Origin of the sequence: Auraticoccus cholistanensis, from assembly GCF_009742705.1 — a bacterium.
GTDB lineage: Bacteria > Actinomycetota > Actinomycetes > Propionibacteriales > Propionibacteriaceae > Auraticoccus > Auraticoccus cholistanensis.
In genome coordinates, this window is record NZ_WPCU01000005.1 from 673,194 (window position 1) to 729,949 (window position 56,756).

Here is a 56,756-nt window from a genome sequence, read left to right on the forward strand (position 1 = left end):
ATCGAGGGACCCCGCCTGATCGAGGGACATGGTGCGTGCCTCCTGTCCTGCCGGCGCCTCACCGGCCCCCGCGAGCCTACGTCGACACCCCGGGTCCGGGTGCGGCTCAGCCCCGGTTGGGCAGCAGGCAGAACTCGTTGCCCGACGGGTCGGCCAGCAGGGTCCACGGCAGCCGGGCGCCGGCCGGCTCGAGGACGCTGCCACCGCCGGCGACCACCTGCTCCAGCACGGCGTCGGCGTCGTCACCGGGTTCGAGCCGCAGGTCGAGGTGCAGCCGGTTCTTCACCTGCTTGGGTCCCCGTTCGGGGGTGAAGGACAGCAGCGGTCCCCGGCCGGACGGGTGGCGCAGCAGCCGCGGGTCCGAGGCCTCCGGGCGCCAGCCGCTCAGCCCGGCCCAGAAGGCGGCGTCCCGGTCGGGGTCGCGGGCCTCCACCGGGATCTCGCCCAGCGGCCCGGCGCCCTCGTGGCGCTCCCGGCGCTCGAGCACGCAGAAGGGCGTCCCCTCCGGATCGGCCAGCACGGTCCAGGGCACGTCGGGGCCCTGGCCGATGTCGAGGCGACGGGCTCCCAGCCCGAGCAGCCGCTCCACCACCGCCTCCGGCTCCGGCAGCCCGGACAGGTCGAGGTGCAGCCGGGACGGTGCGGTCGCCGGCTCGGGCACCGGCTGCACGCACAGGTCGAGGACCGGCCCGCCGGGCACCTCGAGCCGGGCCTCGTAGCCGTCCGCGTCGTCGGTCAGCACCTCCAGCCCGAGCGCCTCGGTCCAGAACCGCCCGACCAGCCACGGGTCCGCGGCGTCCAGCACCAGGTTCTCCAGGTACACGGCCCCACGGTAGACGAGCGGCGGGCGCCGCGGGGCGAGGCACTACCCTGCTCCGCGTGGACACCGCACGAGCCCAGCGCCTGCCGCGCGACCAGCGCCGGGCCCAGCTGCTGGCGGCCGCCACGCGCGCGTTCAGCGACCGCGGCTACCACGCGGTGGCCATGGACGACGTGGCGGAGGGGGCCGGGGTGTCCAAGCCGGTGCTGTACCAGCACTTCGCCTCCAAGCTCGAGCTGTACCTGGCGCTGCTCGACAGCGCCTGCCAGGAGCTGGTGGACATGGTGGCCGGCGCGCTGGCCTCCACCACCCGCAACAGCGACCGGGTGGCCGCCGCGATGGCCGCCTTCTTCGGCTTCGTCGCCGCCCGCGGCAGCAGCTTCCGCTTCGTCTTCGAGTCCGACCTGCGCACCGAGCCGGAGGTGGCGCTGCGGATCCGCGCCGTGCACCAGGAGCTGGCCGCGCAGATCGGCGCGGTGATCGCCGCGGACACCGGGCTGGAGCAGCCGGAGGCCGAGCTGCTGGGTTTCTCGCTGATCGGGATGGCCGAGACCGGCGCCCGGTACTGGCTGGACGAGCCGGCCGGCGTCGCCCGCGAGCGCGCCGTCGAGCTGGCGAGCACGCTGGCCTGGCGCGGGGTGCGCGGGTTCCCGCGGGCCAGCGCCGAGTGAGCCCGCGGGCCCCGGGGGACGACTCCCCCACCGTGCACACTGGTGCCGGGCTCCGTCCGCGACGGCGTTCCTGGGGCGGGAAGGGTTCGTGCGCCGGGAAGGGTCCGTGCGCCGGAAAGGGGGTGTGGTCGTGACCGAGCAGGAGGTGGCCGAGCGGCCGCGACGGGCGGCCCAGCCGCTGGCCCCGCAGGCCAGCGCCCCCGGGTACCTGCAGCAGCGGGTCGCCTTCCCGGCCCCGACGGTCGCCCACGACCTCCCGCCGCAGGTGATCACCCGGCCGGGCCGCGTCCGCGACGTCGGCCGTCGCGGCACCCGGCTGACGACCCCGCAGCTGCTCACCGTCCTCACCACCGCCTGCGTGCTCACGGTGCTGCTGCTGGGCACCGTGGCCACCACCTTCCTGGTGCGCGGCGCGGACGCCCTCCAGCGCGCCCGCCACGACGCCCAGCAGCTGGTGCGGGTGCAGCAGATCGAGGCCGACCTGCTCCGCGCCGACGCCCTGGCGGCCAGCTCCTTCCTGGTCGGGGCCTCGGCCGGGGCGCAGGACCGGGCCGACCACGCCGCCGCCGTGGACGAGGTCTCCCGGCTGCTGGTGGAGGCCGCCCGGGCCCAGCCCGCCGACGCCCCCGCCCTGCAGGAGGTCAACAGCGAGCTGGTCCGCTACACCGCCGCGGTGGCGCAGGCCCGCGCGCAGCGGGGATCGGACCGCGCCGCCGCGGCCGCCGCCCTGCAGGACGCCGGCGCCCGGCTCCGCTCCACCGCCGTCCCCCGGCTCGAGGCCACCGCCGAGGCCAACGCCGCGCGGGTCGGCGCGGGCGTGCCGGACCTCGCCCTGGTCGCGGTCCCGGCCGTGGCCCTGCTGACCCTGGCCGTGCTGGGCTGGACGCTGCGCACGGTGGCCGTCCGCTTCCACCGCCGGGTCAACGTCGGACTCGCGGCCGCCGCCGTCCTGGTGCTGCTCGGCGGTGCCGTGCCGACCGCCGTGCTGGCCTCCGCCGCCGGCGTCGTGGCCGACCTCGACCGGGGCGCCCTCGCCGACGTCCGCCAGCTCTCCGCCGCCCGCGCCTCCGCCCACGACGCCCGGGCGCTGGAGGGCCTGGCCCTCGTCAGCCCCGGCGCGGCGGCCGGCCACGAGGACGCCTGGCAGCAGCGCTCGGAGCAGGTGCTGGCCGCGCTCCACGCCGCCGGGGCCCAGGAGCTGGTCCCCGCCTGGCAGCGCCACCTGGACGCCCACCGCCAGATCCGCACCCTCGCCGACCGGGGCGACCGGACGGGCGCCGTCGCGGCCGCCACCGGTCAGGGCGAGGGCTCCTCACGGGCGACCGCCGAGGAGTTCCAGACCGCACTCGCCCCCGTGCTCGCCCGCGACGTGGCGGCCGCCGACGCGGCCCTGACCCGGCAGCGCGGCGTGCTGCTGGCCGTCGTCGCGGGCTCGGTGCTGGCGACCGCGGCCGCCGGCGCCGCCGCGCTGGCCGGCCTGCGGGCCCGCGCCCGGGAGTACGAGTGAGCACCCCGCCGCCTCCGGCCGCCACTCCCGGGCCGCCGCACGAGGCCGACCTGCTGGACGGTCCCGCCTCCGGGTCCGGCACCAGCCGCGGCTCGGCCCGGCTCGGCTCGGTGCGGCTGGGCTCGGCGCGCGTCCGCGGCGCGCGCGCGGCGGCCCGCCGCGGCACCGCCTCGGCACGGCTGCGGCACGCCCGGATCGGCGCCGGGCTGACCGAGGTCCCCCCGGCGCCGGTGGTGGACGCCGCCGCCGCGGTGATGCGCGACCCCACGGTGCCGGAGCGGCGCCGCAGCTGCCCCACCTGCGGGGCGGCGGTGGGCCGGTCGCGCGACGGCCGGCCGGGACGGACCGAGGGCTTCTGCCCGCAGTGCCGCAGCCCGTACTCCTTCACCCCCAAGCTCTCACCGGGCGAGCTGGTGGCCGGGCAGTACGAGGTGGTGGGGTGCCTGGCCCACGGCGGCATGGGGTGGATCTACCTGGCCAGGGACAGGAACGTCTCCGACCGCTGGGTGGTGCTGAAGGGCCTGCTCAACTCCGCCGACCCCGACGCGCTCGCCGCCGCGCTGGCCGAGTCCCGCTTCCTGGCCCAGGTGCAGCACCCGCTGATCGTCGAGATCTACAACTTCGTCAGCCACGACGGCGCCGGCTACATCGTGATGGAGTACGTCGGCGGCCGCTCCCTCAAGGAGCTGCTCAAGGACCGGATGCGCGCCAACGGCGGGGTCTACGACCCGCTGCCCCCGGACCAGGCCATCGCCTACGTGCTCGAGGTGCTGCCGGCCTTCGCCTACCTGCACGACCTCGGCCTGGTCTACTGCGACTTCAAGCCCGACAACGTGGTGCAGGTCGGCGACTCGCTCAAGCTGATCGACCTCGGCGGCGTCCGCCGGGTCGACGACCAGGACTCCGCCATCTACGGCACGCTCGGCTACCAGGCGCCCGAGGTGGCCACCCAGGGCACCTCGGTGGCCTCCGACATCTACACCATCGGCCGCACGCTGATGGTGCTGTGCACCGAGTTCCGGGGGTACCAGACCACCTACCTGCACAGCCTGCCGCCGGTGGCCGAGACCGAGCTGTTCGCCCGGCACGACTCGCTGTACCGGCTGCTGGCGCGCTGCTGCGCCCCCGACCCGGCCGACCGGTTCACCTCCGCCGACGAGCTGCGGCTGCAGCTGCTGGGGCTGCTGCGCGAGGAGGTCGCGGCCCGCACCGGGGCCACGCCGCTCACCTCGGCCGCCTCGATGCTCTTCGAGACCCCCAGCGCGAGCACCGAGACCCTCGGCTGGCACGACCTGCCGCGGCTGCGCCCCGACACCGGCGACCCGCAGCACGCCTGGCTGCAGGGCGTCGACCTGCCCGACCCGCGGGAACGGCTGCGGGTGCTCGAGCAGCACGCCCCGGAGCGCTCGGCCGAGGTGCTGCTGGCGCTGTGCCGGGCCGCGCTGGAGCTGGGCGACCGGACCCGGCTGGAGGACGGGGTCGCCGAGCTGCTGGCCGCCGACCCCTGGGAGTGGCGGGCGGTCTGGATGGCCGGGCTGGGCGCGCTGCAGGCCGGGGACGCCGAGACCGCCAAGGCCTCCTTCAACGCGGTGTACGGCCAGGTGCCCGGCGAGCTGGCGCCCAAGCTGGCGCTGGCGCTGGCCTGCGAGCAGGGCCCCGACAGCGACCTCGCCGAGGTGCTGTACCGCCGCTGCGCCAGCACCGACGCCGCCTACGTCTCCCCCGCCGCCTTCGGGCTGGCGCGGATCCGGGCCCGGGCGGGCGACCTGCCGGGCTCGCTGGCCGCCCTGGACCTGGTGCCCGCGACCAGCCGCGGCTACGCCGACTCGCGCCGGCTGCGCGCCCAGCACCTGGTCGTCCTCGGCACCACGATGGCCGACTACGCCGAGGCGCTGCGCAGCCTCGACGACGCCGACCTGGGCGACTCCGAGCGGGACCGCCTCACCGTCGACGTGCTGCAGGCGGCGCTGCACCTTCGCCGCCGGAGCCCGGCCGAGCCGCTGGTGCCGCTGGGGCCGTGGAGCTCCGACGAGGGCGGCCTGCGCGACGGCCTGGAGCACACGTACCGCAGGATGGCCCGCCGGACCTCCGACCGCGCCGAGCGGATCCGGCTGGTCGACACCGCCAACGCCGTCAGGAAGTGGTCCCGCACATGACCGATGCCCTCCGCTGCCCCCACTGCGGTGCAGCCGTCGCCGCCCACGACAGCTTCTGCGAGACCTGCGGCGGTCAGCTGGTGCCGACCGAGCAGGTGCCGGCCGGGACCGGCGGCGAGGCGCCGATCGACCTCAGCCGCTCCTCCCGGCAGAGCGGGCCCGTGGACGGTCCCGGCTGCCCCACCTGCGGCGGCGCGCTCGACGCCGACGGCTCCTGCCCCCGCTGCGGCGCCGACGGCACGCCGGCCCGGGACCACTTCGAGCTCTCCCCCTCGTCGTGGGTGGGCGGGGTCTGCGACCGCGGCCGCCGCCACCACCGCAACGAGGACGCGATGGCGCTGCACTCCGACCCCGAGCCGGGGCGGCGCGCCGTCCTGGTGGTGTGCGACGGCGTCTCCACCGCACCCGACTCCGACCGCGCCTCGCTCGTCGCCGCGACCACGGCCCGCGACCTGCTCAGCCGCCACCGGCCCTCGGGGATGGGCACCCCGGAGAGCCGGACGGCGGCGCTGGCCAGCGGGCTGGTCGAGGCCGGCCGGGCCGCCGACGAGGCGGTCGGCGCGATCAGGGCCGAGGGCAGCAGCGACGGACCCTCCTGCACCTTCGCCGCCGCCGTCGTCGAGGGAGACCTCTGCGTGTACGGGCTGATCGGTGACTCGCGGGTGTACTGGCTGCCCGACGACGGCCCGCCGCGCCAGCTCGGCGAGGACGACTCGGTGGCGGCCATGCGGGTGGCGGCCGGGGTCGACCGCGACACCGCGGAGAGCAGCCCGGGGGCCCACGCCATCACCCGCTGGCTCGGACCCGACTCCCCCGACACCCGCGCCCAGACCGGCGCGGTGCCGCTGGACCGGCCCGGCTGGGTGCTGGTGTGCAGCGACGGGCTGTGGAACTACGCCTCCGACCCGCAGCAGCTGCAGCAGCTGGTGCGGGCGCAGGTGGGGGCGGGCGCCACCGGCCCGACGCAGCTGGCCGCGGCGCTGGTGGCCTGGGCCAACGAGCAGGGCGGCCGGGACAACATCACCGTGGCCCTGGCGCGGGCCGGCGCTGCGGCATACTGACCAGCGTCACCGCCGGAGGCGGCCGCGCCCGCGGGCCGGTCCTCGGGCGCCCCTCCTGCCACACCCCCGGATCCGGAGCCGAGATGACGACCAGCCCCCCAGGTGAGCAGTCCCCGGCGTGCCCGCGCTGCCGGACGGTCAACGTCCCCGACGCGCTCTACTGCGAGGGCTGCGGCCACGACCTCACCGACGGCTCCGGCGTCCCCGCCGCGAGCTCGATCCCCACGCCCAGCCGCCCGGAGGAGACCGACGAGGTGCCGGCGGCCCGTGCGCAGGGCCCGGCGGGGCAGGACGGGGCGAGCACGGGGCAGGACGGGGCGAGCACGGGGCAGCCGGAGTGGGTGGCCGAGATCTGGGTCGACCCCGACTGGTACGCGGTGCAGAACAGCGCCGACCCGATGCCGGCGCCGGGCCGGACCGAGGTGGTCGCGCTGCGTCAGCCGTCGCTGCTGGTGGGGCGCGCCTCACGGCACCTGGGCGTGCACCCCGACATCGACTGCGAGGCCGACTCCGGGGTGAGCCGCCGGCAGGCGCAGCTGAGCCGCGACGGCGGCCGCTGGTTCGTGGAGGACCTGCGCTCGGCCAACGGCACCTACCTGGCCGCCGACGGGGCGCCGCTGCCCCGCGACCCCATCGCCCCCGGCCGGCGCGTCGAGGTGGGACCCGGTGACCGGCTCTACCTGGGCGCCTGGACCCGGATGGTCATCCGCCCCGCGGCGCCCGGCGAGGTCGACCCCGTCGCCCGGGACGGTGCCGCAGGCTGACGAGGTCGGCCCGGGGCCGCCGGTGCCCGGCGGCTGCGCCGTGGGCGAACACCTCCGCGGCCGCCACCGGCTCCGTGGCAGGCTGGGCGGCGACGACACGAGCCGGGCAGACGCGCAGCGCACCAGCGCTGCGCCGCCGACCCGGGCACAGGAGGAGCACGTGGACATCAAGGTCGGGATCCAGCACATCGGGCGCGAGGTCAGCGTGGAGTCGCCCTCCGACGCCGACACCGTCCAGGCCGAGCTGGAGAAGGCGCTGGCCGACGACGGCCTGCTCTCCCTGTCCGACACCCGCGGACGCCGGGTGCTGATCCCCGCGGCCAAGATCGCCTACCTCGAGATCGGCGAGGAGTCCACCCGCCGCGTCGGTTTCGGTGCCGTCTGAGCCGAGCCCCGCGGCGGACCCGTCCGGTCCCGGGGCGTCCTACTCCCGCGGCACCGTCGACCTGCTCGGACTGGTCGCCTACGGCGAGCTCTGCGCCTTCGAGCGGCTGGCCGAGGACGCCCGCACCTCCCCGTCGCTGGCCGACAAGGTGCAGATCGCGGCGATGGCGGCGGGTGAGTTCGGCCACTTCGAGCTGGTCCGCGACCGGCTGTCCGCCCTCGGGGTGGACGCGATGGAGGCGATGGCCCCCTTCCGCACGCCGTTCGACACCTTCCACCGGCTGACCGCACCGCGGTCGTGGCTGGAGGGACTGGTCAAGACCTTCGTCGGCGACGGCTTCGCCGCCGACTTCTACCGCGAGGTGGCCGCCTACGTCGACGCCGACACCCGGGCCTGCGTGCACACCGTGCTGGCCAACGAGGCCCAGTCCGACTACATCGTGGCCAGGGTCCGCGCCGGCATCGCCGAGGACCCCACGGTGGCCGGACGGCTGGCCCTGTGGGGGCGCCGGCTCGTCGGCGAGGCCCTCAGCCAGGCCCAGCGGGTGGCCGCCGACCGCGACGACCTGACGGGGCTGCTGGCGGGCACGGTCGACCGTCCCGGCATGGACCTGGCGGCGATCTCGCGGATGTTCTCCCGGCTCGTGGAGGCCCACACCGCCCGGATGGACCTGCTGGGGCTCGCCTCCTGAGCCCGGTGGTCCCCCCGGCGGCGCGCCGCCCGGCACGGCCGCGGCCCGGTGGCTGCGGTGCGCAGGCTAGACTGGCTCGTGGCACGCACACACCTGTGCGTCCCCGCCCTGGCACCGCCGGGTCCGGACCGTGGGCGACGCCCCGGCAGGACGCGAGCTGACGTGCTGGGTGGGTTCGATGAACCGGTGCCCCGCGCACCGATCGCACAAAGGCTGAGAACCCTGACTGACCACAGCGAGCAGAACCGCCCCGACGAGCACCCCACCCACGAGGTGCCCGTCTCCGGCCACGACGACGTCGTGGTCACCACCACCGCCGACGACGTCGTGCTGGACTCCAGCGATGTCGCCGTGCACGAGGCCGACACCGTCGAGCCGGTGGCCGAGGTGACCTTCGCCGACCTCGGCGTCCACCCCGACATCGTGGCCGCGCTGGAGGCCAAGGGGATCCGCCACCCCTTCCCGATCCAGGCGATGGCCATCCCGCTGGCGCTGGCCGGCAGCGACATGATCGGCCAGGCCCGCACCGGCACCGGCAAGACGCTGGCCTTCGGGATCAGCCTGCTGCAGCGGGTGCGGCTCGAGGGCGAGGCCGGCTACGAGGAGCTCGCCAAGCCCGGCGCGCCGCAGGCCCTGGTGGTCTGCCCGACCCGCGAGCTGGCCTCCCAGGTCGGCAAGGACCTCGCCACCGCGTCCGCGGTGCGCAAGGCCAAGGTCCTCACCCTCTACGGCGGTGTCGGCTACGAGCCGCAGCTGGACGCGCTGGCCGCCGGCGTGGACGTCGTCGTCGGCACCCCGGGCCGGCTGCTCGACCTGGTGGGACGCCGCGCGCTGGACCTGCGCCACATCAAGGTGCTGGTGCTGGACGAGGCCGACGAGATGCTCGACCTCGGGTTCCTGCCCGACGTCGAGAAGCTGCTGGCCCAGACCCCGGCCGGGCGCCAGACCATGCTGTTCTCCGCCACCATGCCCTCGGCCATCGTGGGCCTCTCGCGGCGGCACCTGAACCAGCCGATGAACATCCGGGCCGAGTCCGCCGAGGACACCACCACCGTCCCGGCCACCACCCAGTTCGTCTACCAGGCGCACGACCTGGACAAGCCCGAGATCGTGGCCCGCGTGCTGCAGGCCGAGGGCCGGGACCGGATGATGATCTTCTGCCGCACCAAGCGCACGGCGCAGCGGGTGGCCGAGGACCTGGCCGACCGCGGCTTCGACGCCGCCCCCATCCACGGCGACCTCAACCAGGCCGGCCGCGAGAAGGCGCTGAAGAAGTTCCGCGACGGGAAGCTGGACGTGCTGGTGGCCACCGACGTGGCGGCCCGCGGCATCGACGTCACCGGCGTCACCCACGTGGTGAACTACGAGTGCCCCGACGACGAGAAGACCTACGTGCACCGGATCGGCCGCACCGGCCGTGCCGGGGCCACCGGTGTGGCGATCACCTTCGTCGACTGGGCCGACACCACCCGGTGGAAGGTCATCAACAAGGCCCTCGACCTGGACTTCGACACCCCGCGGGAGACCTACTCCACCTCGCCGCACCTCTACACCGACCTCGGCATCCCCGAGGGCGCCAAGGGCCGGATCGCCGCGCCCAAGGCCGTCGAGGAGCGACCCGACGGGCAGGCCCCGGCGAGTCCCCGCGGTGCTCGCAGCCACGGCAGCGAGGAGCGCGAGGTCCCCCGGACCCCGCGCAAGCGCACCCCCCGCAACCGCACCCGGACCCGCAACGGCGAGGTCGTCCGCGGCGAGGCCGGCACCCCCGGCGGCGAGGCGGCCGGCTCCACCGGTCCTGCGCCGAGCGGTTCGGGCGAGGTCGGTGCCGGGCGTCCCCGCCGCCGGCGTCGCCGTCGCAGCGGCGGTGGCGCCGAGGGAGCGACCAGCGGCGCCGCCGCCTCCGGCTCCGCGGACTGAGCGCACGCACCCGCGGCGGGTGGGAATAGCCACCCGCCGTCGGGAGGTTGCCTGACGGTGACCGATCTCGCGCTCTCCGTCCTCGACCTCATCCCGGTGCGTTCCGGGCAGACCACCGCCCAGGCGCTCGCGGCCTCCACCCGGCTGGCCCGCACCGCCGACGCCCTCGGCTACCGGCGGTACTGGGTCGCCGAGCACCACAACACCCGGGCGGTCGCCTCGACCAACCCGCCGGTGCTGATCGCGATGCTGGCGGCGGCCACCGAGCGGATCCGGGTGGGCTCGGGCGGGGTGATGCTGCCCAACCACGCGCCCCTCGTGGTGGCCGAGCAGTTCGCGCTGCTGGAGGCGGCCCACCCCGGGCGGATCGACCTGGGCATCGGCCGCGCCCCCGGCACCGACCCGGTCACCAACTGGGTGCTGCGGCAGGGCATGGACGAGGCCGCCGCGGTGCAGCGCTTCGAGGCCAACGTCGAGGAGGTGATGGCCATGATGCACCCCCGCGGCGCCGCGATCACGCTGCCCGGGCACGGCGGGCGTCCCGGCCGCACCCAGGCCCTGCTGGCCACCCCCGAGGCGGTCTCCAGCCCGCCGGTGTGGCTCCTCGGGTCCTCCGACTTCTCCGCCCGGCTGGCCGCGGAGAAGGGGCTGCCCTACGTCTTCGCCCACCACTTCTCCGGGCACGGCACCGCCGAGGCGCTGTCGCTGTACCGCCACGGCTGGCGGCTGGCCGGGCACGAGGGCGAGCCCACCACCTTCCTGACCGTCAACGTGGCCGTGGCCCCCACCGCCGAGGAGGCCGAGCGGCTGGCGCGGCCGCACCTGCTGTCGATGGTGGCGCTGCGCACCGGCGGCGAGTTCGGCCCGCAGGCCACTGTCGAGCAGGCCGCCGCCACCGAGCTGTCGGAGCCGCACCGGCTGCTGGCCGCGCGGATGACCGAGCGCTGGGTCGTCGGCGACCCGGCCCAGGTGGCGGCGCGGCTGCAGGAGCTGGCCCGGGAGTTCGGCGTCGACGAGGTGATGGTGCACCCGGTCGCCGGCGCCTCGGAGGCCGACGAGCCCGACCGCTCCCCCGCCCGCGAGCAGACCCTCACCCTGCTGGCCGAGGCCCTCGCCGCCTGACGAGGGGGTCGGCCGCCCGCCACGACGGCTGGTTAGGCTGCTGCGCGTGACCCTGCGCATCGGCATCATCGGCTTCGGCGCCCGGGCGGCGCTGTGGCGCCACGCCCACCGTCCCGGCCGGGGCGCGGAGGTGGTCGCGGTCTGCGACGTCTCCGAGCGGGGCCGGGCCGACGCCCGGGCCCAGCTCGGGCCCGACGTGGTGCTCACCGACGACCTCGACCAGCTGCTCGGGCTGGGCCTGGACGCGGTGCTGGTGACCACCCCCGACCACCTCCACCACGGGCCCACGGTGGCCGCCCTCGAGGCCGGCACGGCGGTGTTCTGCGAGAAGCCGCTCGGCATCAGCATCGAGGAGTGCGACGACGTGCTGACCACCGCCCGGCGGACCGGCACCCGGCTCTACCTCGGCCACAACATGCGCCACATGCCGGTGGTGACGCTGATGCGCGACCTCGTCACCGCCGGTCGGATCGGTGAGGTCAAGGCCATCTGGTGCCGCCACTTCGTGGGCCACGGCGGCGACTACTACTTCAAGGACTGGCACGCCGACCGCAGCCGCTCGACCAGCCTGCTGCTGCAGAAGGGAGCCCACGACCTCGACGTCATCCACTGGCTCGGCGGCGGCTACACCGCCCGGGTGCAGGCCATGGGCGACCTCGCCGTCTACGGCGCCGTCACCGACCGCCGCGACCGCAGCGAGGAGCGGATGGCGGACTGGTTCAGCCTCGACAACTGGCCGCCGGCCAGCCAGCGCGGTCTCAACCCGGTGGTGGACGTCGAGGACATCTCGATGATGACCATGCGGCTGGACAACGGCGTGCTGGCCTCCTACGCCCAGTGCCACTTCACCCCCGACTACTGGCGCAACTACACCGTCATCGGCACCGAGGGCCGGATCGAGAACCTGGGCGACGGGCCGGGGGCCCGGATCGCCGTCTGGGACCGCCGCCACCCCTCCGGGCTGCCCGAGCCCGACGACGTGGTGACCGTGCCGGCCGCCGAGGGCGGCCACGGCGGCGCGGACCCCGAGCTGGTCGAGGAGTTCCTGCGGTTCGTGGCCTCCGGAGGGCCCACCCGGACGTCCCCGGTGGCGGCCCGGATGGCGGTGGCCGCCGGCGTGCTGGCGACCCGGTCGCTGCGCGGGGACGGCCGCACGCTCGACGTCCCGCCGCTGCCGCAGGACCTGGTCGACTACTTCGAGCGGGGTCAGGTCGAGCTCTAGCGTCCTCTCCCGCGGCGCCCTCGCGGCGTAGGGTCGGGTCGTGGCCAGCCTCGACGACGTGCGACGCCGCGCCCTGTCGCTGCCGGGCAGCAGCGAGGGGACGTCCTACGGCAACGCCTGCTGGACGGTGCGCGGCCGGGCCTTCGTCTGGGAGCGGCCGTTCACCAAGGCCGACCTGCGCCGCTTCGGCGACCGGCCCGTGCCGGCGGGGCCGCTGCTGGCGCTGCGGGTGGCCGACCTCGACACCAAGGACGCCGTGATCGCCCAGGAGCCCGACCTGCTGTTCACCATCGAGCACCTGGCCGGCTTCCCGGCGGTGCTGACCCGCCTGGAGCCGCTGCCGGTCGACCGCCTGGTCGAGCTGGTGGACGACGCCTGGCTGGCCACGGCCCCGCCGCGGCTGGCGGCGGAGTGGCTCGAGCGCCTCGACCGGGGTCCCTAGCCCGCCGGCGACCGCCGGGCGGCGAGCCGGGCGCGGATCTCGGCCAGCACCTCCGGCGCGGTGGTGTTGCTGGCGAGCTCGTGGTCGACCTTGCCCAGCCCGTGGTGGTCGCTGGAACCGGTGGGCAGCAGCCCCGTCCGCCCGGCCAGCGCCCGCAGCCGGCGGCGCTGCTCGGGGCCGTGGTCGTAGTGGTCCACCTCGATGCCGTCCAGACCGGCCTCGACCAGCTCCGGCCACAGCGGCTCCGGCAGCAGCCACTCCCGGTCCCGCCCCCAGGGGTGGGCGACCACGGTCACCCCGCCCGCCGCCCGGATCAGCCGGATCCCCTTGCGCAGCGGCGTCGCGTAGCGGGGCACGTGCGCCGGGCCGCCGTCGGCCAGGTAGCGGTCGAAGGCCTCGGCGCGGTTGGCGACGTAGCCGGCGGCCACCATCGCGTCGGCCACGTGCGGGCGTCCCACCGACGGGCTGGCCCCCACGTGCACCCGCACCTGCTCCTCGCTCAGCGGCAGCCCCAGCTCGGCCAGCCGCTGCAGCAGCGGCGTCAGCCGGTCCTCGCGGCCGGCGCGGACCCGGACCAGCTCCGCGGTCAGCGCCGGGTCGTCGGTGCGGGCGCCGTAGCCGAGCAGGTGGACGCTGCGGCCCTCGTGCTGGGTGGACATCTCGATGCCCGGCACCAGCTGCACCCCGTGCCGCTCCGCCGCCTGCTGCGCCTCGGCCAGCCCGGCGAAGGTGTCGTGGTCGGTCAGCGCCAGCACGTCCAACCCCTCGCGCGCGGCCTTGGCCACCAGCGCCGCCGGCGCGTCCGTGCCGTCGGAGACCGAGGAGTGGGTGTGCAGGTCGATGATCACGCTGCTCATTCTCACCGACCGGTGCTGCTGGCGCCCGCCGGGGCGGGCGACCCGGCGGCGACGGGCTCAGGCCCGGGCGGCCAGCAGCGTCCGCACCGTGCGCAGCCCCACCGACATCCGGGCCAGCGTGGGCTCGCCCTCGCAGATCTCCTCCAGCGCCCGGGTGGTCGCCTCCAGCGCCGGCGTCTGCGCCGACCAGTCGGCGAGGGCGCGGGTCACCGCACCGACGGGGTCGCCGTCGCCACGGGGCAGCAGCTGCACCACGTCGGCGGTCAGCTGGGTGTGGACAGTGACCAGCTCGTCGCGCACCGCGCTGCGCGCCATCGCGTCCCAGGGGTCGCTGCGGGGCAGCGCCGCCACCCGGCGCTGCAGCCGGTCCAGCCCCAGCAGCTGGCTGAGCTGGTGGTGCACCCGGGCGACCGTGACCGGGTCGCAGCCGGCCTGCTGGGCCGCCTGCACCACCGGCAGCGCCGACTGCAGGTACGGCAGCGCCGCGAAGGCGGTGGCCAGCTCACGGCCCAGCCCGGCGGCCAGCAGGTCGGCGCGGCGCTGGTCGAAGACCTCCGCGTCACGACCGGCCAGCAGCTCCGGCATGGCCTGCGTGATCGCGCTCACCGCGCCCGAGAACTGCTCGATGGCGGCGCGGATGTCGATCGGCGCCCGCCGGTTGTACAGCACCCACCGGGTGGCCCGCTCGACGAGCGTCCGCAGCTCCACCCGGAGCCTCGTCTGCAGCCCGGCGTCGACCCGGAAGTCCAGCTGGCGCAGCTCCACCTCGTGACGCCCCGCGCTGACGACCGACCGGGCCGCCAGCTGGGCCCGCATCACGTCCTCCGGCGCCGCGCCCGTCTCCTCCGCCAGCCGGTGCACCGCCGTGATGCCGGCGGAGTCGACGAAGCGGTTGACCGCCACCGTGGTGATGATCTCGCGGTGCAGCCGGTGCTCGGGCATCCCCTCGCGGTGGTCGCGGCGCAGCGCCTCGGGGAAGTACTGCACCAGCCGGTCGGCCAGGAACGGGTCGTCGGGCAGGTCGGTGGTGAGGATCTCCCGCTCCAGCCAGATCTTGGTGTAGCTGAGCAGGATGGCCAGCTCGGGCGAGGTGAGCCCGCGGCCCTCGGCGACGCGGCGGGCCATCTCCTCGCTGTCGGGCAGGTGCTCGATGGTGCGGTCCAGCAGGCCGAGGCGGGTCAGCCGCCGCATCCAGGCCTCGTGCACCGGGGCCATCGAGGCCGCCTGGTGCAGCGCGTTGGCCAGCGCCAGGTTCTGGTCGTAGTTGTGCCGCAGCACCAGCGCGGCCACGTCGTCGGTCATCGAGGCCAGCAGCGGCTCGCGGTCGGCGGCGGCCAGCCGGCCGGCGTCGATCTCGCCGGCCAGCAGGATCTTGATGTTGACCTCGTGGTCGGAGGTGTCCACCCCGGCCGAGTTGTCGATGAAGTCGGTGTTGATCCGGCCGCCGGCCGCGGCGTACTCGATGCGCCCGCGCTGGGTGAACCCGAGGTTGCCGCCCTCGCCCACGCAGCGGGCGCGCAGCTCGCGGCCGTCGACGCGGAGCGCGTCGTTGGCCTTGTCCCCCACCGCGGCGTGGCTCTCGTCGGCGGCCTTGACGTAGGTGCCGATGCCGCCGTTCCACAGCAGGTCCACGGGGGCGCGCAGCACGGCCGAGACCAGCTCGGTCGGCGGCAGCGCGGTGACGTCGTCGGGCAGCCCCAGCCGGGCCCGCACCGCGGGGTGCAGCGGGATGGACTTGGCCGTCCGCGGGAAGACGCCACCGCCCTCGGAGAGCAGCGTGGTGTCGTAGTCGGCCCAGCTCGAGCGGGGCAGCTCGAACAGCCGGCGCCGCTCCTCGAAGGAGGTGGCCGCGTCGGGGTCGGGGTCGAGGAAGACGTGCCGGTGGTCGAAGGCGGCCACCAGCCGGGTGTGGCGGCTGAGCAGCATGCCGTTGCCGAAGACGTCGCCGGACATGTCGCCGATGCCCACGCAGGTGAAGTCCTCCTGCTGGCAGTCCACGCCCATCTCGCGGAAGTGGCGCACCACCGACTCCCAGGCGCCGCGGGCGGTGATGCCCATCGCCTTGTGGTCGTAGCCGACCGACCCGCCGGAGGCGAAGGCGTCGCCGAGCCAGAACCCGCGTTCCAGCGAGATCGCGTTGGCCAGGTCGGAGAAGGTGGCGGTGCCCTTGTCCGCGGCCACCACCAGGTACGGGTCGTCGGCGTCGTGGCGCACCACCTGCTGGGGTGCGACGACCTCACCGCCGACGATGTTGTCGGTGACGTCGAGCAGGCTGGAGATGAAGACCCGGTAGCAGGCCTGCCCCTCGGCCAGCCACGCCGGCCGGTCCGAGGGGTCGGGCAGGTGCTTGCAGAAGAAGCCGCCCTTGGCCCCCACCGGCACGATGACGGTGTTCTTCACCATCTGCGCCTTGACCAGGCCCAGCACCTCGGTGCGGTAGTCCTCGGGCCGGTCGGACCAGCGCAGCCCGCCGCGCGCCACCGCCCCGAAGCGCAGGTGGACGCCCTCGACCCGCGGGGAGCAGACGAAGATCTCGAAGGCCGGCCGCGGTGCGGGCAGGTCGGGCAGCCGGGTGGGCAGCAGCTTGAAGGCCAGCGCCGGACGTCCGGGCTGGAAGGCGTTGGTGCGCACCATCGCCATCACCACGGCCAGGAAGGAGCGCAGGATGCGGTCCTGGTCGAGGCTGGCCACGGCGTCGAGGCCGGTGCGGACCTGCTCGGCGAGGGCCGCGACCTCCTCCTCGGCCGGCGGGGTGCAGGACGCGTCGCGGGGTGCGAAGCGCAGCTCGAAGAGCCGCACGAGCAACCGGGCCAGCTCCACGTTGGCCACCAGCGCGGTGCTGATGTAGGTCTGGCTGAAGCTGACCCCGGCCTGGCGCAGGTAGCGCGAGATCGCCCGCAGCCAGGACACCTGGCGCCAGCTGAGCCCGGCGGCCAGCACCAGCCGGTTGAGGCCGTCGCTCTCGGCCCGGCCGCCGTGGACGGCGGCGAAGGCCTCGGTGAAGCGGTCGCGGTCCTCGGCGCGCCAGCGCTCGTCGAGGGCGGCGACGCCGCCGGGGACCCGCAGCCCGAAGTCCAGCACGTAGGCCCGCCGCCCGCCGGGCAGCCGCAGCTCGTAGGGGCGCTCGTCGAGGACCTCGACGCCGAAGGCGCTCAGCAGCGGCAGCACCTGCGACAGCGGCATCGGGGTGGTCCGGAACACCTTGAGCCGCAGGTCGGCCGGGTCCTCCGGCTCGTCGGGCCGGTACATCGCCTGGGCCATCGGCGGCCCCGACTCGTCCCGGTCGGCGGGGACGCCGTCGGTGCCGGCCCGCTCGTCGGCGGCGTCGCCGAGGGCCAGCAGGGCGGCCAGGTCGAGCACGGCCTGCTCGGGGCGGAAGTCCTCCTTGTAGCCCTCCGGGAAGATGCGCTCCAGCTCGGGGACCGTCCGCAGCCCAGGGTGGCGGGCCACCTGCTCGCGGAGCAGGTCGTTCCAGGACCGGGTGGCCGCGGTCAGCTCTCGCTCCAGGGCGGTGACGTCGTAGCCGCCCAGCCGCCGGTCGGCCGGCATCCGGGCCACCAGGTGCAGCCGGGCCAGCACCGACTCGCTGACCTGCGCGGTGGCCTCCACCGACTCCGCACCCACCGCGCGCTGCAGCACGCCCTCGATCCGCAGCCGCACCTCGGTGGTGTAGCGGTCGCGCGGCAGGTAGACCAGGCAGGACAGGTAGCGCCCGTAGGGGTCGCGCCGGGCGAAGAGCCGCACCTGGCGCCGCTCCCGCAGCCGCGAGATCTCCTCCACGACCGGGGTCAGCTCGCGGGCGGTCGCCTGGAACATGTCGTCGCGCGGGTAGGAGCTGAGGACCCGCATCACCGCCTTGCCGCCGTGGCTGTCGGGGGCGTATCCGGTGCGGGCCAGCACCTCCGCGGCCTTGTCGCGCAGCACCGGCACGCGGGTGACCTGCTCGGTGTAGGCCGAGTGGGCGAACAGCCCGAGGAAGCGGTGCTCGGCCACCACGGCGCCGTCGGAGCCGAACCGGCGGACGCCGACGTAGTCCAGGTAGGCCGGCCGGTGCACCCGGGAGCGCAGGTTGTCCTTGGTCACCACCACCAGGGCGGGACGCTCGCTGGTCGGCGGGTTGGCCGAGAACCGTCCCTCGACGTCGGTGTCGCCGCGCAGGATGCCCAGTCCCGTCCCGGGGACGGGCTGGTAGGAACGGGTCCCGTCACCCACCACCAGCGCGTAGTCGCGGTAGCCGAGGAAGGTGAAGTGGCCCTCGGCCAGCCAGCGCAGCAGCTCCACCGCCTGGTCCCGCTCCTCCGGCGGCACACCCGGCGGGTCGTCGGCGAGCTCGGTGCAGACGTCCTCGACGCGCTGCCGCATGGCGTCGAAGTCCTCCACCGCCACCCGGACGTCGGAGAGCACCTGCTCCAGGCCGGTCCGCAGCTGCTCGAGCTCGGCCGCGCCGGTCACCCCGCTGCGGCCCGGCACCAGCTCGACGTGGATCCACGACTCGGCCACCGCCCGGGGCTCGACCGCGGCCTGGTGGCCGTGCAGCACCGCCTCGAGGCGGCCGTCGGCGTCGCGCAGCACCCAGAACTGGGGGTGGAACAGCTCGCGGATCACCCAGCCCTGGCGGACGATCTCCATCGTGACCGAGTCGACCAGGAACGGCCGGTCCTCGTTCACCACCTGCAGCACCGTGGCCTGCTCGGGGGCGCACCAGCCGTCGGCGTCCGGCGTCGGCGTGGCCACCGAGATCACCGGGTCGGGACCGGGCCGGGAGACCGCCAGCCGGAAGTGCGCGGCCACCAGGCCGAGCACGTCGCCCGGGTCGCGGCCCAGCAGCACCTCGTCGGCGTCCACGTGGCGGAAGTAGTGCTGCAGGAAGGCCTCGGCGCGCTCCGGCGGCTGCTGCATGGCCGCGGCCAGCTCGGCGCCGCGGCGGGCGAGCTCGGCGATCCGCTCCCGCGCCAGGGCCGACAGGTCGCGGCGCTCCGTAGCCGTGGTGCCGTCCTCGACAGGTGGTGTGCCAGCCGTCTCCGTGCTCACTGTTCCTCGCCGATCCGATCGTCGCGCCACACGCCCGGGCACGTCGTCGTGCCCCTTCCCACCCTAGGCGACGTCGCCCGCCGCCGGGGCGGCACCGCGAAGCCCGCGGCGCGCCGCCGGGTCGGGCGCCGGGGTCGCACCCCGGGACCGGCAGAATGGCCGCCATGGACATCTCCACCCGCGCAGAGTTCCCCGCCGGACCGGCCGAGGCCTACGGCATGCTGACCGACGAGGAGTACCTCACCGAGGTGTGCCGGGCCAGCCGGGCCCGCGACTTCACCGTGACCGTGGACGGGTCCACCACCCGCACGCAGCGGGTGCTGGAGGCCCCCGCCGCCGCCGCCAAGTTCACCGGCCCGACCCTCGACGTGGTCGAGGAGATCAGCTGGGGGGAGCCGGACGCCCAGGGCAACCGCCGCGGCACCATCACCATCACCGTCCCGGGGCAGCCGGTCACCATGCACGGCACGACCTCGCTGACCGCCGGCGGCGCCGGCTCGGTGCTCGAGGTCAGCGGCGACCTGAAGGTCAACATCCCGCTGCTGGGCCGCAAGCTCGAGCAGTCCGCGGCCCCGGCCGTGCTGGCCGGGGTGGACGTCCACGAGGAGGTGGGCCGGCGCTGGCTGGCCCGGGGCTGAGCGCGCCTGCCAGCACGGCGCCTCCCTCGTCAGGGCTCAGCGCACCTCGTCCGGCGGGACGGGGGCGCTGACGCCCGACATCGGGTCCGACACCTCCAGCCGGGGACCGCCCTCGCCGACCAGCTCCTGCAGCAGCTCCACGGGGGCGTCGGTCTGCACCACGTGCTGGCGACCCCCGTCGGCCGGCTCGGTGACCACGTCGGCGGCCCAGCCGGCGGCGGTCAGCGTGCCGACCAGCTCGGCGGCCTCCGCGGCGTCGGTGGTGGCCAGCCGGCTGATCACTCCGCCTCCCCGGGGGCGACGGGCTCCGCGCCCATGTGCGGGTACTCCACCGTGGTGGGCGGCAGCAGCGTCTCCTTGATCGAGCGCGGGCTGGCCCAGCGGATCAGGTTCCACATCGACCCGGCCTTGTCGTTGGTGCCGGAGGCCCGCGAGCCCCCGAAGGGCTGCTGGCCGACCACCGCCCCGGTCGGCTTGTCGTTGACGTAGAAGTTGCCGGCCGCGTGCCGCAGCCGGTGCCCGGCCAGCCGGACCGCCTCGCGGTCCTCGGCGATCACCGCGCCGGTCAGCCCGTACGGGGTGGCCTCGTCGACCAGGTCGAGCACCGACTCGTAGCCGGCGTCGGGGTAGACGTGCACGCCGAGGATGGGTCCGAAGTACTCGGTGCGGAAGATCTCGTCGGCGGGGTCGTCGGAGGTGATCACGGTGGGGCGGACGTACCAGCCCACCGAGTCGTCCACGGTGCCGCCGGCCAGCACCTGGCAGCTGCTGCTCGACCGGGCCCGCTGCAGGGCGTCGCGGTGGCGGCTCCAGGCCCGCTGGTCGATCACCGCCGAGGTGAAGCTGGACAGGTCGCGCACGTCCCCCACCGCCAGCGACTCGGTCTGCTCGACCAGGTCCTCGCACAGCCGGTCCCACACGCTGCGCGCGATGTAGGCCCGCGACGCCGCCGAGCACTTCTGCCCCGAGTACTCGAAGGCGCCGCGCACCAGCGCGGTGCGGGCCACGTCGACGTCGGCGCTGGGGTGCACGACGACGAAGTCCTTGCCGCCGGTCTCCCCCACCACCCGCGGGTAGGCCCGGTACCCCGCGATGTTCTGGCCGATCCGCTGCCACAGGTGCTGGAAGGTGGCGACCGAGCCGGTGAAGTGCAGCCCGGCCAGGTCGGGGTGCTCGAGCACCACGTCGGAGACGGCCAGGCCGTCGCCGGGGAGCATGGTGATCACCCCGTCAGGCAGCCCGGCGGCGCGCAGCAGCTGCATCGTGTGGTGGGCCGACAGCTGCTGGGTGGGGCTGGGCTTCCAGACCACGGTGTTGCCCATCAGCGCCGGGGCGGTGGGCAGGTTGCCGGCGATCGCGGTGAAGTTGAAGGGGGTGACGGCGTAGACGAAGCCGTCCAGCGGCCGGTAGTCGGTGCGGTTCCACACCCCGGGCGAGGACAGCGGCTGGACCTCGTGGATCTGCTGGGCGAAGGCGACGTTGAACCGCAGGAAGTCGACCAGCTCGCAGGCGGAGTCGATCTCGGCCTGCTGCACGGTCTTGCCCTGGCCCAGCATGGTGGCGGCGTTGAGGGTGTCGCGCCAGGGCCCGGCCAGCAGCTCCGCGGCGCGCAGGAAGATCGCGGCCCGCTCGTCGAAGGGGGTGTCGGCCCAGTCCCGGGCCACCCGGCGGGTGGCCTCGACCGCCGTCCGGGCGTCCTCGGCGGTGGAGTGGGCGGAGCGTCCCAGGACGTGGTGGTGGTCCGAGGGCATGGTGACCTCGAACGGCGCCCCGCCGGGCAGCCGCTGCTGGGAGCCGAGGTCGGCGGTCAGCTCGACGGTCTGCGAGGCCAGCTCCGCCAGCCGGGCGGTGAGGGAAGCCCGCTCGGGGCTCCCGGGGGCGTAGCCGCGGACCGGCTCGTTGACGGGTGGTGGGACCGAGGTGCGGGCGTCCATCCGCCCAACGTACTCCCGGCGAGCGCCGCCGCGGACGCCGGGACGAGGGGTCAGCTGGCCTTGCGCGCCGGGGTCCGGCGGGCGGTGGTCTTCTTCGCCGCGGTCTTCTTGGCCGCGGTCTTCTTGGCCGGCTTCTCCTCGGCCGCCGCCCCGTCGGTCGGGCCGGCGTCGGTCTTCTTCGTGGTGCTCCGGCGCGTCGTGGTCCGCTTCGCCGGGGCCGGCTCCGGCTCGGCGGCGGCCTCGCCGGCGGACTCGGCGCGTCGCCGCTTCGCCGCCTCGACCGAGGCCCGCAGCGCCGCGACCAGGTCGACCACGTCGGCCTGCTCGCCGGTGTCCTCCTCCACCGAGGCCACCGCCTGCCCGCTGAGCTTGGCCTCGACCAGCGTCTCCAGGGCCTCGCGGTAGGCGTCGTGGAACTGCTCGGGCTCGAAGGGCCCGGAGAGGGCGTCGATGAAGGACCCGGCCATGGTGACCTCCGCGTCGCTGACCGTGACGTCCTCGGCCGGGGAGGCGAACTCGCCGTCGCGCAGCTCGTCGGGCCACAGGATGGTGTGCATCAGCAGCAGGTCGTCCTTGGCCCGGATCATGGCCAGCGTCTCGCGCGAGCGCAGCGCCACCTTGACGATGGCGACCCGGCCGCTGCGGACCAGCGCGTCGCGCAGCAGCACGTAGGGCTTGGCGCCGGGGCCGTCGGCCTCGAGGAAGTAGGTCGAGTTGATGTAGGTCGGGTCGACCTCCTCGGCGTCGACGAACTGCACCACGTCCACGGCCTTGGTGGTGCGCAGCGGGAGGTCGTCGAAGTCCTCCTTCTGCAGCACCGCCATCCGCCCGTCCGGGGTCTCGTAGCCCTTGGCGATCTCGGCGTAGGGGATCTCCTCGCCGCACACCTCGCAGACGCGCTTGTACTTGATCCGGCCGCCGTCGGCCGGGTGCACCTGGCGGAACGAGATGTCCTTCTGCTCGGTGGCTCCGTAGACCTTGATCGGGATGCTGATCAGGCCGAAGGAGATCGCGCCCTTCCAGATCGAACGTGGCATGCAGTCAGTGTGTCACCCGCCGCGCCGACGCGGGGGTGCACCGCGCGGGCCGGGTGCCCCGGGCGGGCGGCGCTCAGCGGTGCAGGGCCAGCACGTCGGGCAGCTCGGTGGGCAGGAACCACAGCAGCGGGTGGTCCTCGAGCAGCTCGGTCACCGGCGCCGGCAGACCGGGCTCGCCGACCCGTCCCGGGTGCCCGGCGAGGGCGGCGCGGGCGGCGGCCAGCGCCGGTGCGGACTGCGGCTCGTCGACGAAGACCGCGGTCGCCCACCCCCAGTCGGCGGGGTCGAGCCGGATGTGGCCGATGGCCTCCTCCACCACGGTGACCGCGGCGCGCTCGGCGTCCAGGGCGACCACGACGCGGGGGCCCTCGCCGAGCAGCAGGCTGTCCAGCGAGGCCAGCGACTGCGCCAGGTAGTCGGCCTCCTCCTCGTCGGGACCCGTGCCGTGCTGGGCCAGCAGGGTGCGGGTGGCGGCGCGGCCGTCCAGCGCGGCGCCCCCACCGCCGTCGGCCAGCTGCTCCAGACCCTGCAGGGTGACCCCGCAGAACACCATCCGCCTCGACGACCTCGCGCTCACCCGGGCAGCCTAGCGACGGATGCGTCCTCCACGCGCCGCCCCGCCTCTGGCACCATCTCCACAGCCGCTGCCCCCACCGCCTCCACAGCCGCTCCCCGCACCGCCTCCACAGCCGCTGCCCCCACCGCCTTCACAGCCGCTCGCCCATCCTCACAGCCGTTGCAGCGGCTGTGGAGCGCCAGCACCGGCTGTGAAGGCGCCCCGAACCGGCTGTGAAGACCGCGCGACGGCCCCACCAGGCCCGAGCCCACCCGGGCAGACTCCCTCCCCCAGATCCGCCGCCCTCACAGCCGCTCGCCCCTCCTCACAGCCGTTGCAGCGGCTGTGAAGCGCCAGCACCGGCTGTGAAGCCGTGCCGGACGGGCTGTGAAGGGGTGTTGGACGGGCTGTGAAGAGGTGGCCGCCGGAGGCGGGCGGCGGCTCAGGAGTTCCAGTGCACCAGCGCGGGACGGCCCTTGCGCTCCCCCAGCACCGACAGGGTGCCGGTCTCCATCGGGAAGGACTCCCCCCGCTCGAGGTCCAGCTCCAGCCAGATGAGCGTCAGCGCCCGCAGCGAGTGCCCGTGGCCGAAGCAGAGCACCCGGTCCAGCCCGCTGCCGCGGACCCGCTCGACGACGCGGCCGAGCCGTTCGCGGACCTGCGCCGGCGTCTCGCCGCCAGGGGTGGGGTGGGTCCACACCGTCCAGCCCGGGTCGCGCTCGCGGATCTCCTCGCTGGTGATCCCCTCGTAGTCGCCGTAGCCCCACTCGGCCAGGTCCTCGGTGACCTCGACCTGCTCGGCGGGGAAGCCGGCGATGCGGGCGGTGTCGAGGGCGCGGCGACGGGGGCTCGACAGCACGAGGCCGGGCTGCAGGTCGGCCAGCCGGTCCCGCAGCCGCTCGGCCTCGCGGCGTCCCACCTCGGTGAGCTCGAGGTCGGTGGCGGAGGTGTGGCGGCCGTCGCGGCTCCACTCGGTCTGGCCGTGGCGGACCAGGTACAGGTCGGTCATCGTGCTCCTCCCGAGGGCAGCGGGGCGGTGCCCTCCGCGGTCACCCAGCCGGAGCCGTCGCGGATCCGCCCGACCACGAGGCGCTGCAGCCGGGTGTCGGTGGGCAGCCGGTCGAGGTCCACGTCGCCGCGGGTGCGGAAGGTGAAGAAGAGGGCGTCGGCGTCGCCCGGCGAGCTGCGCCCGGTCAGCTGCCAGCGCTGCTGGAAGGCGGCCAGGTTGGACCCGGGCAGCTCGCGGGCCAGCGTCGGGTCGAGCAGCCACGACGAGCAGTGCAGCCGCTCGGCCGGGTAGCCGGGGTGGTGCCGGGCGAAGAGCTCCTCCAGCCCGGCCAGCGACTCGTCCACGGCCGCCGGGGTGAGAGGTCCGGACTCGGGGATGTGGACCGAGAGCTGCCAGCGCCCGGGCAGCCGCCCGCCGTCGTCGTCGGTCATCGGGATGAGGTTGGCCTGCAGCCGCCCCACCCAGTGCAGCGCGCCGGACCAGGCGGTGGTGAGCCAGCCCTGGGTGTGCAGCCCGAACTCGCCGTAGGTGCGGCGGTGCACCCACACCTGCTGGCCGAGGTCGGACAGCGAGCGCCAGCTCTGCTCCTCCTCGATGCCGTGCCCGGCGGAGAAGGCGACGACGTCGGGGGCCGTCGCGGTGAGGGCGAGCAGCGCGAGCCCGCCCTGGACGCGGTGCCCCAGCGCCCGGGAGTGGTGGTCGGTGCCCTCGGGGCCGGCGAAGACCGAGTCCCCGCCGTCGGCGAAGCGTCCGACGCCGGCCCGCAGCCCCGACACCAGCCCGGCCACCCGGGCCGAGGCCTCCGGGTCGGCCAGCACCTCCTCGACCAGGATGGCGGTGTCCGCGGCGTCGTCGGGCCGGAACCCGAGCAGCGCGGCCAGCCGGTCCGGGCTGGTCCACGGCTGCAGCCGCTCGGTCAGGTCGGAGGGCAGGACGGTCACCCGGTCACTGTAGGGCGCCCGGGGCGGCGGCGTGGGAGCGGGAGGCAGCAGAACCCGCTTGCCCGCGCGAGGGCCGCCCGAGGACGATCCGCAGCGTGAGCAGCTCTCCCACCACCGCCGTGCCCGCCGCCCTCGAAAGGGTGGCCGGGCGGTGCCGCACCGATCCCGCGCTGGCAGCCACCTGCTGCCTGCTCGCCGCCGTCGACGGGGTCGAGGTCGCCGCCCACGACCTGCACGGCCACGGCCTCGACAACCCCGCCGAGACGATCGCCAGCGTGACGAAGTCGCTGCTGTCCTCCCTGGTCGGGCACGCCCTCGACCAGGGGGCCCTCGAGCTCGGCACGACGCTGGGCGAGCTGCTGGGCGGTCGGGTGCCCGGACCCCGCCGGTCCGCGACGGTCCACCAGCTGCTGACCATGACCTCCGGGGCGGCCGGGGGCCTGCTGGAGATCGACGCCGTGATGGAGCTGCCCGGCGGCTGGGTGGAGGAGCTGCTCGCCGCCGAGCAGCTGGACGAGCCCGGCACGCGCTTCCGCTACGACAACGGCACCTGGCACCTGCTGGCCGCGGGGCTGCAGCAGGCGGTCGGGGGCGACCTGCTGGGCTGGGCCCGGTCGGGGCCGCTGGCCGCCGTCGGTGCCGCGGACGTCGAGTGGCCGGTCGACCCCGACGGCGTGCCGTACGGCTTCGGCGACGCCCGGCTCTCCCCCCGCGCCCTGCTCGCCCTGGGCGAGGCCTGGCGCACCGGGACGGGGGTGCCGGGGTGGTACCGGGAGCGCGCGTGGCGGGCCTGGACGCCGGGCGGCCCGCCGGAGCACCGCGGCTACGGCTACGGCTGGTGGGTGGGTGCCGACGCGGGCGAAGCCACCCGGCTGGCCGCCGGCTGGGCCGGCCAGGCGGTGCTGGTGGCGCCCGGGCCCGGGCTGTGCGTGGTGGCCACCGGCTGCCCGTCCCGGTGGCGCGAGGGCTCCACCCGTCCGGTGCTCGCCGAGCTGGCCGAGGTCGTGGCGGCGTCCCGCGACGGGCGTTCGTGAGCGCGACCGCAGGAGCCTGGGGCGAAGTCCGGCTTTCGGCTCCGTGACGTCCTCCCGCCGACGGTTCGGATCGAGGGCATGGCCGACGGAGGCCTGGGTAGCCACCGTGGTGACGGTGTCGGCATCGATGACCGACACCCTCGGAACCAGAGGCGCCGCACGGCCCGCACGGGCACGGCGGCTGCGTGATGGGAGATGAGCGTGAGCAGCTACACGAACCAGCCTGATCCTCAGAACCAGGGGTGGCAGCCTGGCGGGGACCTGCCCCCCGTCGACCCAGCGGGTCCCCCCGGGACCGACCCCATCGGCGCGGGTCTGCAGACCCCGCCGAGCAACGACTTCCAGGGCACCGGCTTCCAGGGCGACGACTTCCAGGGCGGCAGCTCCCAGGGTGGCGGCTCGACCGCCGACGTGGCCAAGCAGGAGGCCGCCAACGTGAAGGACACCGCCGTCGGGGCGGGCAAGGACGTCGCCAGCACCGCCGTGCAGGAGGCGGGGCACGTGGTCGGCGAGGCCAAGGAGCGCGCCGGCGACCTGCTCAGCACCGTGGTCGGCGAGCTCCGCGGGCAGGTGGGCAGCCAGCAGCAGCGGCTCGCCGACGGCCTGCACTCGGTGGCCAGCGAGCTCGGCGAGATGGCCTCCAAGGCCGAGGGCTCCGGCCCCGGCAGCCAGCTGGCCCACGAGGCCTCCCGGCGCATCGGCTCGGTCAGCCACTGGCTGCAGGACCGTGAGCCCGAGGACGTCCTGGAGGAGGTCCGCGAGTTCGCCCGCCGCCGTCCCGGCGTCTTCCTGACCGGCGCGGCCGTGGCCGGTCTGCTGGTGGGGCGTCTCACCCGCAGCGTGGCGGCCAGCCGCACCAGCCTGGACTCCGGCTCCACCGGCGTGACCGGGCGGCGCAGCGCCGACGCCCCGGGCGACTACACCTCCAGCGGCTACGTCACCAGCGGCAGCGAGAGCGGCTGGGCCCCGACCGGGGCCTCCACGGTCCGCGACCCCGCCCAGCCCGTGCCGACCACCCCCGCTCCCGCCTCCCTGACGGAGGAGGACATGACGAACCGGCCGACCGACCCCGACCCGCTGACCAACCCCTGGGTCGACGACACCCGGAACGACGTGACGCGATGAGCGAGTCCATGGAGCCCACGCCGAGCCGCGGCATCGCCGAGTCGGCCGATGGCCGGAGCATCGGCCAGCTCTTCGCCTCGGTCACCAGCGACCTCTCGACGCTGATGCGTCAGGAGGTCGCGCTGGCCAAGGCCGAGCTGCGCCAGTCCAGCGTCAACGCCGGCAAGGGCATCGGCATGCTCGTCGGCGCCGCCGTGGCCGGTCTGCTCGTCCTGGTCTTCATCAGCCTCAGCCTGATGTGGGGTCTGGGCCAGTTCATGGAGCTGCAGTGGTCCGCGCTGATCGTGGTCCTGGTGTGGGCGCTGATCGGCGCTGCGCTGGCGAACACGGGTCAGAAGGAGCTCAAGCGCGTCCGCGGCGTCCCCGACACCACCGACACCCTCAGCAAGGTCCCCAACGCCCTGAAGGGGCAGGAGGAGAAGAACCGATGAGCACCACCGATCCCGTCTCGAGCAACGACCCGGAGCAGATCCGGGCCGAGATCGCCCGGACCCGGGCCGAGCTCAGCAACGACGTCGACGCCCTCGCCGACACCGCCAACCCGAAGAACATGGCCCGCCGCCAGACCGACAAGGTCAAGGGTGCCGCCAGCGGGCTCAAGGACCGCGTGATGGGCAAGGCCAGCGACGCCGGCCACGGCGCGGCGGGCATGGCCCAGGGTGCCGGTGGGGCCGTCTCCGGTGCGGCCCACTCCGCCGGCGGTGCCGTGGCGGGTGCCGCCCAGTCCGCCGGTGGCGCGGTCTCCGACGCCGCCTCCACCGTCGGCGGCGCGGTCGCCGGGGCGCCGGGTGCGGTCAAGGACCGCGCCCAGGGCAACCCGCTGGCCGCCGGGCTGATCGCCTTCGGCGCCGGTCTGCTGCTGGCCGGGCTGATCCCGTCCAGCCAGAAGGAGCAGCGCGCCGTCTCCGAGCTGACCGACAAGCTCGAGCAGCCGCTGCGCGAGGGCGCCCAGCACGCCGTCCAGGAGGTCGCGGAGAACCTCCGCGAGCCGGCCCAGGAGGCCGTCCAGTCGGTCAAGGAGACCGCCACCGACGCCGTCCAGACGGTGAAGGAGGAGGGCGCCTCGGCGGCCCAGGACGTCCAGGGCCAGGCCCAGGAGTCCAAGGACTCCGTGCAGGAGTCCCGCAACAGCTGAACCGCGGACAGGGACGCCCACCTCGGTGGGCGTCCCTGTCCTGTCCCTGGGCCGGTGTGTCCGTGAGCGAGAGGTGGAGCCATGTCGTCGACCGAAGAGCGGGCGGGGTCCGCAGGAGTGCCCGGCGAGGGCGCCGACACGCCGCGGGAGATCCCCCGCCGCGGCTGGGTGCAGATCGCCAAGCGGGGCTGGGCCGAGGCCAAGGCCGACCAGGTGCCCCTGCTGGGCGCCGGGGTGGCCTTCTTCGCCTTCCTGTCGCTGTTCCCCGCGCTGGTCGCGCTGGTGGGCCTGTACGGGCTGTTCGCCGACCCGGCGGTCATCGCCACCCAGGTCGGCTCGCTGACCCAGGCGCTGCCCGAGCAGGCCCGCACCCTGATCACCGACCAGATCAGCTCGCTCACCTCCGGCGGGCGGTCCGGGCTGGGGATCAGCGTGGTCATCTCGATCCTGGTCGCGCTGTGGAGCGCCTCGGGCGGGGTGAGCAACCTGATGGCCGCGGTCAACGCCGCCTACGACGAGGAGGACAACCGGGGCTTCGTCAAGAAGCGCGGGCTGGCCCTGCTGCTGACCGTGGGCGCCATCATCTTCTTCGCCCTGGTGCTGGCCCTGCTCGCGGTGGTCCCGCCGCTGCTGGAGTCGCTGCTCGGCGACAGCCCGGTGGTGCGCTTCCTGCTGCTGGCCGCCCGGTGGGTGCTGCTGGTGGTGCTGATCGCCGTCGCGCTGGCCATCCTCTACCGGGTGGCGCCGGACCGCGACGCCCCCAAGGTGCGCTGGGTGTCGGTGGGCGCCGTGGTGGCGACGCTGCTCTGGCTGGTGGCCTCGATCGGGTTCTCGATCTACGTCTCGACCTTCGGCAACTACGCCAAGACCTACGGCGTCTTCGCCGGCATCATCGTGCTGCTGCTGTGGCTGTGGATCACCTCCTACGCCGTGCTGCTGGGCGCGGAGATCAACGCCGAGTCCGAGGAGCAGACCGCCAAGGACACCACCCGGGGCCCGGAGCAGCCCCTCGGTCAGCGCGACGCCGTCAAGGCCGACTCGCTGCCCCGCGGGGAGTGACCCCCGCTGCGGTGGCCGGCAGCGCGACGACCACCCAGGGCAGCACCGCCTGGGTGACGGGTCCGATCGCCAGCGCGTAGACCACGGTGCCCACCCCGACGGGACCGCCGAGCACCCAGCCCACGAGCACCACGCCCACCTCGAGCACGGTGCGGACCAGCCGCACCGACCGGCCGGTGCGCCGGGCCAGGCCGGTCATCAGGCCGTCACGGGGCCCGGGTCCGAGCTGGGCACCGATGTAGAGGGCGGTGGCGGCGCCGTTGAGCAGCACGCCCGCGACCAGCAGCACCACCCGCAGCACGAGGGACGGCTGGTCGGGCAGCAGGGCCAGACCGAGGTCCACCCCCACGCCGACCAGCAGCGCGTTGGCCACCGTGCCCAGACCCGGCCGCTGACGCAGCGGGATCCACAGCAGCAGCACGGCCACCGACACCACCACGATCACCGTGCCCAGGCTCAGCCCGGTGTGCAGCGCCACGCCGAGGTGCAGCACGTCCCAGGGGGCGCTGCCCAGCCCGGACACCACCAGCATCGCCAGCGAGACGCCGTACACCGCCAGCCCTCCCCCGAGCTGCAGCAGCCGGCGGGGCAGCCGGCCGGCCCGGAGCTGGGCCAGCGGGCCCAGCGTGGTCAGCTGCGCGCGGGCGGTCGGGACCTCGGCGGGGTCGGGACCCGCGGGCGTCGAGCCGGCGGGGGCGGGGGTACGGGTCACGCAGCCATCGTCTCCTCCCGGGCGCGCCGGCGGGGCCCGTCCCGGCCGGCGGTCGCCCGGGCGGTCTCCCGCGGCGGCGTGCTCGGGTGCGATGATGCCCGGGTGAGCGAGAAGCAGCCGACCAACCCGAACCGACGCACGCCCTTCTCCGATGCCTTCCGCAGCTTCATCCCGCAGGGCTGGGCGCCGTACGACACCACCCCGCTGACCCGGCTGCCCGCCGCCGAGGCCGCCCGGGCCCGACGCGCCGCCATCTCGGCGCAGTTCCCGGGCGAGCGCCTGGTGGTGCCGGCGGGCGGGTTCAAGGTCCGCTCGAACGACAGCGACTACCGCTTCCGGCCGCACTCGGCCTTCGCCCACCTGAGCGGCCTGGGCACCGACCGCGAGCCGGACGCCGTGCTGGTGCTCGAGCCGGTGCCGGCGGGCTCCGCCGACGAGCCCGGGGTCGACGGCGGCCACCGGGCGACGCTGTTCTTCATGCCGCGGGCGCCGCGGGAGGCCGAGCAGTTCTACGCCGACGCCCGCTACGGCGAGATGTGGGTCGGGCAGCGGGAGTCGCTGGAGGAGATGCACCAGCTCACCGGGCTCGACTGCGCGCCGTCCGGCGAGCTGGCCGAGTCGCTGGCCAAGGAGGCCGACACCGTCCGCGTCCGGGTGCTGCGTGACGCCGACGCCGACGTCACGGCCCAGGTCGACAGCATCCGCGCCGCCGCGACCGGCACGCAGACCACCGGTGAGCAGTCCGCCGAGGAGCGGCGCGAGGCCGAGCTGGCCGCCGACGCCGAGCTGGCCACCGCGCTGAGCGAGCTCCGTCTGGTCAAGGACGCCTTCGAGGTGCAGCAGCTGCGGGAGGCCTGCGAGGCCACCGCCCGCGGCTTCGAGGCCGTGGTGGCCGACCTGCCCGAGGCGCTGCGCCGGGGCCGGGGCGAGCGCTGGGTCGAGGGCGTCTTCGGGCTGCACGCGCGCCACGCCGGCAACGCCGTCGGCTACGACACCATCGCCGCCTCCGGCGACCACGCCTGCACGCTGCACTGGATCCGCAACGACGGCGACCTGCGCGAGGGCGACCTGCTGCTGCTGGACGCCGGCGTGGAGCTGGACACTCTCTACACCGCCGACGTCACCCGGACGCTGCCCGTCAGCGGGCGCTTCTCCGAGGCCCAGCGCCGCGTCTACGAGGCCGTGCTGGAGGCCCAGGAGGCCGCCATGGCCGTCATCCGTCCGGGGGTGGCCTTCGCCGAGGTGCACCGGGCGGCGATCACCGTGATCGCCACCCGGCTCGAGGAGTGGGGGCTGCTCCCGGTCAGCGCCGAGGAGAGCCTGTCGGAGGAGGGCGGCCAGCACCGGCGCTGGATGGTGCACAACACCTCCCACCACCTCGGCCTCGACGTGCACGACTGCGCGCGGGCCCGCACCGAGAACTACCGCGACGGGGTGCTGGCCGAGGGGATGGTCATCACCGTGGAGCCGGGGCTGTACTTCAAGTCCACCGACCTCCTGGTGCCCGAGGAGCTGCGCGGCATCGGGGTGCGGATCGAGGACGACGTGCTGGTCACCGCCGACGGCTACGAGAACCTGTCGGCGATGCTGCCCCGCACGCCGGACGACGTCGAGGCCTGGATGGCGCCGCTGCTGGGCCGCTGAGCCGGGCCGGGCGCCGCCTCACTCGAAGGCCCGCGCCCGCTCCCCCGGCAGGGTGTCCAGCAGCTCGCGGGCCTGCTGGGCCACCTTGTGCTCGCAGAGGATCTCGTACTTGGTGGCCACGGTCTGCGTCAGCGACTCGAAGTCGCGCCGGCCGCCGGTGAAGGCGTAGGCCACGGCCTGCATGATCACGTTGAACACGATGCCGAGCAGGACCGCCACCAGCAGCACGACCAGGGCGTTCACCCCGGGGATGAACAGGATCGCCAGCAGGCCGAACAGCAGACCCACCGAGACCCCGGAGCTGACGCCGCGCAGCAGCACGGTGCTCCAGGTGCGTCGTCCCGTGACCCGCTCGACCGACTTCAGCTCGGTGCCGACGATGGCCAGGTTCTCCACCGGGAACTTCTGGTCGGCCAGGTGGTCGACGGCCTTCTGCGCCTCGGCGTACTTGTCGTAGACCCGGACCGACTGCGGGAACTCCAGCTCGAACAACGAGCCGAGCTGCGGGTGTGACATCGACATGTGAGCAATCTACCCAGCCCGGATAGTCTCTCGTCGTGAGCGCCACCTCCATCTTCGTCTCCCGCATCCGCGGGCTGCCGGTCGTCGACAGCGACGGCGACCAGATCGGCAAGCTGCGTGACGTCGTGGTGGCCCAGCGCAGCGGCAGCGAGACGCCCCGGGTGCGCGGTCTGGTGGTCGAGCTCTTCGCCCGCTACCGGATCTTCGTGCCGATGCTGCGGGTGCACTCCATCGACGCCGTCCAGGTGGTCATCTCCGGCGTGGTCAACACCCGCCGCTTCTCGCGCCGGGACGCCGAGACGCTGGTGGTGGAGGACCTCGTCGAGCGCCCGGTCACCCGTCGGGACCAGCGGCAGCCGCAGGTGATCTTCGACGTCTCCATCCGCCAGGTCCGCAACCGCGACTGGGAGGTGGCCGAGGTCGCCCTCCGCGAGGCGGGACGTCCCCGCTTCCGCCGCCGCGGCCACGTCACCATCGTGCCCTGGCGCGACGTCCTGCTCGGCGGGCAGCAGCAGGGCCAGGACACCGAGCGGGTGGTGGCCGAGATGGAGGAGATGAACGCCGCCGACATCGCCCGCGAACTGCACGACATGACGCCGCGCCGGCGCGGGGACGTCGTGCAGGCCCTCTCCGACGACACCCTGGCCGATGCCCTCGGCGAGCTGCCCACCGACGAGCAGGTCGCCCTGATCTCCTCCCTCGACACCGAGCGGGCCGCCGACGTGCTGGAGGAGATGGACCCCGACGACGCCGCCGACCTGCTCGGCGAGCTGGCACCCGAGCTGGCCGAGCGGCTGCTCGGCGAGATGCAGGTCGAGGAGGCCGAGGACGTCCGGCGGCTGCTGCGCTACGAGGAGTCGACCGCGGGCGGCCTGATGACGCCCGAGCCGGTGATCCTGCCCACCGACGCCACCGTGGCCGAGGCGCTGGCGCTGGTCCGCAACGAGGACCTGAGCCCCGCGCTGGCCAGCATGGTCTACGTCACCCGGAGCCCCCACGAGACGCCCACCGGCACCTTCGTGGGCGGGGTGCACATCCAGCGGCTGCTCCGCGAGCCGCCGTCGCTGCTGGCCTCGGGTCTGGTGGACACCACGCTCGAGCCGCTCCGGCCCGACGCCTCGCTGGCGGAGGTGAGCCGCTACTTCGCCACCTACAACCTGGTGTGCGCACCGGTGGTCGACGAGGACCACCACCTGGTGGGCGCGGTGACGGTGGACGACGTGCTCGACCACATGCTGCCCGAGGACTGGCGCGGCGACCAGATGGACGGGCTGGTGCCCGAAGAGGACGAGGAAGCCGCAACGGCTGCCGGTGAGGGAGGCGCGGACCGTGGCCGTACGACCCAGCTCCGCTGAGCGGCTCAACACCCCCGGGAGGCGCCGGCCCGCGCTGCTGCCCCGCTGGCGGGTGGACCCCGACGCGTTCGGCCAGTTCGCCGAGGGCTTCGCCCGCTTCATGGGCACCGCCCGCTTCCTCGCCTGGATGACGGTCATCATCGTCGTCTGGCTGGTGCTCAACGTGGTGGGCGGCGACCGCGCGCCCGACCCGTTCCCGTTCATCTTCCTCACCCTGCTGCTGTCGCTGCAGGCCTCCTACGCCGCCCCGCTCATCCTGCTGGCGCAGAACCGGCAGGAGGCGCGGGACCGCATCAGCATCGAGGCCGACCGGCGGCAGGCCGCGCAGTCCCGGGCCGACATGGACTTCCTGGCCCGCGAGATCGCCGGCCTGCGGATGAACGTGGGCGAGCTGGCCACCCGCGAGTTCATCCGCAGCGAGATCCGCAACGAGCTGCGGGCGCTGCTGGCCGAGCTCGAGGACGACGAGGACGGCGAGGAGGCCCCGCCCCGGCGCCCCGACCGGCGTCCGCGGACCCCGGGAGAGCGGGCCCGTCCCGGCGATTCGGCCGGCGCCCGGGAGCGCGCGTAGTCTGGAACGGTGCCAGATCTGACCACCACCTCCCCCGACCACCCGCTGCTGCCGGCCGTCACCGAGGCCCTCGGCCGGGTGGACGACCCCGAGATCAAGCGCCCGATCACCGAGCTCGGGATGGTGGCCTCGGTCGACATCGACGCCGACGCCCGGGTCCGGGTCGAGGTGCTGCTCACCATCGCCGGCTGCCCGCTCAAGGACACCCTGACCCGTGACGTCACCGAGGCCGTGTCGGCGGTGCCGGGAGTGGCTGCGGTCGAGGTCGCGCTCGGCGTGATGAGCGCCGAGCAGCGCGCCGGTCTCAAGGAGCGGCTCAGCGGCGGCCAGGCCGAGCGGGAGATCCCCTTCGCCCGGCCCGACTCGCTGACCCGCGTGCTGGCCATCGCCTCCGGCAAGGGCGGGGTGGGCAAGTCCTCGGTGACGGTGAACCTGGCCCTCGCGCTGGCCCGCTCCGGGCAGAGCGTGGGCGTGCTGGACGCCGACATCTACGGCCACTCGGTGCCGCCCATGCTCGGGGTGGCCGACGCGCGACCCACCTCCATCGAGGAGATGATCCTGCCGGTCCCGACGATGGGGCTGAAGGTCATCTCCATCGGCATGCTCAAGCCCCGCCGCGACCAGGTGGTCGCCTGGCGCGGTCCCATCCTCGACCGGGCCATCCACCAGATGCTGGCCGACGTGTACTGGGGCGACCTGGACCACCTGCTGATCGACCTGCCGCCCGGCACCGGCGACGTCGCGATCTCGCTGGGTCAGAAGCTCCCCAACGCCGAGGTGGTCGTGGTGACCACCCCGCAGCAGGCCGCGGCGGAGGTGGCCGAGCGGGCCGGCACGATGGCCTCGATGATGAACCAGCGGGTGGTCGGCGTGGTCGAGAACATGTCCGGGCTGTCGGTGCAGTGCCCCCACTGCGGCCAGCGCCACACCCACGACGTCTTCGGCAGCGGCGGGGGACAGGACACCGCCGACGGGCTCACCACCCGGCTGGGCTACGAGGTGCCGCTGCTGGCCCAGATCCCGCTGGACCCGAGCCTGCGGATCGGGGGCGACGAGGGCTCCCCGGTGGTCGCCGACCCGGCCGAGGGCGGGGCCGGCGAGGCCCTGCGGGCGCTGGCCGAGCGGCTGGGACGACGCAACCGGCCGCTGCAGGGGTTGCAGCTGGGTCTCAGCCCGGTCGGTCGCTGACCGGCGCCGGCCCCCGGGCCGGACTCAGGTGGCGTCGGGGTCGAACGGGGCTCCGGCGCCGGTCAGCACGGTGGCCCCGGCCACCGTGGTCGGGACCGCCAGCGAGCCGGCCCCGTCGGAGCTGGCGGTGATCGAGCCGCGGACGTCGGCGTTGGCGTGGGCCAGGTCGTCCTTGACGCTGCGCAGGTCCTCGGTGGTGTCGGCGAAGGTGGCCTTGGTGGCCTCGAGCTCGGTCTTGACGTCGGCGGTGATCGGGTCGATCTGCTCGTTGATCTTCTTGCGGATGAACCCCTTGGGGTCGCGGATGTCGAAGTCCTCGAAGCCCGGGCCCAGCTCGTTCTGGATCGAGGCCTGGGCGTTGTTGGCGATGCCCCGCACGTAGACCACCACCCGGGCGGCCTTGCGGGCCAGGTCGGGCAGCTTGTCCGGCCCGAAGAGCAGGATCCCCACGATGATCAGCAGCACGATTTCTGCTGCGTTGACGTTCATGGGCGCACCCTAGCGCCCGTCGCCACGCGAGCACGACCGCCGCTGCCCACCGACCGGCTCACCCGACCTGCCCGTCCAGCTCGACCGCGACGTCCTGGGTCCGGCCGTCGCGGAGCACGGTCAGCGTGACGGTGTCCCCGGGCCGGTGGGTCCGGATGGCGACGATCAGCTCGACGGTCTCCCAGACCCGGCGGCCGTCGATGGCCTGCACCACGTCGCCCGCGCGCAGCCCCGCCCGCTCGGCGGGCCCGCCGGGGTTGACGTCGCTGAGCAGCACCCCGGAGTCGTCTGGCTGGGTGCGGACGTTGGCCCCGATCACCGGGTACGAGGCCTGCCCGTCCTCGATCAGCAGCTGGCCGATCTGCATGGCCTGGTCGATCGGGATGGCGAACCCGACGCCGATGTTGCCGCCCTGCGACCGGCCGTCGTCGCCCAGGCTGAGGATGGCGGAGTTGACCCCGATCACCCGGCCCTCGGCGTCGACGAGCGGGCCGCCGGAGTTGCCGGGGTTGATCGGGGCGTCGGTCTGGATGGCGTTGATGTAGGCCGAGGCGCCCTGCGCGTCGGCGCCGCCGCCGACCACCACGGGGCGGTCGAGGGCGGAGATGATGCCCTCGGTCACCGTGCCGCCCAGCCCCAGCGGGGAGCCGACCGCCACCGCGGGCTGGCCGATCGCGGCGTCCTCGGAGCTGCCGATCTGCACGGGCACCACGGGACCCTCCTGCACCCGGATGACGGCCAGGTCGTAGCTGGGGCTGCGTCCGACGATCGTGGCCTGGACGCGGGTGCCGTCGTCGAAGATCACCTTCACCTGCCCGGAGCCGCCGGCCCCGGCGGCCTCGGCCACCACGTGGTTGTTGGTCATGATCGTGCCGTCGTCGCCGATCACGAACCCCGAGCCGGTCGAGCTGCTCGACTCGATGGTCACGGTGCTCGGCAGCACCGCGGCCGCCACCCCCACGGCCGGCTGGGTGGGCCGCGAGCTCGGGACCTGACCAGGGCTGGGCGCCGGCTGGGAGGGCTGCGGGCGGGGCGCCTGAGGAGCCGTCGAGGGCGCCGGCCCGGCCAGCAGCTGCTCGCCCACCACCGCCCCACCCACACCGGCGGCACCGCCGACGAGCAGGGCGGTCAGGGCGGCCACCGCCACCACCCCACGACGACGCCCCGCCGGCGCCTCCTCGGCCCGGCGGGGAGCCGGCGCCGGGCGTCCCCAGGGACCGGCCGGCGGGGCGCCCTGCCAGGCCGGCGCCGCCGCGGGAGCGGGGCGCTGCTCCCCCGGCGGCCGGGTGAAGAAGGGCGGGGCGGAGGTGTCGGGGCCCGGGGTGTGGGGGCTCGGGCCTGGGCCTGGGCCGGTCGCGGGCGCGCCGGTCGGGGCGGAGAGGGGCGCGGCCCAGTCGTCGGGACGCCCGTGGGCCCCCGGGCCGGCCGCCGGGCGCGGGCCCCAGCCGGGCACCGGACCCGGCGGCACCGCGCCCATCACCACGGTGTCGGTCACGTCGGCGTCGTCGCGGCCCCGGGGCTCGGGCGGGGTACCCGGCTCACGCAGCGGCTGCGGCGGCTGCCAGCCGCCGGACTGCTCCTCGTTCACCGCTGCAGCACCAGCGAGCCGACCCGCTGCCACCCCTCGAGCACCCGGTCGACCGGGGTCCGGTCCTCCGGCTCCTCGTGCGGCAGCTGGGCGACCGCGCTCCAGACCGTCCCGTCGGCGGCGTCCGTGGTGACGGTGATGACCCGGTCCCCGCTCTGCCAGACCAGCTGGGCGGGCAGGCTGTCGGTGCTGCGCCACGCGGCGAGGGCGGGGTCCCAGCTGGAGCCGGCGGGCGCGCCGGTCAGCACGCCCCGCTGCTGGCTCACCGCGACGGTGTGGACGCCGTCGCTGTAGGCGCTGTGCAGCGCTCCGTCGCTGGTCGTGCGCAGCTGCACCAGCGGCAGCCCGGCCAGCTCCTCGGCGCAGGACCAGCCCTGCGCGGACAGCCGCGGCGCCTCCGACAGCGCCACGGGGCCGGAGCCGCTGAAGGTGGCCAGCCGTGGCCCCAGCCGGGCCGAGAAGGTGTCGGTGCCGATCTCGACGGTCTCGAAGCCCGCGACCGCCGACGCGCGGCCGTCGGCGTCGTAGCGCTCGGTGCGCAGCAGCAGCCCGCTGGCGGCGTCGACCCACCACCGCGCGACGGGGGTGCCGTCGTCCAGCGCCTCCACCACGGTGGTCTCCCGGCCGGCGACGGTGTCCGCCTGCAGGTAGCCGCGCAGCGTGTGGGTGGCCCCGAGCAGCTCGACCGAGGTCGGCGCCTCGGCCACCGCCAGCGAGCCCGCGGCCAGCCGCTCGCCGGACCCCGAGACCACGCTCACCTGGGTGCTCTGCCCCGGCTGCACGACGACGTCGACCCACGCGCGCACGGTCTCGCCGCCGACCCGGACCTGCACCTGCTGGGTGCCCGAGCGGGGCAGCATCGCCCCCGCCACGGCGCTGCTGCGCAGCACCACCAGCGCCTCGTCGGCGGTGATCGGGTGGTCGCGGACGACCCCGGCGCCGGCCGAGCTGGGCGCACCGCGACCGCGCAGCTGGTCGATGCCGGTGGTGCCCGAGAGCACCAGCGCCGCCATGCCCTCGGTGGCCAGCGGCAGCTGGCCGAGGGCGGAGCCGAAGAAGTCCTCCGCGCGCGGACCCGGGTCGCCCACCGGGGCGCCGGCCTCGGGGGCGGCCGTCCAGCCCACCGTGGTGAACGCCAGCAGCAGCACCGTGGCCAGCAGCCCGACCCGGCCCAGCCGCCGGCGCCGCACCTGGTAGCTGAGCGGCAGCGCGCCCACGCCGTCGCGGACGGGGTCGAAGGGCCGGGTCCACAGCGGCGTGGTGGCGTCGGCGCCGGCGATGTCGACCAGCCGACGCGACAGGTCGTCGGGGGCCACCGGCTCGGTGCGGCCGGTGCCGGCCAGCAGGTCGCGGACCCGACGCAGCTCCTCGGCCTCGGCCCGGCAGTCCGCGCAGTCGGCGAGGTGGACCAGCAGACGCTCCCGCTCGGCGTCGCCGAGGGCGCCGTCCACCAGGGCGGACAGCGTCTCGGGCTGGGTCCCGCAGGGGCGGGAGGCGGGGGTCGCCGGCATCAGCCAGTGGCCCCCTCGACGGACACGCCCCGGTAGCGCTCCTGGCCGGACTGGGGCTGGCGGTGCGCCAGCGCGGCCCGCAGCTGCGCACGGCCGCGGTGGATCCGGCTGCGCACCGTGCCCAGCTTGGTGTCCAGCACCGCGGCGACCTCCTCGTAGCTGAGCCCCTCGATGTCGCACAGCACCACCGCGGCGCGGAACTCCGGCGACAGCGCGGCCAGCGCGGCGGCCACGTCGTGGTCGAGGCTGAGGTCGGCGAGCTGCTCGGCCGGCGCGGGGTCGGTGGAGGCGATCCGCTCGGCCGAGGCGTCGGCCAGCCCGTCGAAGCGGATCTTCTGCCGCCGCCGGGCGCCGTCGAGGAAGAGGTTGGTGGTGATGCGGTGCAGCCAGCCCTCGAAGGTGCCGGGCTGGAAGGTGTGCAGCGAGCGGAACACCCGGACGAAGACGTCCTGGGTCAGGTCCTCGGCGTCGTGCGGGTCGCCGGTGAGCCGGTAGGCCAGCCGGTAGACGCGGGCGGAGTGCTCCTGCACCACCTGCTCCCAGGTGGGCGGCGTCCAGTCCTGGGCGGGGGTCTCGGCGGGCGCCGGCGGGGTGCTGGCGGGCTCGTCGACGCGGGCTCGGGAGCGGACCCTGGTCCATGCCGCCATCTCTGCACCCCTCTCGTCCTCGCCCGCCGGTGCGGGCCGGGCCACCACTGTGACCGACCCACCTGTGCAGAACCTGTGGAGCACCTGTCCACCGTCCGGGCCCAGTCTAGGAGAGCCTGCCGACAGCCGGGGTCGCCTCAGCGGTCGACGACGACGCGGAAGCCGGTGTGGCCCAGTGAGGAGTCGTCGGTCACGGACGTCCGCGCGGCGACCCGGTAGCGGTTGCAGTAGGAGCGGTGGCACAGGTACGAGCCGCCGCGGACGACCCGGCTCAACCCGTACCGGGGTCCCTGCGGGTTCTCGCGGGTGGCCGGCTTGTCGTGGCGGTGGTAGGTGGCCGAGAACAGGTCCGAGGTCCACTCCCAGACGTTGCCGGAGGTGTTGTGCAGGCCGTAGCCGTTGGGCTCGAAGGCGTCCACCGGCGCGGTGCCGAGGAAGCCGTCCTCGAGGGTGTTGCGCTCGGGGAACACGCCCTGCCAGATGTTGGCCCGGTGCTGCCCGCCGGGGGTGAGCTCGTCGCCCCACGGGTAGGTGGCCTGCTCGAGGCCGCCCCGGGCGGCCCGCTCCCACTCGGCCTCGGTGGGCAGCCGGGCGCCGCGCCAGGCGACGTAGGCCTGCGCGTCGGCGTAGGAGACGTGCACCACCGGGTGGTCCAGCAGCCCGTCCAGGTCCGAGCCGGGGCCGCCGGGGGCCGACCAGGTGGCGCCGCGCACACCGCGCCACCACGGGGCACCGGGGACGGCCGCGTCGACGACGTGCTCCCGGGCCCCGGGGTGGACCAGCAGGTGGAAGACGAAGGACCAGCCGAAGCGCTCGGCGTCGGTGCGGTAGCCGGTGGCCGCCACGAACTCGGCGAAGTCGGCGTTGGTGACCGCGTGGGCGGCGATGGCGTAGGCGCCGGTCGAGACCTGCCGGACGGGTCCCTCCCCGTCGGCGGGGAACACCTCGTCGGAGTCCGAGCCCATCCAGAACGACCCGGCCGGGATGTCCACCAGGGGTGAGCGCGGGCTCGGGTCCACCGCGCCGGCCGGTGCCGTGACGGCCGGCGCCGCCGCCGCGCGGGGGGCCGTGGGGACGAGGGGCTCCACCTCGGGCGCCGACGGCACCGAGGCGGGGCCCAGCAGGTCGGTGCGGGTGGGCCCGCAGCAGCCCGCCCCGGTCTCCGCCGCGGTCACCGCGTCCGCCGCCCTGCGCTCACAGCAGCCCCAGACCGCGCAGCTGGCCGGCGAACACCTCTCGCTGCTCGTCGGTGGCGGGCACCATCGGCAGCCGGACGCCGCCCACCCGGTAGCCCTGCAGGGCCAGGCCGGCCTTCACCATCGAGCAGCCCTGGGTGGCGAACACGCCGGTCAGCACGGGCAGCAGCCGGCGGTGCAGGTCCAGCGCCCCGGCCACGTCCCCGCGGCCGTGGGCGGCGATCAGCTCCGCCATCCCCCGGCCGGTGAAGTGGGTGGAGGTGCCCACCACGCCGACCGCCCCCACCGCCAGCAGCGGCAGCGTCATCGCGTCGTCCCCGGAGTACCACTCCAGACCGGTGCGGGCGATCACCTCCGAGCTGGCCACCGGGTCGCCCTTGGCGTCCTTGACCGCCACCACGCGCTCGTGCTCGGCGACCCGCACGAAGGTCTCGGTGTCGATGGCCGTGCCGGCGCGGTGCGGGATGTCGTAGAGCATGATCGGCAGCCGGGTCCGCTCGGCCACGGTGGTGAAGTGGGCGACCAGCCCGGCCTGGGTCGGCCGGGAGTAGTACGGCGTGACCACCAGCAGCCCGTGGGCGCCGGCCTCGGTCATCTGCTCGGCCAGCCCCACGGTGTGCTCGGTGTCGTAGCTGCCTGCCCCCGACACCACCCGGGCCCGGTCGCCGACCTCGTCGACCACGGCGCGGACGAGCGCGGCCTTCTCCTCCGTGGTGGTGGTGGGCGACTCCCCCGTGGTGCCGTTGACCACCAGGCCGTCGTTGCCGAGGTCGTCGACCAGGTGCCGGGCGAGCACGCGGGCCGCCTCGAGGTCCAGCGAGCCGTCCTCGGCGAACGGCGTCACCATGGCGGTCAGCAGCCGCCCGAAGACGGGTTCGGCGGCGCTCATGCGCGGTCCGGGGTGATGACCACCAGCGGGTCGCCGTCGCGGACCACGTCACCGGTGCGGGCCACGACCTCGGCGACCGTGCCGGCCACCTCGGCCAGCACCGGGATCTCCATCTTCATCGACTCCAGCAGCACCACCTCGTCCTGGGGGCCGACCTGCTGGCCCACGCTCACCCCCACCTTGAGGACGCTGGCGACGAGCTCGGCCGAGACGGTGTGACTCATGCGCCCGATCGTAGGCCCCCGCCGGCGGCAGCGCCCAACGCCACGACCGCGTCCCCACCCCGCCACGCCCCGCGCGCACGGGCCTGCGGGGCGGTGATGGCCTAGGCTGTCGCGCGTGAACGAGTCCCACGGCACCAGCGCCCCCAGCCCCGACCTGTGGGCCTGGACCGAGACCTTCGTGCCCGAGTCCGCGGCCGCCGCGGCGGCCCGCGAGCAGGCCGCCGGTGCCGGGCTGGCCTCGGTCAGCCGCGGCAGCGCCAGCCTGCTGACGCTGCTGGCGCGCACCGTCTCGGCCCGCGCCGTGGTCGAGATCGGCACCGGCTCGGGGGTGGCCGCGCTGGCCCTGTTCGACGGGATGGCCCCCAACGGGGTGCTGACCAGCGTCGACCCCGAGGCCGAGGACCAGGTGCACGCCCGCCGGACCCTGCTGGCCGCGGGCATCCCCAGCAACCGGTTCCGGCTCATCACCGGTCGCCCGCTCGACGTGCTCCCCCGGCTGAGCGACGGCGTCTACGACCTCGTGCTCGTCACCGGCGACAAGCTGGAGTACGTGGAGTACGTCGCCCAGGCGCTGCGGCTGCTGCGCCCGGGCGGGCTGGTGGTGCTCGAGGACGTGCTGTGGTCCGGGCGCACCGCCGACGCCAGCAACGAGGAGGACGAGACCATCGTCATCCGCGAGGCGCTGGAGGCGGTCGCCGACAGCGAGGAGCTCACCTACGCCCTGCTCCCCGTGGGCGACGGCGTGCTGGTGGCCGTCAAGCACTGACCCGCGCCCGGCCCGCCGGGAGCCGCCTCGGGGCCCCGGCGTACCGTCGGGACATGGACGCACCCCTGGCCCTGGTCGCCGGCGCCTCGCGCGGGCTCGGACTCCTCATCGCCACCGAGCTGCTGCGACGCGGCCACCGGGTCGCCATCTGCGCCCGGGACCGCACCCAGGTCGACGCCGCCGTGGAGCGGCTCTCGGCCGAGGGCACGGTCAGCGGGCACGTCTGCGACGTGGCCGACCGCGAGCAGGTCGCCCGGCTGGTCGCCGAGGTCGAGGCCGAGCACGGGCCGGTCGAGGTGCTGGTCAGCGTCGCCGGGGTGATCCAGGTGGGGCCGGCGGAGTCGATGACCCTGGAGCACTTCGAGGAGGCCATCGGCATCATGCTGTGGGGGCCGGTGCACCTGGCCTGGGCGGTGCTGCCGGGGATGCGGGAGCGCGGCCGGGGCCGGATCGCCAACATCTGCTCCATCGGCGGGGTCGTCGCCCCACCCCACCTGCTCCCCTACGCCACGGCCAAGTTCGGCGCGGTCGGCTTCTCCGAGGGGCTGACGGCCGAGCTCGCCGGCACCGGGATCACCGTCACCACCGTGGTGCCCGGGCTGATGCGCACCGGGGCCCACGAGGTCGCGGAGTTCACCGGCCAGACCGGACGCGAGTACGCCTGGCTGGCGACCTCGGACTCGCTGCCGCTGATCAGCATGGACGCCGGCCGGGCGGCCCGCCGGATCGTCGACGGCCTGCTCCGCGGGCGCACCCGCGTCACGCTGACCCCGCTCGCGCAGGTGGCCACCCGGGTCAAGGGGCTGGCGCCGGCGACGACCACGGTGCTGCTCGGCGTGGCCAACCTGCTGCTGCCGGACGCGCCCGCCGACGGCACCCAGGAGACGGTGCCCGGGCACGTGGCGGCGAAGCGGCTCGGGTCCAAGGTGGTCGGCGCCCTCACCGTGCTCGGGTCGGCGGCCGCCCGCGGCCTGAATACCCGCACCGGACGCCGCTGAGGCAGCACCCGCCCCGGGCAGCCGGCTCAGAACGCGTGGACGTGCACCTTCTTGCCGACCACGGTGATGCCGCCGTCGGAGACGGTGAAACCGCGCTCGGCGTCGCGCTGGCGGTCCACGCCGATCTCGGCGCCCTCGTCGACCACCACCCCCTTGTCGAGGATGGCGTTGCGGATCACCGCGTTGCGGCCCACCTGCACGCCGTCCATGAGCACCGAGTGCTCGACCTTGGCCCACTTCTCCACCCGGACCCGCGGGGACAGCACCGAGGAGTCGACGTCGCCGCCGGAGATGATGCAGCCCGGGCTCACGATCGAGTCCTCGGCGGTGCCGCGCAGCACGAACTTGGCGCCCGGCTCCTGCGGCACGGAGGTCCAGATCGGCCAGTCGGTGTTGTAGAGGCTGAACGCGGGCTTCACCGAGACCAGGTCCATGTGGGCGTGGTGGTAGGCGTCGATCGTCCCCACGTCGCGCCAGTAGTTGCGGTCCTCCTCGGTGGCGCCGGGGACCAGGTTGTCCCGGAAGTCGTAGACCTGGGCCTGCGACCGGCCGACGAACCAGGGGATGATGTCGCCGCCCATGTCGTGGCGCGAGGTGGGGTCGGCGGCGTCGGCGGTCAGCGCCTCGGCCAGCATCGCGGTGGTGAAGATGTAGTTGCCCATCGAGGCGAAGGACTCCTCCGGGTTGTCCGGCAGCCCCGGCGGGTCGGCGGGCTTCTCCAGGAAGCCCGCGATCCGGTTCTCCGCGTCGGCGTCGATGATCCCGAAGGCGGTGGCGTCGCGGCGCGGCACCCGGATGCCGGCCACCGTGCAGCCCAGCCCGGAGTCGATGTGCTGCTGCAGCATGTGGCCGATGTCCATCCGGTAGATGTTGTCGGCGCCGAAGACGACCACGTACTCCGGGTCCTCGTCGATGACCAGGTTCATCGACTGGTAGATCGCGTCGGCGCTGCCCTGGTACCAGCGCGGACCGAGCCGCTGCTGCGCCGGGACCGGCGTGACGTAGTTGCCGAGCATGGTGGAGAAGCGCCAGGTGAGCGAGATGTGGCGGTCCAGCGAGTGCGACTTGTACTGGGTGAGCACCGCGATCTGGCGCAGGTTGGAGTTGGCCAGGTTGGACAGCACGAAGTCGATCAGGCGGTAGGTGCCGCCGAACGGGACGGCGGGTTTCGCCCGGTCCATCGTCAGGGGCATCAGCCGCTTACCCTCGCCACCGGCGAGCACGATGGAGAGCACCCTTGGTCTGGCCATGACGTGAACCTAGTGGACGGCTGGCGCGGCGGCACCAGCCCACCGGTGGACGCGCCGGGATGTGTCACCATGCGAACATGAGCGAAGGAGCCGGCGACGGGCTGCGGGTGTCGGTGCTGACCCGGGAGTACCCCCCGACGATCTACGGCGGGGCCGGGGTGCACGTCGCCCAGCTGGTGCCCCAGCTGCGCCGGCTGTGCCAGGTGGACGTGCAGTGCATGGGCGAGCCGCGCGAGGGTGCCACCGCCCACGCCGAGGACTTCCCGCCCGGCGCCAACGCCGCGCTGCGGGTGCTGGGAGCCGACCTGTCGATGGTCGCCGCGCTGGAGGCCGGCGGCCCGGTGGACGTGCTGCACTCCCACACCTGGTACGCCAACCTGGCCGGGCACCTGGGCGGGCTGCTGCTGGACGTCCCGCACGTGGTGACGGCCCACTCCCTCGAGCCGCACCGGCCGTGGAAGGCCGAGCAGCTCGGTGGCGGGTACCGGCTGTCGTCGTGGGCGGAGCGGACGGCCTACGAGGGCGCAGACGCGGTGGTGGCGGTCAGCGCCGGGATGCGCCAGGACGTGCTGGCCTCCTACACCGACCTCGACCCGGACAAGGTGCACGTGGTCCGCAACGGGATCGACACCGAGGAGTTCCGGCCCGACCCGGGCACCGACGTGGTGCGCTCGCTCGGGATGGACCCCGAGCGTCCGTCGGTGGTGTTCGTCGGCCGGGTGACCCGGCAGAAGGGCCTGATCCACCTGGTCCGGGCCGCCGAGCGGCTCGACCCCGGCACCCAGGTGGTGCTGCTGGCCGGCGCGCCGGACACCCCCGAGATCGCCAGGGAGTTCACCGAGGCCTTCGAGGCGCTGCGCTCGCGCCGCGGCGGCGGCGTCATCTGGGTCCCGGAGATGCTGCCCCGGGCCAGCGTGCGGCAGGTGATGACCCACGCCACCGTCTTCGCCTGCCCCTCGGTCTACGAGCCGCTGGGCATCGTCAACCTGGAGGCGATGGCCTGCCAGACGGCCGTGGTGGCCAGCGCGGTGGGCGGGATCCCCGAGGTGGTGGTGGACGGCGAGACCGGGCTGCTGGTCGACTACGACCCCGCCCGGGCCGACGACCCCGCCGCGGTGGCGCAGTTCGAGGCCGACCTGGCGGCGCGGATCGACGAGCTCACCGCCGACCCCGAGCGGGCACGGCGGTTCGGGCGGGCCGGCCGCCGGCGCTGCATCGAGGAGTTCTCCTGGAGCAGGATCGCCGGCCAGACGGTCGACGTCTACCGGGCCGCGCAGGCCCGCCGGGCCGGCTGAGCGGCGGGTCTGCCTCGGGCTCCGGGCGCGGCGACGGCCCCGCACCTCCCGGGTACGGGGCCGTCGTCGCGGCGCACGGTGGGGTCCTCCGCGCCAAGGGACCGGGACTCAGCCGACGACGCCCTTGAGGGCCCCGGCCAGGTCAGCGGCCTCCTCGGCGTTCAGCTCGACGACCAGTCGACCGCCACCCTCCAGAGGGACACGCATCACGATCCCGCGGCCCTCCTTGGTGACCTCCATGGGACCGTCACCCGTACGGGGCTTCATTGCAGCCATGCCATCCTCATCTCTGTCTCCGACGGAACGCACACCAGTATCCCGCACGGGAAGAGCAGATGGGGGTACCGGGTGGTCAGGAGGGTTTCGGGTCCTCACCGGGCGGGTGCGCGGCGCAGTGGCGCAGCGCCACCTCCGACAGCGCGCGGAGGCTGCGCCGCAGCGCCCGGCGCGCGACCGGCCCGGCCAGCGGGACGGCCCTGACCACCAGCGCCGGACCGGTGACGTCCTCAGTGCAGGTGATGCGGGTGCCGGCGCTGCCCTCGTCCACCAGCCGGAACTCCCCGCGGCCGCGGAACTGCGGTCCGAGGTGCTCCACCTCCAGCAGGTGGCCGGGGATGATCCGGCTGACCCGCATGCGGTCCACCAGCCCCAGCCGGCGACGCCCCGGCCCGGGACGGCTGACCGCCAGCACGCGGTCGCCGACCTCGCGGCCGGTGCCCTCGACGACCTCGACCGAGGTCATCGGGATCCAGCGGTGCTGCCCGGACCAGTCCAGCAGCACCTCCCAGATCTGCTCGGGCCGGGCGGGGCTCAGCACCTCGGCGCTCAGTCGGTACATCACGCTCCTGCGCTGCGGGCCGGCTGGACCGGACGGGTGGGCACGTGGCAGTCGACGAGGTGGTCGTCGACCAGGCCGACCGCCTGCATCAACGCGTACGCGGTGGTCGGCCCGACGAAGCGTACGCCCCTGGCCTTGAGGGCGCGGGCCAGCGCCGCCGAGGCGGGGGTGCTGGCGGGGACGTCGGCCAGCCGCTGCGGGCGGGGGCGTCCTGGTGACGCGGCGGCCAGCACCAGGGCGGGGAACTCCTCCCCCAGGGCCACCACCGCGCGCGCGTTGGCCACCGCCGCCTCGATCTTGAGCCGGTTGCGGACGATGCCGGCGTCGGCCATCAGCCGGGCCACGTCGGCCTCCCCGAAGGCGGCGACGCGGGCGGGGTCGAAGCCGGCGAAGGCGGCCCGGAAGGCCTCCCGCTTGCGCAGGATCGTCAACCAGCTCAGCCCCGACTGGAAGGCCTCCAGGGTCAGCCGCTCGTACAGCCCGGCGGCGCTGGTGACCGGCCGGCCCCACTCCTCGTCGTGGTAGCGCACGTACTCCGGCGCCGACAGCGCCCACGGGCAGCGCAGCAGGCCGTCCTCGCCCCGCACCGCGCCCGAGGGGGTCACCTCGGCGGTCACCGTCCCGGCTCCGGCCACGACGGCAGCTCACCGGGCCCGAGGCGGCGCTCGTCGAGCTGCTGCTCCAGGCCGGCGATCCGGGCGTCGCGCTCGGCCAGCTCGCGTCCCAGCCGCTCCAGCACGTCGTCGACCTGGGCCATCGAGTAGCCCCGCAGGGCGACCCCGAAGCGCAGCCCGGCGACGTCCTGAGCGGTCAGCGGCAGGTCGGGCAGCTGCTGGCGGTAGGTGTCGCGCACCGGCTCCTCCTGCATGCCTCCCAGGCGGCCGGTGGCCGCCACCGCGCCGATGCCGAGCACCGCCACCGCGACCACCACCAGCGCCCACTCCATGGCAGGTGATGGTGCCACAGGTGCCGGGGCAGGACCGGCCGAGCGAGGGAGGACGCTCAGTCGATCGAGCTGGCGGGCGGCTCCCCGAGCTGCTCCAGGTCGCTCCAGAAGGTCTCCGGGACGGGGGTGGCCAGCAGCCGCTCGAGCTGCACCAGCCGCTGCCGGGTGGAGATGCCGACCACCGTGGAGTCCACCAGCGGGTCGCGCAGCGAGAAGTGCAGCGCGGCGGCGGCCAGGTCGACGGCGTGGTCGGCGGCCAGCCCGCGCAGCTGCTGCAGCCAGCCGGCCAGCTCCTCAGGGATGGGGGCGTAGCCGTAGGTGTCCTTGCTGGGGTCGGCCAGCACACCGCCGCCGAAGGGGGCGGCGTTGAACACGGTCATGCCGAGCTCGCGCGCGGTCTCCATCAGCGGGCGCGCGCTGCGGTCGGCGAGGGTGTAGCGGTTGTGCGTCAGGACGGCGTCGAAGGCCCCGGTCCGCACGTACTCGTGCACCATCTCGCGCGGACCGGCGGCGATGCCGATGGCGCCGACGACGCCCTGGTCGCGCAGCGAGGCCAGCGTCTCGACCGGTCCGCCGGGGGCCATCATCTCCGCGACCGGGCGGGGCTGCGGGTCGTGCAGGTGGTACAGCGGGAGCGAGTCCAGCGCCAGGCGCCGCAGCGACTCCTCCAGCGAGGCCAGGACCCGGGCGGCGTCGAAGTCGCCGGTGTCGGGGTCGGCGTCGGCCTTGGAGTAGATGATCTTGCCCTCCGGCAGCCCGCCGGCCCGCACCACCGCGGCGCCCAGGTGCCGCTCGCTGTGACCTCCGGCGTAGGCGTTGGAGGTGTCGACGGCGCCCAGCTCCGAGCGCAGCAGCGCGTCGGCGAGCAGGGCCGCCTCGCTCTCGTCGCCGCGGCCGCCGAGGGAGGAGGTGCCGAGGGTGACGGGGGTGGTCGGGACCGCTGCAGCTGCCATGGCGGCAGGCTACCGCTCAGCCCTCGACGGGCGTCCGGGACGGCAGCCGCGGGGTGCGGTTGGTCCGCATGATCTCGACCACCTCGTCGATGTCGTCGGTGAGCTGCAGCAGCTCCAGGTCGACGGGGTTGATGCAGGACTCCGCCAGCACCTGGTCGGCGAGCCAGTCCAGCAGCCCGCGCCAGTAGGAGGTGCCGAAGAGCACGACCGGGAAGCTGGTCACCTTCTCGGTCTGCACCAGGGTCAGTGCCTCGAACAGCTCGTCCAGGGTGCCGAAGCCGCCGGGCATCACCACGAAGCCCTGGGCGTACTTGACGAACATCGTCTTGCGGGCGAAGAAGTAGCGGAAGTTGATGCCGAGCGTGACGTGGTCGTTGAGCCGGCTCTCGAAGGGCAGCTCGATGCCGAGCCCGATGGACTGCCCGCCGGCCTCCGCCGCGCCCTTGTTGGCCGCCTCCATGATCCCCGGCCCGCCGCCGGTGATGACCGCGTAGCCGGCCCGCACCAGCCGGCGTCCGATCTCCTCCGCGGCGGCGTACATCGGGTGGCCGGGGCCCAGCCGGGCGGAGCCGAAGACCGAGATGGCCGGTCCGGTCTCGGCGAGCGTGCCGAAGCCCTCGACGAACTCGGACTGGATCCGCAGCACCCGCCACGGGTCGGTGTGGACGAAGTCGCTGCCGGCCCGGGTGTCCAGCAGGTGCTGGTCCATGGTGCCGCCGTGCTGCTGGTCGGTGCGGCGCTCGACCGGGCCCTGCCGGCGTCGCTGCGCGGACGGTTCGCTGCTCACGCCCCACACCCTAACGGCCCCCCACGACGCCGGCCGGACCCGCCGCCGTCCCTACGATGAGCCCATGACGGCGAGGGCGCAGCAGGTCACCGTGGACGGCCGCACGCTGCGGCTGACGAACCTGGACAAGGTGCTCTTCGCCGGCAGCGGCACCACCAAGGGCGAGATGCTGCACTACTACGCCGAGATCGCCCCGCTGCTGCTGCCCCACGTGCGGGACCGCCCGGTGACCCGCAAGCGGTGGCCGGAGGGAGCCGGCCGCGCCGACGGCGGGCGGGAGATGGTGTTCTTCGCCAAGAACCTCGACTCCGGCACCCCCGACTGGGTGCGGCGGGTCCGGGTGGAGCACTCCGACCGTCCGGTGAACTACCCGGTGGTCGAGGACGCCGCCACGCTGACCTGGCTGGCCCAGCTCGCCGCCATCGAGCTGCACGTCCCGCAGTGGCGTTTCGACGCCCGTGGCCGGCCCCGCAACCCCGACCGGCTGGTGCTCGACCTCGACCCCGGGCCGGGGGTCGGTCTGGCCGAGTGCGCCCTGGTGGCGAGGAGCGCGCGTGAGCTGCTGGCCGAGCTGGACCTGGTCACCGTGCCGGTGACGAGCGGCAGCAAGGGCATCCACCTGTACGCGGCGCTGGACGGCAGCCGCACCAGCGAGCAGGTCAGCCGGTGGGCCCGCGAGATCGCCGCGGCGCTGCAGCAGCTGCACCCCGACCTGGTCATCTCGGTGATGCGGCGCAGCGAGCGGGCGGGCAAGGTGTTCCTGGACTGGAGCCAGAACAACGCGGCCAAGACCACCATCGCGCCGTACTCGCTGCGCGGGCGTGGACGTCCCTGGGTGGCCGCCCCGCGGACCTGGGAGGAGCTGGACGACCCGGCGCTGGCCCAGCTGGAGCTCGCCGAGGTGCTGGAGCGGGCGCGGGAGCTGGGCGACCCGATGGCGGTGCTGCTCGACCAGGAGCCGCCCAGGCGGACCGGGCGCACCCGCGCGGCGGCCAGCCGTCGCGAGCCCGCTCCCCCACCGGCCGAGCCGGTGGCGGAGCCCGGCGGCGGGGGCGTCGACCCCACCATCCAGCCCGAGCCCGCCGCGGGACCCCTGCCCGAGCCGGTGGTGCCGATGCTGGCCTCCTCGCCCGGAGGCCGGCGCGACGACTTCACCAGCCGCGGGGACTGGGAGTTCGAGATGAAGTGGGACGGCGTGCGCACCGTCGTGCACGCCGACGCGGCCGGCGTCCGGCTCACCTCGCGGCGGGGTCTGCCGGTCACCGCGACGTACCCGGAGGTCGCGCAGGCGCTGGAGCCGCTCCGGGCCCGGCGGGTGGTGCTGGACGGTGAGGTGGTCGCCATCGACGAGCTCGGCCGGCCCAGCTTCGGGCTGCTGCAGCAGCGGATGAACCTGGCCAGGGCCGCCGACGTGGCCCGGGTGGCCCGCACGGTGCCGGTGCAGCTGGTGTGCTTCGACCTGCTCGCGCTGGACGGCGAGCCGTGCCTCTCGCTGCCCTACACCGAGCGCCGGGAGCGGCTCGAGCAGCTGGTGGCCGAGACCTCCCTCGACCCGCGGATCCAGGTGCCGCCGACGCTCGGGCCGGACTTCGCGCAGGCCATGGAGGTCAGCCGCGCCATGGGGATGGAGGGTCTGGTCGCCAAGCAGCGGGGGTCGCGCTACTTCCCCGGCGCCCGCAGCGAGCAGTGGCTGAAGATCAAGAACGTCCGCACCCAGGAGGTCGTGGTCGTCGGCTGGAAGAGCGGGCAGGGGAACCGCCGCGGCTCCCTGGGGTCGCTGGTGATGGCCGTGCCGGGGCCGGACGGGCTGCGCTACGCCGGCCGGGTCGGCACCGGGTTCTCCCAGGCGGCCCTGGCCGAGGCCACCCGGCTGCTGGAGCCGCTGGCCGTGGCGGAGTGCCCGCTGGACGACGTGCCGCGGGCCGACGCCGCCGGGGTGCACTGGGTGCGGCCCGAGCTGGTGGGCGAGGTGGAGTACATGGACTGGACCGGCCCGGGCCGGATCCGGCACCCGTCCTGGCGGGGCTGGCGCCCCGACAAGGCGCCCGAGGACGTCACCGTGGACGAGCCCGCAGCAGGCTGAGGCGGGAGCTGCTCGTCCGCGCTCGCACGCTGCCGCCGGGGGTCACCGACCGCACCCGGCGATCCGCGTCGCGCGCGGGTCGACCTCCGGGGTTGCGCCTACGTGGCTGGTGGTCGTCAGGCGCAGGTGAAGTAGTTGCTCTCGACGGTCGCGCCGCCGGCGTCCGTGGTGCGGAAGAACATCACGTGCCCGGGGATGCAGCCCACGTTGCCGTAGTGCAGCTCGAAGGTCCCGTCACCGGCGACCTGACCCCAGCTGACACGGCAGGCGCTCTCGCCAGGCACGCAGTACATGACCTCCGCGCCCGGCTGCAGGTCGGAGCCCACGACGTCGAACGGGGCGCAGCTCAGAGAGTTGCCACCGGTCGACACGCACGGACCGTGGGTGATGACGAGCGACCCCACCACGACGTGCGTCGCCGACCCGGTCAGGGTGTGGGTCGCGCGGGCGGCGGCCTTGTTGGAGGTCGCCGTCAGGGTGGCGGTGTCGGTCCCACCGCCGGAGACGGGGGCGTAGGTCACCGTGACCGTGCAGCTCTTCCTCGGGCCGAGGCTCGTCCCAGAACAGGTGTCCTGGGTGATCGAGTAGGCACTCGAGCCGCCGAGGGTGATCTTCAGCGCGCTGGTCCCCGATCCTCCGCCGTTGCTCAGGGTGAAGGTCTGGACCGACTCGCTGCCGACGTCGACGGTGCCGTAGTCGTAGGCCGCGGTCCCGGTGGAAGGAGCCCATGAGAGAGCAGGGGCGGACCCGGCGTGCGCCGGTCCCGGGACGGTCATGGTGATGGCGAGGGTGCTGACGAGGGCCAGCAGGGCACGCAGAGCAAGCTTCACGGTAGCCTCCGGGTCTCGCTCGGCGGGGGTGTCGAGCTGTTCTCGTCCACGGTAAGCAGGTCTGGACGATCCCGTGGGCTTTCGCCGGAACCCGTCGCGAGCGATGCCGCCACGACGCCAGGTCCAGCGGACCAGCAGGTGCCGCCGACGCCCGGGCCGAGCTTCGCGGGGGCCAAGGAGGTCAGCCGACAAGACGCCCGAGGACATCACCGTGGAGGCAGAGGCCACCGTCGGCTGGGCCGCCGGGACGCCCGTCCCGGGGTGGGCAGAACTGTCAGACCCGGTCCGTAGATTCAGGTCATGGATCGAGGACGCGCCGACGCCGCCACCGTGCTGGCGGCGGCGCGCGAGCTGCGAGCCAGCGAGGACGCGGCCGCCGCCGCACTGCTCGACCAGGCGGCACGCTGGGCCGACCTCCACCCCGCGCTGGACGCCGAGCACGCCGCGACCTCCTACTTCCGCGGCATGGACACCGGTGCGCCGCTGGCCGGCGAGGGCACGCCGGCCGTGGCGGCCAGCTGTGTCGCCGAGCTCGCCGCGGCGCTGCACTGCTCCACCGAGAGCGGACGCACCCTCATCGGCCACGCGCTCGAGCTGCGCCACCGCCTCCCCCGCCTGTGGGCCCTGGTGCAGGGCGCCCGGGTGCCGGCCTGGCAGGCCCGGCGGGTCGCCTCCCGCACCATCTCGCTGAGCCGGGACGCCGCCGCGTTCGTGGACGCCCAGGTCGCCGCCATGGCCGGCCGGGTGGGTCCGGCCCAGCTCGACCGGCTGGTCACCACGGCGGTGCTCGAGTACATGCCGACCGAGGCCGAGCAGCGCAGGCGCGCCGCGGAGGACTCCCGCCGCTTCGACATCTGGCACGACCAGGACGGCTCGAGCTCGGGGATGGCCGCGGTGTCGGGCTGGCTCGACCTGCCCGACGCCCTCGACCTCGAGGCCGCGGTGACCGCGGGCGCGGCGGCCCTGGCCAGCTCGGGTTGCACGCAGTCCCTCGACGTCCGCCGCAGCCGGGCCGTGGGCGAGCTGGCCCGCCACCAGCCGGCGCTCGATCTCCTGCCCGCCGGGGCGGAGCCCGGCGTGGCCGACGGCGCACCGGAGCCGCCGGCGGACGGCAGCGCCGGCCGTCCCGTGCCCGCTCGACGGGTCACCCTCTACCTGCACCTGTCCGCGGACGCGCTGGCGGACGGCGGCTGCGCGCCCGGCTGGGTCGGCAACACCCGGGTGCCGGTGACCGCCGGACAGGTCCGCGACTGGTGCGGCCAGCCCGGCACGTCCGTCACCGTGCGCCCCGTCGTGGACCTGAACCGGCCGCAGGGCACTGCCGGGTACGAGGTCCCCGACCGGATCCGGGAGCAGGTGGCCCTCCGCGACCGCACCTGCGTGTTCCCCTGGTGCCACCGGCCCGCCCACCCGCGGCCGCTGAGCAGCGCCTCCGGCGAGGACCGCTGGTCCCTCGACTGCGACCACGTCGTGGCCTTCGGCGCCGGCGGGACGACCTCCAGCGACAACCTGGCGCCGCTCTGCCGGGGTCACCACCAGCTCAAGACGCACCACCGCTGGCGCTACCGGGCGCTCGCCGCCGGCCGCTACCTGTGGACCAGCCCCTCCGGCGCCCGCTACCTCCGAGACCGCGACGGCGGCACCAGCGAGCTGGCCGCGGCGCGTGCCCTTCGCCGCAGCGCCGGTGCATCCGCAGCCGGCCCACCGGCCGACCGCGGGTGGTCCTCCACCACGACCGCCCCGGCACGCGGTGGGGTACCGCCGCCTCAGCAGCCGGTGTCCCTGTCGCCGTCACCTCGCTCCCCCGAGCCGGCGCCGTTCTGACCTCAGGCCGCCACACGCCGCTCAGCGGTGGCCGAGCACGTCGACCACCCTGCCGGGGTCGACCCCTGCACCACTCCGGCGCTCACGCACCCGCGAGGCCGCCTAGGCTGCTGCGCGGCCGGCACCGTACCGGCCGTCGAAGGAGGCCGTCCGCATGAGCGACCCGTCCGGCACGGCCGGGCAGCCGACCGCCCCCGCGCCCGAGCCGCTGGGGGTGCTCCCCACCGCCCCGCCGGCGACGAGGCTGGCCCGCACCGGCCTGCTCGACGAGGCGGCACGGCCCACCGCCGGACCGCCGGCCGCCGGCGTCCGCTACACCGCCCAGCAAACGGCGACCGCCCAGCACCTGGTCGACGTCCACGACCACCTGCGCGCCGAGCTCGAGCAGGTGCGCGCCATGGCGGACCAGGTGCTGGAGGGCGCCCTCACCCCCGGGCTGGCCCGTTCGGCCATCAACCAGCTGACCATGCGGCAGAACAGCTGGACCCTGGGCGCCTACTGCCAGTCCTACTGCCGACTGGTCACCGCCCACCACACCTACGAGGACCGGGGCATGCTGCCCCACCTGCGCCGCGCGCAGCCGTCGCTGGCCCCGGTGGTGGACCAGCTGCAGGCCGAGCACGAGGTCATCCACGAGGTGCTGGAGCGTCTCGACCGGGCCCTCGTCGCCCTGGTCGACGGGCCGGGCGGCGGCGAGCAGGTCCGCGAGGCCGTCGACCTGCTCACCGACACGCTGCTGTCCCACCTCTCCTACGAGGAGCACCAGCTCGTCGAGCCCCTGGCCCGGCACGGCTTCGGCTACTGAGGCGGCACCGGTACGCCGTCTCCCCCGAGGACGGCGTACCGGCTCCGAGCCGGCGGACGGTCAGCTGAAGTAGACCGCCACCGGCTGGTCCTCCACGTGGTGCACCGGCACGGTCAGGTCGTAGACGGCCTGCAGCACGTCGGTGCACACGATCTGCTGCGGGGTCCCGGCCGCCACCACCCGGCCGTCCCGCATCGCCACCACGTGGTCGGCGTGGGCGGCGGCGAAGTTGATGTCGTGCAGCACGACCACCACGGTCTTGCCGCGGGTGGTGACCAGGTCGCGGAGCCGTCGCATCATCTGCACCGCGTGGCGCATGTCGAGGTTGTTCAGCGGCTCGTCCAGCAGCACGTGGTCGGTGTCCTGGGCGAGCACCATGGCGATGAAGGCCCGCTGGCGCTGGCCGCCGGAGAGCTGGTCCAGGTAGCGGTCACGCAGGTCGTCGAGCTCCATGTAGGCCAGCGCCTCCGCCACCGCGGCGTGGTCCTCGGCCCGCAGCCGCCCCCTGCAGTAGGGGAAGCGCCCGAACCGGACCAGGTCGACCACGCTCAGCCGGGCGGCCACCCGGTTGTCCTGCCGGAGCACCGCCAGCCGCTGCGCCACCTCGGTGTCGCGGGCGGTGAGGACGTCCATCCCGTCCAGGTGCACCGTGCCGGCGTCGGTGGGCAGCAGCCGGGAGGCGATCGAGAGCAGCGTGGACTTGCCGGCTCCGTTGGGGCCGACCAGCGCGGTCAGCTTTCCGTCGGGCACGGTGAGGCAGACGTCGTCGAGCACGGTGACGTCGTCGTAGCGCTTGGTGATGCCGTCCAGGGTGATCACAGCCGAGCCGTCCTCATCAGCAGGTACAGGAAGTAGAGACCGCCCACCAGGTTGACCACGACGCTGAGGGTGGTGGTGAGGGCGAAGACGTGCACCACCACGGTCTGGCCCAGCACGGTGCAGATCGCGCCCACCAGGGCGGCCGCCGGCACCAGCACGGCGTGACGGTGGGTCGGCAGCAGCTGGCGGGCCAGGTTGGCCACGATCAGGCCGAGGAAGGTCATCGGGCCCACCAGGGCGGTGGAGCTGGCCACCAGCACGGTGACCAGCACCAGGCTGGTCAGCACCACCCGGTGGTAGCCGACGCCGAGACCGGTGGCGGTGTCGTGGCCGAGGTCGACGATGTCGAGGCGGCGCAGCAGCGGCACGAACCCCAGGCAGGCGGCCGCGGTGATCACCGCGGTGACGCCCAGCAGGTCGGCGTCGACGGTGGTGAAGCTGGCGAAGGCCACGTCCTGCAGGGTCAGGTAGTCGTTGGGGCTGAGCAGCCGGGAGGCGAAGCTGGTCAGCGCGGCGAACAGCGACCCGCAGACCACGCCGATCAGCACCAGCACGAACAGGTTGCGCGAGCTGCGGCGGAACAGCCACCGGAACAGCAGCAGGCCGAACATGGTCAGCAGCACCAGGTTGACCAGGAACCGGTTCTGCGCACCGAGGGAGAGGAAGGTGGCGGTGCCGAAGACGTAGACCACCACCGTCTGCACCAGCAGGTACAGCGAGTCGAAGCCCATCACGCCCGGGGTCAGGATGCGGCTGCCGGCGATGGTCTGGAACACCACGCTGGACGCCCCGACCGCCACGCCCACCACGAGCAGGGCCGCGACCTGGCGGGCGCGGAGCCCGAGCGCGTACTCCCAGGAGCCCTTGAGGTCGATGAAGCCGAAGGCCAGCACCGCGGCCACGGTGAGCGCC

General features: G+C 74.9%; 55 protein-coding genes (1 of these 55 only partly in view). 27 read left to right on the forward strand and 28 right to left on the reverse strand.

Annotated features, from left to right (window positions below):
* Positions 1-106: 106 nt before the first annotated feature.
* Entirely contained in the window at positions 107-823 is a 717-nt protein-coding gene (locus GC722_RS08945) for a VOC family protein (protein WP_331714583.1), read from the reverse strand.
* A gap of 56 nt (positions 824-879) precedes the next feature.
* On the opposite strand from GC722_RS08945, the gene GC722_RS08950 reads away from it, so the two are divergent.
* From GC722_RS08950 to GC722_RS09000, 11 genes are all read left to right on the forward strand, one after another.
* A complete protein-coding gene (locus GC722_RS08950) occupies positions 880-1,491 on the forward strand; it encodes a TetR/AcrR family transcriptional regulator (protein ID WP_331714584.1) in 612 nt (203 codons plus the stop codon).
* A 130-nt stretch (positions 1,492-1,621) separates the two neighbouring features.
* The gene (locus GC722_RS08955; RefSeq protein ID WP_156609572.1) at positions 1,622-2,998 is read left to right on the forward strand and encodes a hypothetical protein; all 1,377 of its coding nucleotides are present in this window, start codon (positions 1,622-1,624) and stop codon (positions 2,996-2,998) included.
* A complete protein-coding gene (locus GC722_RS08960) occupies positions 2,995-5,154 on the forward strand; it encodes a serine/threonine-protein kinase (protein ID WP_331714585.1) in 2,160 nt (719 codons plus the stop codon). The genes GC722_RS08955 and GC722_RS08960 overlap by 4 nt, the downstream gene beginning before the upstream one ends.
* Entirely contained in the window at positions 5,151-6,215 is a 1,065-nt protein-coding gene (locus tag GC722_RS08965; RefSeq protein WP_156609573.1) for a protein phosphatase 2C domain-containing protein, read from the forward strand. The genes GC722_RS08960 and GC722_RS08965 overlap by 4 nt, the downstream gene beginning before the upstream one ends.
* A gap of 83 nt (positions 6,216-6,298) precedes the next feature.
* Positions 6,299-6,979, forward strand: coding sequence for an FHA domain-containing protein (locus tag GC722_RS18285; RefSeq protein WP_156609574.1), 681 nt, complete (start codon positions 6,299-6,301; stop codon positions 6,977-6,979).
* Between the two features lie 160 nt (positions 6,980-7,139).
* Positions 7,140-7,364, forward strand: a complete 225-nt coding sequence (locus GC722_RS08975; RefSeq protein ID WP_331714586.1) for a DUF3107 domain-containing protein — start codon at positions 7,140-7,142, stop codon at positions 7,362-7,364.
* Positions 7,354-8,055: a ferritin-like fold-containing protein gene (locus GC722_RS08980; protein WP_331714587.1), complete on the forward strand. Its 702-nt coding sequence runs from the start codon at positions 7,354-7,356 to the stop codon at positions 8,053-8,055. Before GC722_RS08975 ends, GC722_RS08980 begins: the two co-directional genes overlap by 11 nt.
* Positions 8,056-8,385: 330 nt before the next feature.
* On the forward strand, positions 8,386-9,972 hold the full coding sequence (locus GC722_RS08985) for a DEAD/DEAH box helicase (RefSeq protein WP_231747665.1): 1,587 nt from the start codon (positions 8,386-8,388) through the stop codon (positions 9,970-9,972).
* A 57-nt stretch (positions 9,973-10,029) separates the two neighbouring features.
* Positions 10,030-11,094 (forward strand): LLM class flavin-dependent oxidoreductase, encoded by a 1,065-nt coding sequence (locus GC722_RS08990; RefSeq protein WP_331714588.1) that lies wholly within the window; start codon positions 10,030-10,032, stop codon positions 11,092-11,094.
* 46 nt (positions 11,095-11,140) lie between these two features.
* On the forward strand, positions 11,141-12,316 hold the full coding sequence (locus GC722_RS08995; protein WP_331714589.1) for a Gfo/Idh/MocA family protein: 1,176 nt from the start codon (positions 11,141-11,143) through the stop codon (positions 12,314-12,316).
* Positions 12,317-12,356: 40 nt separating this feature from the next.
* The gene (locus tag GC722_RS09000) at positions 12,357-12,758 is read left to right on the forward strand and encodes an MmcQ/YjbR family DNA-binding protein (RefSeq protein ID WP_331714590.1); all 402 of its coding nucleotides are present in this window, start codon (positions 12,357-12,359) and stop codon (positions 12,756-12,758) included.
* Here the strand turns inward: GC722_RS09000 and GC722_RS09005 are convergent.
* Together GC722_RS09005 and GC722_RS09010 are read right to left on the reverse strand one after the other, a co-directional pair.
* Positions 12,755-13,606 (reverse strand): PHP domain-containing protein, encoded by an 852-nt coding sequence (locus GC722_RS09005; RefSeq protein WP_331714591.1) that lies wholly within the window; start codon positions 13,604-13,606, stop codon positions 12,755-12,757. The genes GC722_RS09000 and GC722_RS09005 overlap by 4 nt on opposite strands.
* A gap of 66 nt (positions 13,607-13,672) precedes the next feature.
* A complete protein-coding gene (locus GC722_RS09010) occupies positions 13,673-18,646 on the reverse strand; it encodes an NAD-glutamate dehydrogenase (protein ID WP_331714592.1) in 4,974 nt (1,657 codons plus the stop codon).
* Between the two features lie 164 nt (positions 18,647-18,810).
* Here GC722_RS09010 and GC722_RS09015 point away from each other — a divergent pair, with 164 nt between their 5' ends.
* Positions 18,811-19,284 (forward strand): DUF2505 domain-containing protein, encoded by a 474-nt coding sequence (locus GC722_RS09015; RefSeq protein WP_197429919.1) that lies wholly within the window; start codon positions 18,811-18,813, stop codon positions 19,282-19,284.
* A 36-nt stretch (positions 19,285-19,320) separates the two neighbouring features.
* Here the strand turns inward: GC722_RS09015 and GC722_RS09020 are convergent, their stop codons facing one another.
* From GC722_RS09020 to GC722_RS09045, 6 genes are all read right to left on the reverse strand, one after another.
* A complete protein-coding gene (locus GC722_RS09020) occupies positions 19,321-19,566 on the reverse strand; it encodes a hypothetical protein (RefSeq protein ID WP_156609578.1) in 246 nt (81 codons plus the stop codon).
* Positions 19,563-21,218, reverse strand: a complete 1,656-nt coding sequence (pruA, locus tag GC722_RS09025; protein ID WP_156609579.1) for an L-glutamate gamma-semialdehyde dehydrogenase — start codon at positions 21,216-21,218, stop codon at positions 19,563-19,565. Before pruA ends, GC722_RS09020 begins: the two co-directional genes overlap by 4 nt.
* A 50-nt stretch (positions 21,219-21,268) precedes the next feature.
* On the reverse strand, positions 21,269-22,255 hold the full coding sequence (gene ku / locus GC722_RS09030; protein WP_156609580.1) for a non-homologous end joining protein Ku: 987 nt from the start codon (positions 22,253-22,255) through the stop codon (positions 21,269-21,271).
* A 73-nt stretch (positions 22,256-22,328) separates the two neighbouring features.
* Positions 22,329-22,832, reverse strand: a complete 504-nt coding sequence (locus GC722_RS09035) for a DUF6912 family protein (RefSeq protein WP_156609581.1) — start codon at positions 22,830-22,832, stop codon at positions 22,329-22,331.
* Between the two features lie 421 nt (positions 22,833-23,253).
* Positions 23,254-23,820: a histidine phosphatase family protein gene (locus tag GC722_RS09040; protein WP_156609582.1), complete on the reverse strand. Its 567-nt coding sequence runs from the start codon at positions 23,818-23,820 to the stop codon at positions 23,254-23,256.
* Entirely contained in the window at positions 23,817-24,761 is a 945-nt protein-coding gene (locus tag GC722_RS09045; protein ID WP_156609583.1) for an acyltransferase domain-containing protein, read from the reverse strand. Before GC722_RS09045 ends, GC722_RS09040 begins: the two co-directional genes overlap by 4 nt.
* Before the next feature lie 95 nt (positions 24,762-24,856).
* On the opposite strand from GC722_RS09045, the gene GC722_RS09050 reads away from it, so the two are divergent.
* The 5 genes from GC722_RS09050 to GC722_RS09070 all read left to right on the forward strand — a co-directional run bounded on the left by GC722_RS09050 (position 24,857) and on the right by GC722_RS09070 (position 29,114).
* Positions 24,857-25,795 (forward strand): serine hydrolase domain-containing protein, encoded by a 939-nt coding sequence (locus GC722_RS09050; protein ID WP_156609584.1) that lies wholly within the window; start codon positions 24,857-24,859, stop codon positions 25,793-25,795.
* Positions 25,796-25,996: 201 nt separating this feature from the next.
* Entirely contained in the window at positions 25,997-26,920 is a 924-nt protein-coding gene (locus GC722_RS09055) for a hypothetical protein (RefSeq protein WP_156609585.1), read from the forward strand.
* On the forward strand, positions 26,917-27,351 hold the full coding sequence (locus GC722_RS09060; RefSeq protein WP_156609586.1) for a phage holin family protein: 435 nt from the start codon (positions 26,917-26,919) through the stop codon (positions 27,349-27,351). Before GC722_RS09055 ends, GC722_RS09060 begins: the two co-directional genes overlap by 4 nt.
* A complete protein-coding gene (locus tag GC722_RS09065) occupies positions 27,348-28,055 on the forward strand; it encodes a DUF3618 domain-containing protein (protein WP_156609587.1) in 708 nt (235 codons plus the stop codon). The genes GC722_RS09060 and GC722_RS09065 overlap by 4 nt, the downstream gene beginning before the upstream one ends.
* 81 nt (positions 28,056-28,136) lie before the next feature.
* Positions 28,137-29,114, forward strand: coding sequence for a YihY/virulence factor BrkB family protein (locus tag GC722_RS09070; RefSeq protein ID WP_156609588.1), 978 nt, complete (start codon positions 28,137-28,139; stop codon positions 29,112-29,114).
* Here GC722_RS09070 and yczE read toward each other — a convergent pair.
* Positions 29,083-29,826: a membrane protein YczE gene (gene yczE, locus GC722_RS09075; RefSeq protein WP_197429980.1), complete on the reverse strand. Its 744-nt coding sequence runs from the start codon at positions 29,824-29,826 to the stop codon at positions 29,083-29,085. The two genes, GC722_RS09070 and yczE, sit on opposite strands and share 32 nt — an antisense overlap.
* Before the next feature lie 102 nt (positions 29,827-29,928).
* Between yczE and GC722_RS09080 the strand changes: the two genes are divergently transcribed.
* Positions 29,929-31,470 carry an aminopeptidase P family protein gene (locus GC722_RS09080; protein ID WP_331714593.1) on the forward strand — a complete coding sequence of 514 codons (1,542 nt, stop codon included), beginning with the start codon at positions 29,929-29,931 and terminating at the stop codon, positions 31,468-31,470.
* A gap of 18 nt (positions 31,471-31,488) precedes the next feature.
* Here GC722_RS09080 and GC722_RS09085 read toward each other — a convergent pair whose 3' ends face one another.
* Complete coding sequence (locus tag GC722_RS09085; RefSeq protein WP_156609589.1) at positions 31,489-31,992, reverse strand: general stress protein; 504 nt, start codon at positions 31,990-31,992, stop codon at positions 31,489-31,491.
* Positions 31,993-32,027: 35 nt separating this feature from the next.
* On the opposite strand from GC722_RS09085, the gene GC722_RS09090 reads away from it, so the two are divergent.
* From GC722_RS09090 to GC722_RS09100, 3 genes are read left to right on the forward strand one after another with little or no spacing between them, the layout of a single operon-like run.
* Entirely contained in the window at positions 32,028-33,347 is a 1,320-nt protein-coding gene (locus GC722_RS09090) for a magnesium transporter MgtE N-terminal domain-containing protein (protein ID WP_331714594.1), read from the forward strand.
* Positions 33,322-33,918: a DUF1003 domain-containing protein gene (locus tag GC722_RS09095; protein WP_331714595.1), complete on the forward strand. Its 597-nt coding sequence runs from the start codon at positions 33,322-33,324 to the stop codon at positions 33,916-33,918. The genes GC722_RS09090 and GC722_RS09095 overlap by 26 nt, the downstream gene beginning before the upstream one ends.
* 9 nt (positions 33,919-33,927) lie before the next feature.
* A complete protein-coding gene (locus GC722_RS09100; protein ID WP_331714596.1) occupies positions 33,928-35,106 on the forward strand; it encodes an Mrp/NBP35 family ATP-binding protein in 1,179 nt (392 codons plus the stop codon).
* A 24-nt stretch (positions 35,107-35,130) separates the two neighbouring features.
* On the opposite strand, the gene GC722_RS09105 is transcribed toward GC722_RS09100, so the two are convergent.
* The 7 genes from GC722_RS09105 to GC722_RS09135 all read right to left on the reverse strand — a co-directional run bounded on the left by GC722_RS09105 (position 35,131) and on the right by GC722_RS09135 (position 41,650).
* On the reverse strand, positions 35,131-35,595 hold the full coding sequence (locus GC722_RS09105; RefSeq protein ID WP_156609591.1) for a Sec-independent protein translocase subunit TatB: 465 nt from the start codon (positions 35,593-35,595) through the stop codon (positions 35,131-35,133).
* A gap of 58 nt (positions 35,596-35,653) precedes the next feature.
* Entirely contained in the window at positions 35,654-37,183 is a 1,530-nt protein-coding gene (locus GC722_RS09110; protein ID WP_156609592.1) for a trypsin-like peptidase domain-containing protein, read from the reverse strand.
* A complete protein-coding gene (locus tag GC722_RS17730; RefSeq protein ID WP_197429920.1) occupies positions 37,180-38,694 on the reverse strand; it encodes a zf-HC2 domain-containing protein in 1,515 nt (504 codons plus the stop codon). The genes GC722_RS09110 and GC722_RS17730 overlap by 4 nt, the downstream gene beginning before the upstream one ends.
* Complete coding sequence (sigE, locus tag GC722_RS09120) at positions 38,694-39,341, reverse strand: RNA polymerase sigma factor SigE (protein WP_156609593.1); 648 nt, start codon at positions 39,339-39,341, stop codon at positions 38,694-38,696. Before sigE ends, GC722_RS17730 begins: the two co-directional genes overlap by 1 nt.
* Before the next feature lie 137 nt (positions 39,342-39,478).
* Positions 39,479-40,465: a formylglycine-generating enzyme family protein gene (locus GC722_RS09125; RefSeq protein ID WP_269449815.1), complete on the reverse strand. Its 987-nt coding sequence runs from the start codon at positions 40,463-40,465 to the stop codon at positions 39,479-39,481.
* Between the two features lie 70 nt (positions 40,466-40,535).
* Positions 40,536-41,426, reverse strand: a complete 891-nt coding sequence (gene dapA, locus GC722_RS09130) for a 4-hydroxy-tetrahydrodipicolinate synthase (protein WP_156609594.1) — start codon at positions 41,424-41,426, stop codon at positions 40,536-40,538.
* Entirely contained in the window at positions 41,423-41,650 is a 228-nt protein-coding gene (locus GC722_RS09135) for a biotin/lipoyl-binding carrier protein (RefSeq protein ID WP_156609595.1), read from the reverse strand. The genes dapA and GC722_RS09135 overlap by 4 nt, the downstream gene beginning before the upstream one ends.
* A 115-nt stretch (positions 41,651-41,765) precedes the next feature.
* On the opposite strand from GC722_RS09135, the gene GC722_RS09140 reads away from it, so the two are divergent.
* Positions 41,766-42,416, forward strand: a complete 651-nt coding sequence (locus GC722_RS09140) for an O-methyltransferase (RefSeq protein WP_331714598.1) — start codon at positions 41,766-41,768, stop codon at positions 42,414-42,416.
* Between the two features lie 53 nt (positions 42,417-42,469).
* Positions 42,470-43,414 (forward strand): SDR family NAD(P)-dependent oxidoreductase, encoded by a 945-nt coding sequence (locus GC722_RS09145; RefSeq protein ID WP_156609596.1) that lies wholly within the window; start codon positions 42,470-42,472, stop codon positions 43,412-43,414.
* 26 nt (positions 43,415-43,440) lie between these two features.
* Here GC722_RS09145 and glgC read toward each other — a convergent pair whose 3' ends face one another.
* Positions 43,441-44,664: a glucose-1-phosphate adenylyltransferase gene (gene glgC / locus GC722_RS09150; RefSeq protein WP_156609597.1), complete on the reverse strand. Its 1,224-nt coding sequence runs from the start codon at positions 44,662-44,664 to the stop codon at positions 43,441-43,443.
* 101 nt (positions 44,665-44,765) lie between these two features.
* On the opposite strand from glgC, the gene glgA reads away from it, so the two are divergent.
* Positions 44,766-45,959: a glycogen synthase gene (gene glgA, locus GC722_RS09155; protein ID WP_156609873.1), complete on the forward strand. Its 1,194-nt coding sequence runs from the start codon at positions 44,766-44,768 to the stop codon at positions 45,957-45,959.
* A 108-nt stretch (positions 45,960-46,067) separates the two neighbouring features.
* Here glgA and GC722_RS09160 read toward each other — a convergent pair whose 3' ends face one another.
* The 6 genes from GC722_RS09160 to GC722_RS09185 form a co-directional block, all read right to left on the reverse strand.
* On the reverse strand, positions 46,068-46,235 hold the full coding sequence (locus tag GC722_RS09160) for a DUF3117 domain-containing protein (protein WP_156609598.1): 168 nt from the start codon (positions 46,233-46,235) through the stop codon (positions 46,068-46,070).
* A 76-nt stretch (positions 46,236-46,311) separates the two neighbouring features.
* Positions 46,312-46,797: an SRPBCC family protein gene (locus GC722_RS09165; RefSeq protein WP_156609599.1), complete on the reverse strand. Its 486-nt coding sequence runs from the start codon at positions 46,795-46,797 to the stop codon at positions 46,312-46,314.
* Entirely contained in the window at positions 46,797-47,432 is a 636-nt protein-coding gene (locus GC722_RS09170) for a DNA-3-methyladenine glycosylase I (protein ID WP_331714599.1), read from the reverse strand. Before GC722_RS09170 ends, GC722_RS09165 begins: the two co-directional genes overlap by 1 nt.
* Complete coding sequence (locus tag GC722_RS09175) at positions 47,411-47,743, reverse strand: DivIVA domain-containing protein (protein WP_156609600.1); 333 nt, start codon at positions 47,741-47,743, stop codon at positions 47,411-47,413. The genes GC722_RS09170 and GC722_RS09175 overlap by 22 nt, the downstream gene beginning before the upstream one ends.
* A 56-nt stretch (positions 47,744-47,799) precedes the next feature.
* The gene (locus tag GC722_RS09180) at positions 47,800-48,696 is read right to left on the reverse strand and encodes an aldo/keto reductase (protein WP_156609601.1); all 897 of its coding nucleotides are present in this window, start codon (positions 48,694-48,696) and stop codon (positions 47,800-47,802) included.
* A gap of 16 nt (positions 48,697-48,712) precedes the next feature.
* Positions 48,713-49,405: an LOG family protein gene (locus tag GC722_RS09185; RefSeq protein WP_156609875.1), complete on the reverse strand. Its 693-nt coding sequence runs from the start codon at positions 49,403-49,405 to the stop codon at positions 48,713-48,715.
* 142 nt (positions 49,406-49,547) lie between these two features.
* Between GC722_RS09185 and ligD the strand changes: the two genes are divergently transcribed.
* Positions 49,548-51,566, forward strand: coding sequence for a non-homologous end-joining DNA ligase (gene ligD / locus GC722_RS09190; RefSeq protein WP_156609602.1), 2,019 nt, complete (start codon positions 49,548-49,550; stop codon positions 51,564-51,566).
* A gap of 116 nt (positions 51,567-51,682) precedes the next feature.
* Here the strand turns inward: ligD and GC722_RS09195 are convergent, their stop codons facing one another.
* A complete protein-coding gene (locus tag GC722_RS09195) occupies positions 51,683-52,396 on the reverse strand; it encodes a hypothetical protein (RefSeq protein WP_197429921.1) in 714 nt (237 codons plus the stop codon).
* 300 nt (positions 52,397-52,696) lie between these two features.
* Here GC722_RS09195 and GC722_RS09200 point away from each other — a divergent pair, with 300 nt between their 5' ends.
* Positions 52,697-54,220: an HNH endonuclease gene (locus GC722_RS09200; RefSeq protein WP_156609604.1), complete on the forward strand. Its 1,524-nt coding sequence runs from the start codon at positions 52,697-52,699 to the stop codon at positions 54,218-54,220.
* Positions 54,221-54,374: 154 nt separating this feature from the next.
* Positions 54,375-55,025, forward strand: a complete 651-nt coding sequence (locus GC722_RS09205; RefSeq protein ID WP_156609605.1) for a hemerythrin domain-containing protein — start codon at positions 54,375-54,377, stop codon at positions 55,023-55,025.
* Between the two features lie 60 nt (positions 55,026-55,085).
* Here GC722_RS09205 and GC722_RS09210 read toward each other — a convergent pair whose 3' ends face one another.
* Both GC722_RS09210 and GC722_RS09215 read right to left on the reverse strand, forming a co-directional pair.
* Positions 55,086-55,844, reverse strand: a complete 759-nt coding sequence (locus GC722_RS09210) for an iron ABC transporter ATP-binding protein (RefSeq protein WP_331714600.1) — start codon at positions 55,842-55,844, stop codon at positions 55,086-55,088.
* Positions 55,841-56,756, reverse strand: the 3' portion of a protein-coding gene (locus GC722_RS09215) for an iron chelate uptake ABC transporter family permease subunit (RefSeq protein ID WP_197429922.1). The gene runs 131 nt beyond the window's last position; 916 of the gene's 1,047 nt are visible here — the last part of the coding sequence; its start codon lies beyond the right edge, outside the window; it ends in the stop codon at positions 55,841-55,843. Before GC722_RS09215 ends, GC722_RS09210 begins: the two co-directional genes overlap by 4 nt.

What these genes read in the sequence shown, in the direction of transcription:
- GC722_RS08965 (WP_156609573.1), top strand. Translation starts at nt 5,151, where the DNA reads ATGACCGATGCCCTCCGCTGCCCCCACTGCGGTGCAGCCGTCGCCGCC.
- GC722_RS18285 (WP_156609574.1), top strand. Translation starts at nt 6,299, where the DNA reads ATGACGACCAGCCCCCCAGGTGAGCAGTCCCCGGCGTGCCCGCGCTGC.
- GC722_RS09015 (WP_197429919.1), top strand. Translation starts at nt 18,811, where the DNA reads ATGGACATCTCCACCCGCGCAGAGTTCCCCGCCGGACCGGCCGAGGCC.
- pruA (WP_156609579.1), bottom strand. Translation starts at nt 21,218, where the DNA reads ATGGACGCCCGCACCTCGGTCCCACCACCCGTCAACGAGCCGGTCCGC.
- ku (WP_156609580.1), bottom strand. Translation starts at nt 22,255, where the DNA reads ATGCCACGTTCGATCTGGAAGGGCGCGATCTCCTTCGGCCTGATCAGC.
- GC722_RS09040 (WP_156609582.1), bottom strand. Translation starts at nt 23,820, where the DNA reads ATGACCGACCTGTACCTGGTCCGCCACGGCCAGACCGAGTGGAGCCGC.
- GC722_RS09060 (WP_156609586.1), top strand. Translation starts at nt 26,917, where the DNA reads ATGAGCGAGTCCATGGAGCCCACGCCGAGCCGCGGCATCGCCGAGTCG.
- GC722_RS09065 (WP_156609587.1), top strand. Translation starts at nt 27,348, where the DNA reads ATGAGCACCACCGATCCCGTCTCGAGCAACGACCCGGAGCAGATCCGG.
- GC722_RS09070 (WP_156609588.1), top strand. Translation starts at nt 28,137, where the DNA reads ATGTCGTCGACCGAAGAGCGGGCGGGGTCCGCAGGAGTGCCCGGCGAG.
- GC722_RS09085 (WP_156609589.1), bottom strand. Translation starts at nt 31,992, where the DNA reads ATGTCGATGTCACACCCGCAGCTCGGCTCGTTGTTCGAGCTGGAGTTC.
- GC722_RS09105 (WP_156609591.1), bottom strand. Translation starts at nt 35,595, where the DNA reads ATGAACGTCAACGCAGCAGAAATCGTGCTGCTGATCATCGTGGGGATC.
- GC722_RS17730 (WP_197429920.1), bottom strand. Translation starts at nt 38,694, where the DNA reads ATGCCGGCGACCCCCGCCTCCCGCCCCTGCGGGACCCAGCCCGAGACG.
- sigE (WP_156609593.1), bottom strand. Translation starts at nt 39,341, where the DNA reads ATGGCGGCATGGACCAGGGTCCGCTCCCGAGCCCGCGTCGACGAGCCC.
- dapA (WP_156609594.1), bottom strand. Translation starts at nt 41,426, where the DNA reads ATGAGCGCCGCCGAACCCGTCTTCGGGCGGCTGCTGACCGCCATGGTG.
- GC722_RS09135 (WP_156609595.1), bottom strand. Translation starts at nt 41,650, where the DNA reads ATGAGTCACACCGTCTCGGCCGAGCTCGTCGCCAGCGTCCTCAAGGTG.
- GC722_RS09145 (WP_156609596.1), top strand. Translation starts at nt 42,470, where the DNA reads ATGGACGCACCCCTGGCCCTGGTCGCCGGCGCCTCGCGCGGGCTCGGA.
- glgC (WP_156609597.1), bottom strand. Translation starts at nt 44,664, where the DNA reads ATGGCCAGACCAAGGGTGCTCTCCATCGTGCTCGCCGGTGGCGAGGGT.
- GC722_RS09160 (WP_156609598.1), bottom strand. Translation starts at nt 46,235, where the DNA reads ATGGCTGCAATGAAGCCCCGTACGGGTGACGGTCCCATGGAGGTCACC.
- GC722_RS09165 (WP_156609599.1), bottom strand. Translation starts at nt 46,797, where the DNA reads ATGTACCGACTGAGCGCCGAGGTGCTGAGCCCCGCCCGGCCCGAGCAG.
- GC722_RS09175 (WP_156609600.1), bottom strand. Translation starts at nt 47,743, where the DNA reads ATGGAGTGGGCGCTGGTGGTGGTCGCGGTGGCGGTGCTCGGCATCGGC.
- GC722_RS09180 (WP_156609601.1), bottom strand. Translation starts at nt 48,696, where the DNA reads ATGGCAGCTGCAGCGGTCCCGACCACCCCCGTCACCCTCGGCACCTCC.
- GC722_RS09185 (WP_156609875.1), bottom strand. Translation starts at nt 49,405, where the DNA reads ATGGACCAGCACCTGCTGGACACCCGGGCCGGCAGCGACTTCGTCCAC.
- ligD (WP_156609602.1), top strand. Translation starts at nt 49,548, where the DNA reads ATGACGGCGAGGGCGCAGCAGGTCACCGTGGACGGCCGCACGCTGCGG.
- GC722_RS09200 (WP_156609604.1), top strand. Translation starts at nt 52,697, where the DNA reads ATGGATCGAGGACGCGCCGACGCCGCCACCGTGCTGGCGGCGGCGCGC.
- GC722_RS09205 (WP_156609605.1), top strand. Translation starts at nt 54,375, where the DNA reads ATGAGCGACCCGTCCGGCACGGCCGGGCAGCCGACCGCCCCCGCGCCC.